Origin of the sequence: Croceitalea marina, assembly GCF_042684265.1 — a bacterium.
In the GTDB taxonomy this organism is placed as follows: Bacteria; Bacteroidota; Bacteroidia; order Flavobacteriales; family Flavobacteriaceae; genus Croceitalea; species Croceitalea marina.
Genome location: NZ_JBHULB010000007.1, coordinates 517689 through 575359 on the forward strand (window position 1 = coordinate 517689; position 57671 = coordinate 575359).

The window sequence follows — 57671 nt, forward strand, 5'->3', positions numbered from 1 at the left end:
TATTACTAAACACCCCTAAAGTCCCCTCAAGGCGACAATACTTTATCCGTATTGACAATTGCCCGTTCATTTTTCCAGTCTATCCATTTTTGACCTTTTAATCGTCGCATTAGATTATCAAAATGGCGCATTACCATAATATTATAAACGGCTTTACCAAAATTCTTGGGTTTTCTGGCTATTGCCCTTAAGCTCATCGAAAAACCAGGCGTTACATATTTCATATGATGCCAATAGCCTTCAGGAATGTAAATTACATTACCGTGCTCCAAATTTGTCATATAGCCTTTTGCATGTTTTAGTGCCGGCCATTTTTGCAAATCAGGATTGGTAAAGTCGATATCCTCCCTTACAATTAAAGAATGAGGAATTTTATATAAATACTTTGTTTCAGACTGGGGAAACAAAATACACTGTTTCTGCCCTTCAAAATGAAAATGAAAGATATTGGCCAAATCGATGTCATAATGCATAAATGTATGTGAATCGGCACCTCCAAAGAAGAGCATCGGAAGGTTTTTCATCAATTTGATTCCGAAATCAGGATAGAAAAAGTCTTTTTGAAGCTGTGGCACTTCTTTTAAAACATTCCACAAAAAAATACGGAATTTAGTCGGCCCTTTTTTCAATAAATCAACGTAATCAGCCATTTTCATTTCGGCGTGTGGCTGATTAAAACCTTCATCGTGTTTTACGGGCCTATCATCATATAAAGGCACCTCTTTTTCGCCCGCAACCTCTTTAATATACTCTAAGTTCCATTTAGAATAGGCTGGCCAATCTTCAATAAATTCTTCAATAACCACAGGCCTCTGTGGTCTAAAATAGTCTCGGATAAATTCTTCTTTAGAGAGTGTCTTTACCCTAGGAATTTCTTGAAGGTTAAGTTCCAAAATATAGTTTTACGAACTATCTAAATTAATAAAAGCATCTTAAAAAAGTAAAACTTACTCTTTCTCTACCAATTTAGAATTCGCTTTGGCATTCTCGTTACGCTCGATTTTATGGCCAGGGCGCGTCCACTTCGGTTTTTCACCTAGTGGCTCGATCTTAGATGCTGTAGCCTCAATTGTTTCTGGCTGTGGAGCTTTTACAAAGGCTTTCTGTGGATTGAGTCCTAACATTTTGAACATTTCCATATCCTCATTTACATCAGGATTAGGAGTGGTCAATAACTTATCACCTGCAAAAATGGAATTTGCTCCTGCAAAGAAGCACATGGCCTGACCTTCTCTACTCATTTCAGTTCTTCCTGCAGATAAACGCACTTGTGTTTTTGGCATCACAATACGTGTAGTAGCGACCATACGAATCATTTCCCAAATAGCAACGGGCTCAATATCTTCCATCGGCGTACCTTCTACAGCAACTAATGCATTAACGGGTACTGATTCAGGTTGTGGGCTTAAAGACGCCAAAGCAACAAGCATTCCGGCACGGTCTTCAACTTTCTCACCCATTCCTATAATTCCTCCACTACAAACCGTAACATTAGTTTTACGGACATTATCGATTGTTTCTAAACGATCTTCAAAAGCCCTTGTAGAAATGACATCTTTATAATAATCTTCTGAGGTATCTAAATTATGATTGTAAGCATAAAGCCCAGCTTCTGCTAAACGTTTTGCTTGGTTTTCGGTAATCATACCAAGTGTGCAGCAAACCTCCATATCCAATTTATTAATGGTACGAACCATTTCTAAGACCTGATCAAATTCAGGGCCATCTTTAACATTACGCCAGGCCGCACCCATACAAACACGCGAACTACCGGATGATTTCGCACGTAAAGCCTGAGCTTTTACCTGTTGTACGGACATGAGGTCATTGCCCTCGATATCGGTATGGTAACGAGCTGCCTGTGGGCAATAGCCACAATCTTCTGGGCAACCACCAGTTTTTATAGAAAGTAATGTAGAAACTTGCACGGTATTTGGATCATGATATTTACGATGTATTGTAGCTGCATCATAAAGCAACTCCATTAAGGGCTTATTATAAATATCTAAAATCTCTTCCTTGGTCCAATTGTGTCTTGTCTCGCTCATGGTTCAAAAATAACCGAAATCCGCTAAAGAAAATAATGAAGTAGAAGATTTGAAATAAAGAAGCCCAAAATAAATTTTTTATTTGTACGATAGTACTTTCAAAAATATAAATTGAGCTTCAATAGCCATAACATAAATCATTCTATTAATCTTTCTATACAAAAACTCCTTTTGTAATCTAAATAAAGTTGTTTTAAAATAAACACTCCACTAGAATCTATTGAATTTACATTTTCCAAGCTATCTATAACATGATTAATCTCACTTAAGAAAATATAAAAATGTTCTTCTTCCGTTATTGTTCGTTTAGTAGTTAAGCCCATTACCTATGTTTATTTGGGGTATTTAAATAATAAGTCAAAGATGAAAGACTTAATGTAAAGAATGTTATTATTTTCCTTAAGCTACAAACTAGTAAAGATGAACAACTATCTGCTATAGATAAGTGGCTAAATCAACTAAAAAGTCCCTCTGTGTTACAGAGGGACTTTAGTTATGATTTTAAAAAGAAAACTACTAGTTACTTTTTCTCAGGAGGTGTGGTTTTTTTAGCTCCTTGTTTGTTTTTTTCATCAGCAACCTCCTTACCCTTTAAATACTCAGGTAATTGCATACCAGCCATGTTGAACATTTCTTGTAATGGCGGTACGGATTTATACATACCCGAAATAAAATTAGCCGTAGAATTTTTACCATCTTCGGTCTTTTGTCCAGAATCCCAAACGGTAACTTTATCTATTTTAATATTCTTGATAGCTTCGGCCTGGGTTTTGACCAATTCCGGTAATTTATCAGCTACTAATAATAAAACAGCATCTTTAGGGCTGTCACCTGCTGCTTTTACAATTTTATCTAAGCCTTCGGCCTGTTTGCTCAATACTTCTAAAATACCCTGAGCTTCAGCCTGAGCTTTAAATAAAATCGCATCTGCCTCACCCTTCGCTTTTCTACGAATCATTTCAGCTTCTGCTTCTGCATCAATCTCTACCTTCTTTTTATCAATTTCAGCAGGAACAACAATATCGGCCATTTGTGAACTGCGCTCACGTTCAGCTCTAGCAATTTCCGCATCCTTTTCCGCAGCATACGATTCTTCCAAAGCTTTTGCTGACTGTACCTTTTCTGCAGCTATCGCTGTTCTTTCTGCTTCTGCTTCACGTTGACGACGAAGAGAATCAGAATTCGCCACATTAATTTTGGCAATATTCTCTCCTTCTACCGCCTTTGCATTGGCAGCAGCAACCTGGGTTCTTTCGTCTTGCAATGCATTTGCTTCACCAATGGAACCATCTCTATTTTTCTCGGCAACTGACTTACGGGCCGCGTTAATAGCATGTGCAGCAGCTTCTTTACCTAAAGCCTCTATATAACCCGATTCATCAACAATATCCGTAATATTTACATTGATAAGTTTTAGACCAACTTTCTTTAATTCAGATTCTACACTCTGCGAAATGTTCGTCAAAAACTTATCTCTATCCGAATTAATCTCCTCTATATCCATTGAAGCAACTACCAGACGTAACTGACCAAAAATGATTTCCTTGGCCAAATCTTGAACCTCTTGCATACCCAATCCTAGAAGGCGCTCTGCAGCATTTTGCATTACACCAGGCTCGGTAGACACCCCTATGGTAAATCTTGAAGGTACATTTACACGAATATTCTGTTTACTTAACGCGTTTGCCAAATCGACTTCAATAGAAATGGGCGTTAAATCTAAATACTCATAGTCTTGTATAACGGGCCAGATAAAAGCTGCCCCACCATGAATACATTTTGCAGAATTACCAGTACCAACTTTTCCGTAGACTACCAAAATACGGTCAGACGGACAGCGTTTGTATCTTCTTATAAAAGAAATAATAATGATAAAGAAAAAGAGGATGGCAAACCCTATGGCCAGTAATGTGGCCCCTCCGCCCAATTGTAAAGGTATTAGCATGTGTTTATTTATTTAATAGTTGAACGATTAATATTCCATTATCCGTGACTTCTTTTACTTGTACAACATTTCCTTGTACCAAATCATTGTTTTCATCTGTAAGTGCCTCCAATTCACGCAAAGTGCCTTGAACATTTATACTAACCTTTCCGATACTCGACCGTTTGCTCCCTATAGTCAAATACACTTCTCCGACTTGATTTAGCGCGTTCTTTAACTTTAAAGTGCCACTACTCTGCAATTTTGCCAGATAGTAAAATAGTGCAGCCATAGCGGTCATCATCAACAATCCACAGATCACGGATATGATTACGGTTACGCTTGTTGTCAATCCATTATCTAGACAAGCGATGCCGGTCCATCCAAAAATGGTAAAGAAACCCATTAAGTTTTTAAAGGACAAGAATTGAAATCCGATTCCTGAATCCCCATCTACTTCGGCATCAACGTCACCACCCATATCGTCGGCATCACCGCCTAGTATTGTCAATACAATCAATACGATAAAAATTCCTGAAGATATTAAGGCGGTTACCCAATATACTTTCTCGAAAAGGCTCAAAGCTGCAAACCAGTTTTCCATGGTGTAAAGGTGTTGGTTAATAAATCATTTAAGATAAGACATTGCCGAGAATATCGGAAGCTTATTTTGAAAGCAAGATGGATACTGCATTTCCTCCAAAACCTACTGCGTTTACCAAAACAGTTCTAATCGATTTGGGATTTTGCTGTTTTTCTGCAAAGGGAACGGAAATCGCTTTATTATTTTGAAGCATCAGTATCGCCATTTCTACACTTAGCATCCCCGATGCCCCGAAGGTGTGGCCTACTTTCCATTTATTTGTAGTCAAAAAAGGTTTTTTGTTACAAAATATTTTTTTGATAGCCTTAAATTCTGATAAATCGCCTTTTATGGTGCCAGGGGCATGCATCACCACAACATCTACACTATTAAGGTATTTGTCCCCTAAAGCCATTGCCATAGCATCTTGAAAACACTTTGCATCGGCAGATATGGAAACATTATGTGTTAGCGGTTCTGTAGCATATCCTATTCCTATAATTTTAGCCAGTGCTTCTCCCGAACTCTCTTTTTCTAGACAAGCCACGGAAGCTGCTTCTCCCAATACCATTGTGTTTTGTTTTTTATCTAAATCGAAAGCACGGCACGGGAACCCTTCGACAGGCTCAGGGTGACTATTTTTGTGGTTCGAGTAGATTTTTAATGCCTTCATCTGCGCAATGGTAAATGGGGTCAATGGTGCTTCGCTACCGCCCACTATAAACTTAGTTGCCATTCCGCTTTGTATCCATGCAATACCGTTCAACATTGCGTGCAGAGCAGTAGAGCAGGTAATGGAATGCGAGATCTCTGGCCCTTTTGTTTTTAGGTCGTGGGCCACCCAAGAAGAGATATTGCCGAGCGTTGTAGTTGGCGATGCCAAAGTAGATGTACTATCATCTTTTAAAAATTCTTTATGGAATTTTTCAAATAGAGCCGTTGCGCCCCGCGATGAACCTATGTTCACCCCGAAATCTACATCTTTAGATTCTATTGACCAACCTGCTTTTTCTATCGCCTTTCTAGAGGCATACATGGCATACAATACAGATTCATCAAGATTCGTGTATTTATTATCCGAGTTTTTGAGCGCCTTAATCTTATCACTTACCTTTTCAGAAAGTTTACCTGCCCATACTTTTTTATCACCAATTTCTATTTCTTTGAGTTGCGTATCATCATTTTTATAATTTTCCCAAGCTTGTTCAAGAGAATTTCCCAATGGGGAAATTGAAGAAATTGCAGTAATGTAAACAGGTTCTTTCAACATATTTTATAATTAAAACAAAAGTAAAAGTTCTTATCTTCATCTGGCATATTAAATTTAAGAAAGCATGAATAATGAACTCGTACCTCAACCTAGTTGGTGGAAAAGAAATTGGAAATGGGTCGTTCCGGTTGGAGGTTGTTTCACACTGATTATTGGAGCGATTATTTTATTCTCTTCCATTTATTTTGGGGTAACCAATATTATGGAAGGCTCTCAACCCTATGAATATGCTTTTGAGCTCATTAATAAAGACGAACAGCTGTTGGATATTTTAGGCTCCCCTATCGAAAAAGATGGTATGATTCAAGGAAATATCAACTGGACCAATGGAAATAAAAGTGCAAAAATGGTTATTCCCATTGCTGGCTCAAAAGGTGATGGCAAATTATATATTGATGCTACTGGGGAAGGAGATGAATGGAACTATCATGAAATTCGCGTTGAAGTCAATGATCAAGAGTTTGATTTTATAGACGAAATCAACTCACAGCACTAGGTCTCTAGTAATTCTAATATAACATCATAAATCTTTTCTAGCTGCTCATTAGTTATTACGTATGGCGGCAATACATAAACTGTATTACCTAAAGGGCGAAGGTTTACCCCTCTAGACATAAAGAACTGATACAGTTTGTCTCGCGATTTTCCATAGCGGTCCATTTTTACATTTAAATCAACCGCCAGAATTACACCAAGACTGCGGGCATCTTCTACTTTTGGATGTTTTTTAATTTTTAGAACGAACCTCTCATGCGCATCTTCTATATACTTCCTCCGCTCCAAGACCGTTTTTGATTCTAACAAATCGAGACCCGCTATTGCCGCTGCGCAACCTATAGGATGTGCACTAAATGTATGGGCGTGAAAGAACCCTTTTGCCACCTTATCGCTCAAAAAAGCATTGAAAATATGTTGCGAACAACTCGTAATACTTAAAGGAAACATGCCTGCAGTTAAGGCTTTACTTAGACATATAATATCTGGTTTATGTTCTAAATAATCAGATGCAAAATTTTTACCTGTTTTACCAAAACCGGTCATTATCTCATCGGCAATACATAAGACATCCAAAGATTTACATTTTTGAACAAGGGCGTCTAAGCCTTTAGCAGAATGAAATTTCATTCCTGCCGCACCTTGAGCTAGGGGTTCAAAAACAAATGCTGCACAATTATTTTTCTCAATGATCTCCTCTAGTCTTGAAAGCACCTCATCAATGGTAGCATCTTGTGGAGCCGGAATGCGTTTAACCTTAAGCAAGAAATCTTCAAAAGGGCCATTGTATGATGACAAACCTGAGGCGCTCATAGCTCCAAAGGTATCTCCGTGAAATCCCCCTTCAAAAGCTATTAGCGTATCTCGCTTTTTACCTTTATTATGGTAGTATTGTAAGGCCATTTTTATAGCTGCTTCCACAGCTGTAGAACCATTATCGTTAAAGAAAATTTTAGCTTGATTTTTAGGCAATAGCTTCATCAGCTTCTCAGATAACTCAATCGCTGGTTTGTGCGTAAAACCGCTGAACATAACAAAGTCAAGTTCTTTCATTTGAGCAGTAATCGCTTCTACAATATAATCACTGCAATGACCATACATGGCAGTGTACCAAGAAGCTATACCGTCTATATATTCTTTGCCATTTTCATCCCATAACAATGCCCCTTTGGCTTTTACAATAGGCAAGGCGTCTACTGCGGTTTTGTGTTGCGTTAAGGGATGCCACAAGTATTTCTTATCTCGTTGGATTAAATTTTTTGTCTGTGCTGAATCTTTCAAATCACTCAATTTGGCTACCTTGCAAAGATGGCAATAAAACCAAATAATAGTAGTCGTCTTGTTTAAAAAAACAATCCATTATATAACCACATTTTACCATTCTAGTAGTGAACGTACGCTATTTTTCTTCTACTTTTTAGTTGCCTTTTTAATTCGGTTTCCTTTTTTCTTTAGAGATTATATTGATCGAGATGAAAGTACTTTTATTTTAATGGGGCAATCTTGGGTTGATGGCTATTTACCTTACACACAGCTTTGGGATTTAAAACCACCGATTGCTTTTCTTTTTTTTGCAGCTCTTATTTATGTTTTTGGGAAAAGTTTTTTGGCCATACGAATTGCCGGTGTTCTTCTTGTAGCACTAACTTCTTTTTTTACCTATAAGATTGGCCATAAGATTGCAAATAAAAAAGTTGCCTTTTGGTCTGGCTGTCTAGTTATTATTTTACAAAGTCTTTTTGGAAGCCTACAAGGTGTAATGTCTGAACATATTTCCATAGCCTTTTTTATTCCTGCTCTATATTTAATAATTAGCAAAGAAAGTAAGCTCTCCTATTTGCTAGCTGGGCTTTTATTTGGCTTATCCTTAATGACTAAATTAAACCTTGCCTACCCAATTTTATTACTTTTTCTTTTCCTTTTTTGGAAGACATACAAGCACGAAAAAAAGCTTTCCCATTTTTTTAAAATTCTAATTTTAGGAGGCACTCTAATAACAATAATACTAGCAACAGCGCTGCCTTATTTTTTTAACAATGACTTAGAACTCTGGTGGCAATCGGTCTTTAAAGCACCAATGGCTTATTCTAGTTCAAAAGAACATTCTATTCTAGATGTTCTCCCTTTTGCTGGTATTGTATTTGGGTTCTTATTCTGGACAATTAAAAAGCAGTTGATTCCCTATAAAACTGTAGAAGTACAATTGTTATTAATTGTTAGTGTTGGAATATTATTTTCGTTTATACAAGCTGGTAAAATAAATGGGCATTATCTCATACAGCTATATCCACCACTAGTAATATTAGTAGCCATTGTAGTATATCAATTTGGTCTTTTAAAGAAGCTTAATTACAAACCTGCCCTTCTAGGTATTGCACTTCTAATCCCCATGGAATCTTATATTGAGTTTAAAAATGTTATTGATAATCGAATTGAAAAAGGTTCTTTTTTTAATGGAGAAGGTATTGCTGTTCCTAATTACTTTAAAAAAAAGAAACTTTCTGCGTCGAAAATACTGTTTATGGAGTATCATATTGGTTATTGGCTTTTAAATGAAAAGCCTCCTACTAAAGCCGCTACACATCCAAGTAATATATTAAGAGAAGAACTATTTCCTTATATGAAAAACACAAGGAAAACGGAAAGTGAAGAACTCCAATTCATTCTGGAAGAATTTAAACCAAACTATATTATAACTAGAAAAAATAGAAGGGTTTTCGCGAGTAAAAAAATAGCCGCAAACTTTTATATGAATATACAATTATCGAAGAATTATATCCCTTTAGACACCATTGAAAACGCGGTAATTCATCAACGTTTAAAACTCAAGTAGTGCTTTTCTAAATTCTTTAGCGTAGTGCTTAACTACTTTTTTGTCAATTAACTCCTCCTCATTAATCCTCCCTAAAAAAGAAGCATCCGTTTTATTCAAAATAATGCTTTCAGTCGTTGGGTATTCATCTCCACTAAAAATTAATCCTACTCTAAAATTTCTTTGTTGAAGTGCTTCTATCGTAAGTAAGCTATGATTAATACTGCCCAAATAATGCCTTGAAACAACTATTACTTTGTAATCTGACTGAATCAAGTCTAAAATTGTATCTGAGTCATTTAAAGGAACTAATAAACCTCCAGCACCCTCGATAACCAAATGATTTTCTGTACGGGGTTCTCTAATTGCATCTAAATCTATCTGAATACCATCAATTTCTGCAGCCGCATGTGGACTCATAGGGGTATTTAACGCATAACTGTTCGGGTGAATAATGGATTTGGTATTGGAAATCAAATTCTTGACCTTGTGACTATCAGAGTTCTCTAAATCACCAGCCTGAATTGGTTTCCAGTAGTCGGCTTCTAAAGCTTCAGTAACTATTGCCGAAGCAATGGTTTTACCAACTTCTGTAGAAATACCGGTAATAAATAATTTCATACTTCTGTCTTGGTAATAAATTCACAATTGGTACAACGGTATTTTTTAGGTTCAAAAAATGGAAAGAGTTTATAGAACAGTGTATTGCGCAAATAATGAACTTCAGACTTCTGTGCCTTACAATTTGGGCATTGAACCAAATTTCCATTTTCATCAACCGCATATTTTCTTAGTTCATTATAAATGTCTTGTGCTTTCTCTTTATCGACCGCATAAACCTGTAACTTAATACCACCTATTGCATTACTAGCAAAGGGTTCTACACCTACGGTGTTTTCATCTTTTAGGGTAACCGTTATACCTTCAGATTCTAATTTTCCCTTTATTATCTGTACATCGGCTAAAAATTCAAAACTGCCTAATGTAACTAAGTCCTTACCCATTTATAGTTCTTTTAATAATGATACTAGCCGTTTTATCTCGTCTTTTGTATTGAACGCATGAAGGCAAAAACGAAGCCGTTCTTTTCCTTTTGGCACTGTTGGTGAAAGAATAGCCTTAATATCAAAGCCGTTCTCTCTAAGGTTCTCAGAAATCGTTTTAGCTTCTATATTACCTCTAACGAACATACATTGAATTGCAGAATTACTTTCTATAAAGCTTTTTTGTAACCCTTGTCTAGACAATTCTTGTTTAAAATAGACAATGTTTTTCAATAAACTATCTTTAAAAGATTTACCCTTTTCTGATTTTAGAAAATCATACGTCGCTAAGTTAGTCGCAACCGTATGAGGTGGTAAAGCAGTGGTATAAATAAAGCTTCTTGCAAAATTCACTAAATAATTCTTTAGCTGGCCACTTCCTAGTATTGCTGCACCATGAGAACCTAAAGCTTTACCAAAAGTTATAATTCTGGCAAAAATAGCAGTTTCAATTTCTCTTTCAAGACATAAGCCTTTTCCATTACCAAATATTCCAACAGCGTGCGCTTCATCTACTATTAAATTATAACTATTCTCGATGCAGAACGATGTAAAAGCTGATAAATCAGGAGAATCCCCATCCATTGAAAAAACAGATTCGGTAACGATATAAACTTCTGCGTTTTTTGTTATGCCATTTCGACTACGCTCAATGCAAAGTTGTAGATCTTTTAAATTGTTATGCTTAAACTTATATGCTTTGGCATTACTTAATTGAATTCCATCCCTAATACTGGCATGGGCCAGTTCATCATAAAAAATCATATCTCCGCGCTGCGGTACCGAAGCGAAAAAACCAAGATTGGCATCGTAGCCAGAATTAAACACTAAAGCAGCTTCACAACTATAAATGCTAGTAAGTTGTTCTTCTAATTTTTGATATAATTGATGGTTTCCAGAAATCAATCGGGATCCTGTAGCTCCATTTTTAGAATTACTCTGATTTAAAATTTCTTTTGTTCTTTCCTTAATCCAAAGCTCTCTTGAAAAACCTAGATAATCGTTTGAAGAAAAATCAACCAACCCGTTGGCACTTGGCAATTTGCGATAGGCATCCTCTGCTGCTCGTTTTTCTAGTTTTTGGGTTAATTTCTTTGGGAAATTAGGCATAAATCAAAGTAGTCCCTTTATTGATATTACGTATAAAAGTAAACTAATGATTAGAATATGGTGCTCTTTAGGATAGAAAAATAATATCAATTAAAAAACAAAAGCCACTCTAAATTAGAGCGGCTTTTTTTCATTTAAAGCGTATTGACTTAATCTGCCAATACAATTACCTTATTATCTTTCAATTCAATAGTTCCGCTTGAAATTGCTAAAACAGTTTCTCCGTTAGCGCCCTTGGCGAACTTATCTTGAACCTCTTCTTCTATTGTAATATCGCCTTGTACTTTAACTTCACCCTGTTGTAATAACGATACAATTGGAGCATGGTTCTGTAACATCTGGAATTCACCATTTATTCCTGGAACGGTAACAGAGGTTACTTCGCCTGCGAATAATGTTGCTTCTGGGGATACGATTTCTAAATACATATTTCTCTAGTTCTAAGTTGTAAGATTTAAGTTAAAAGTCCTAGTAATAAAAGCTTTGAACCAATAACTTATAACTATAAACTATTTAGGCTTCAGCTAGCATTTTTTCACCAGCTTCAATAGCTTCCTCGATTGTTCCTTTTAAGTTAAAGGCAGATTCTGGTAGGTGATCTAATTCACCATCCATAATCATATTAAATCCTTTAATAGTTTCTTTAATGTCTACCAATACTCCTGGGATACCTGTAAACTGCTCAGCAACATGGAAAGGCTGAGATAAGAAACGCTGCACACGTCTTGCACGCCCTACAGCTAATTTATCCTCCTCAGATAGTTCTTCCATACCAAGAATGGCAATGATATCTTGTAGTTCTTTGTAACGTTGTAACAACTCTTTCACACGCTGCGCACAACCATAATGGTCATCCCCTAATATATCCGCTGTTAGAATTCTTGACGTAGAATCTAAAGGATCTACCGCAGGGTAAATACCAAGTTCTGCAATTTTACGAGAAAGTACCGTTGTTGCATCTAAGTGAGCAAAAGTAGTAGCGGGCGCTGGATCCGTTAAATCATCTGCAGGTACGTAAACCGCCTGTACCGATGTAATAGAGCCTCTTTTAGTTGAAGTAATACGCTCTTGCATTGCACCCATCTCTGTTGCTAGTGTAGGCTGATAACCTACTGCAGATGGCATCCTTCCTAAAAGTGCAGATACTTCTGAACCCGCTTGTGTAAAACGGAAGATATTGTCTACGAAGAACAGTACGTCTTTGCCTTGACCATCACCAGCACCATCACGGAAATACTCAGCAATAGTTAATCCAGATAATGCCACACGAGCACGGGCTCCAGGAGGCTCATTCATCTGACCAAAAACGAAAGTCGCTTTGGATTCTTTCATTGCTTTTTTGTCTACTTTAGACAAATCCCAGCCACCTTCTTCCATAGAATGTAAGAAGTCATCTCCATATTTTATAATTCCTGACTCTAACATCTCACGAAGTAAGTCATTCCCTTCTCTTGTACGTTCCCCAACACCAGCAAATACAGAAAGACCACCGTGACCTTTAGCAATGTTGTTGATTAACTCCTGGATTAATACTGTCTTACCAACACCAGCACCACCAAACAATCCAATTTTACCACCTTTTGCATAAGGCTCAATTAAATCGATTACTTTAATACCTGTAAAAAGCACCTCAGTAGAAGTTGATAAATCTTCAAATTTTGGAGCCTCACGGTGAATAGGAAGTCCTTTATCACCACTTTTAGGTAACTCTTCAAGTCCATCAATTGCATCTCCGATTACATTAAAAAGGCGTCCGTAAACATCTTCTCCTATTGGCATTTGGATTGAACTACCAGTAGCAACTGCTTCAACACCTCTACTTAAACCATCTGTAGAGTCCATTGAAATTGTTCTAACGGTATTTTCGCCAACATGCGACTGTACCTCAAGCACTAATTTAGAGCCATCGGCCTTGTCTATTTCTAATGAATCGTAAATTTTTGGGATTACGGTTCCTGATTCAAACTCAACATCAATAACCGGTCCGATAATCTGTGCAACTTTACCTGTAACTTTCGACATTACTTGCTTATTTCTATTATTCGATTTTTTGGATAGAAAAAACCCTGTTTTTTCCGGCTGCAAAGATATGTTATTACTATTTGAAATAGAAACTTCTGAATTCTTTTTTTCCATAAAAAAAGGCACCTAATAAAGATGCCTTTTATAAGTCTTATGAAATTGTTGCTTAAGGATTTATGGTCCAAGAAACATAATAAATCGAACCTATTAATCCAGAGCCTATAGCTTGAAAGTATTCGTCTGCCAATAAGTTCGACCCACCCGCTTTGAATACTGATTTAATACTTGGCACCGAATAGTTTATTTGTGCATCTAAAACTGAATATGCTGGCACATCACCATCAGCAAAAGATGCTTCCCAGAAGAAATCATCACTCCAGCGGTAATTCACTCCAAAGCCAAAGTTTTTAAATAAATCTGTCTTGCCGAAAGAAGCTTTAACCTTATGTTCTGGACTATTGAAGTTCGTTCGAATACCTCTAGCTCTTAGTCCTTCTGCGTCTTCAAGGAAAGTATACGTATAATTTACACCCAAATCAAAGCCGGCAACTTTAGTATCTACTCCAATAGTACCTCCATATGAAGTTATTTCTTCTTGTGAATTGGTATACACTTGATAAACCTCAAAATCTCCATTTTGCAATGCTAATAATGATAGCCCTCCATCACCTGCTTCTCCATATAATGGTACAAATGTTTGAGTTTGAGATATAAAATTATCGTAACTGTTATAATAACCACTTGCATCAATTGTAAACTTTCCAAGCTGTGCTCTATACCCCAATTCATAAGCTGTTATCTCTTCAGGTTGAACCAAAGGAGTGTTTACAGCAGTAGGGTTTCCAGCCAATACCGAACCTATGGAATAAGCGTTCTCGTAAGCTGCTCTTCCTACTATGTCTACAGTTGGTGAACCTGTAAATGCTTGACCAGATTCACTAACATCAAATGTTCTTACATCTCTATCTAAATTATCAGGGGCTGACCCTACTAAAACAGCATTACCGATATTCAACCCAATAAATAAATCTTGTGTTGTCGGGTTTCTAAAACCTTGTTGAACAGAAGCTCTAACATTATGATTTCTGTTCTCTCCCAAAGTAGCCGAAATACCAGCTCTTGGAGAAAAGAAGCCATCAAAAAATTCATTCTTATCATATCTTCCTGACAAAGTAAGCTTTAACCTATCGTCCATTAATTTCTTTTGAAGTTGCATATACCCACCATATTCTTGGTATGTGATAGGTCCATCAAAATCTGTAAAAATGGTTCCCTGAGAATTTAACTCATATTCTCTCCAAGAACCCCCAACTTGAATATCTGCCCAATCATCAATTAGATGGGCTAAATTGTAATTACCATTCGCATGGCGAAATTTTGTGTTATCAATAAATTTTGCACCCGTAAGTAAGTCTCCATCAGCTATCACCCTATTAAAAGCATTTTGAAACGCAGCAGTACCAGGAACTAATCTGCCAGTATCTGCAACAGCTCTAGCTGCTGCGTGTGCCTGTTCATCGGTTGCTTGAACTCCCGTACCTACTCCTAATTTAGCACCAATAAAGGTTTGAGCGTATTCCGTAAACCATTGTGTATCTGATTTCCACGCTCTATTGGTATTAATTGCAGCAAAACGTGTATCATAAGCATCTCCTGAATTTTCAGCTACGATGTATGCACGCACAAAAAAGTTATCGTTCTTTAATTCCAATTTGTGTTGTTGCATCTTAAAACCTTGAACGGCATAACGACTAGCTCCTTGATAAATCGTAGTTCCACGACCAACTCTTCCATTGTATATCAATTCCAAATCATTTCCAAAAGGACGGTAATGTAATGACCAATCCGCTTTTACACTCTGGGCGTTATAATTAGCCAAATCAGCTTCATTGTAGCCTGTTCTACTTACAACGGCAGATCCAACAGTCCCTGTCGGTAACCCCGCAGCAGCATCAAAGTTCAATAATGTGTTTACCTCATCACCGTAAACATTCAACCCATTGTAATTTGGATCAGTCCTATCTGCTCCAGGGTTATTGATATCATCTGTTCTATTAGCGTGCCAATCCTCCCCTTCTAAAATTGAGAAACTTACCTTAGCCGCAAACTTGTCACTAAATGCATGTGCCGCGCGGATACCAACGTCATAGTAATTATTGTCTCCAGCAGCTTCTTGAGAGGTAAGCCCTGTTTTTACATAGGCGCTTATGCCTTGAAAATCCCATGGATTTTTACTTCTCATAAAAAGAATACCGTTAAAGGCCCCTGCTCCATACAGTGCTGAAGATGCCCCTGGTAGAATTTCTACACTTTGCACATCGAGCTCATTCATACCTACTAAATTACCCAGTACGAAATTCAATCCTGGTGCAGTATTGTCCATTCCATCAACTAATTGTAAAAAACGTGTATTTGCAAAAGTCGCAAAACCTCTGGTGTTTACTGATTGAAAAGTTAAACTGTTGGTATTGATATCGACGCCCTTCAAATTCTGAAGACCTCCATAAAAAGATTCAGCAGTAGTGTTCTTAATCTCTTTTAGTCCGAAACGTTCTACAGAAACTGGTGACTCAAAAATACGCTCTGGTGTTCTAGAAGCGGATATCACTATTTCATCGAGTAGCGTCGATGCCTCATTAAGTGTTATTGATAAAACCTCATTATTAGAAGTTACATCAACTGTAGTATCGGTGTAACCAATACTCGATATTTTAAGCTTAAAAGGTGGTGTTTCACTGGTAGAAAATGTGAAATTTCCATCAAAATCCGCCACGGTACCCTCTTCTTTTCCAAGAAGCAAAACATTCGCACTTGGCACTGGTTCTCCGTTTTGATCTACTACTTTTCCTGTAACAGTAGTTTGAGCAATTAGTGTTGCTCCGAACAAAAAGGTAAAGACAAAAAATAATTTTTTCATTAGTCTTGAATTTGAGTTAAGTCAGTTTAAATTACGCATTAATTAAACGAAGCGGAATATACATTTTTTTTGACTTTTGTCTTAATAAAAACAAAAAAATTATGCATGCATAGTACTTTTTTCTAATAAAAAGCCCTTTCCTAGTATTAAATTAACAAAAAAACGGCCTAATTAGGCCGTTTTTAATATTAAATGAATTTTTTATTAGTTACTCTACGGTAACCGACTTTGCTAAATTTCTAGGCTGATCCACGTTACATCCTCTCATTAATGCAATATGATAGGACAACAACTGTAGTGGAATAGTAGTCAAAAGAGGTGTCATAGGTTCAGAAGTTTCTGGGACTTCTATTACGTGATCCGCTATTTCTTTAACGCTCTTATCTCCTTCGGTAACGATTGCTATGATTTTTCCGCTTCTAGATTTAATTTCCTGTATGTTACTAACAACCTTTTCATAATGACCCTTTTTGGTTGCAATTACAACTACGGGCATTTCTTCATCTATAAGTGCTATGGGCCCGTGCTTCATCTCAGCAGCCGGGTAACCTTCAGCATGGATATAGCTAATTTCTTTTAATTTCAGTGCGCCTTCTAAAGCAACTGGAAAATTATAACCTCTACCTAAGTATAAACAATTGGTTGAATCTTTATATACCTCGGCAATTTCTTCAATCAACTTATTAGACTCCAAGGTCTTCTCTACTTTACTGGGTATACCCTCAAGTTCAGTTAAATATTCATGAAACTTAGATTCTGACATAGCACCCTTCTCTTTCGCAAGTTTTAAAGCAATTAGCGATAACACTGTAATCTGAGTGGTAAAAGCCTTTGTTGAAGCCACTCCAATCTCTGGACCAGCATGGGTATATGCTCCCGCATGAGTTTCACGCGCAATCGAAGAACCAACAACATTACACACGCCAAAAACAAAAGCACCTTTTTCCTTAGCCATTTTTATTGCAGCTAAAGTATCAGCAGTTTCTCCAGATTGGGAAATTGCAATTAATACATCCTTATCGGTAATAACAGGATTACGGTATCTAAATTCAGAAGCATATTCTACCTCAACCGGTATTCTTGCCAAATCCTCAAAAATATACTCTGCAACAAGGCCGGCATGCCATGACGTTCCACACGCTACAATTATTATTCTATTTGCGTTAATGAACTTTTCAAGATTTTGATCTATTCCGGCCATTCGAATTAAACCTTGATCCGCAAGTAGTCTTCCTCTATAGGTGTCTAAAATAGCTCTTGGCTGCTCATAGATTTCCTTAAGCATAAAGTGATCATAACCCCCTTTTTCTATCTCTTCGAGATTTAATTGAAGTTCCAAAATATTTGGATACGCTATTGCGTCATCCTTAATCTTACGGAGTTTTATTTCTTTACCAATTCTAATAATTGCCATTTCTTCATCTTCTAGATAAACAGCATTATTAGTAAATTCTATGAAGGGAGATGCATCGGAAGCAATAAAAAATTCATTCTCTCCAATACCAATAGCAAGTGGACTACCTAATTTTGCAACAACTATTTCATCGGGTTTATTTTTATCAAATACAGCTATTGCATAAGCACCGACTACCTGATTCAGTGCAATTTGAACAGCTTTCCCAAGTTTAACGCCTTCTTTCTTCTTAACTTCTTCAATTAAGTTAATCAGGACCTCTGTATCTGTATCCGACTCAAAAGAATACCCTCTCTTAATTAGAGCTTTTTTAAGTGATTCATAGTTTTCTATTATTCCATTATGTATAATGACCAAATCTCCGGAATTGGAATAATGTGGGTGTGAATTCACATCATTGGGTACACCATGTGTTGCCCAGCGCGTATGCCCAAGACCTAGTTTTCCATTTGTAGAAATAGTAATCTCTGCTTTATGCTTCAAATCTTCTACTTTTCCTTTTGTTTTTGCCAAATGGGTGTCTTCTCCATCGAACAGTACTACGCCAGCACTATCGTACCCTCGATACTCTAATCTTTGAAGACCTTTTATTACGATTGGATAGGCATCACGATGACCTATATACCCTACAATACCACACATAAGTAAATAATTTTTAAGAGGTTATAAACTCTTAATGTTTGCAAATTTAAACTATGACCAATAAAATCTGCTGAAAATATAGATAACTAACGTAAAAAACCTTTAAGTCGTATCAACGGCCTTCCGCTAATTCGCTTCTGTATAGAAAATTTGAAGCTTAAGTTTTTTTGATTCGTTCTCTGGAGAAACATTACTCCCAAAAAGAACGGTACCCAAGGGGTTAACAGTAGACATAATCGGCACATTGATATCACTGACCGAACCTGCGCCAATTGCTTGGGCAACATTAGGTATTGAAATATTTGATGTAAGTGCTAAGGCTAGTTTGGCGTTGGTAGAATCTCTTACAATGATATTATTTATATGTTCTGTTATTTTAACAGTATATGTATCACCCAATTCTCCATCTTTTTCAATTATTCCATCATAATTTAAAAATAACCCAAGAGGGTTATCAGATGAATTAAATTCGGTTGCTATATTATATAATGGTTGATTGGTTTCAGCGTTGAAAAGATAAATTCTAGGAGGCTCAATACTATTACCAACAGCATCTCTATCTATAGAAAAGACTAAACTGGCTTCGTTAATAATCCAATTATTTTCTTTAATCTCGTTTATGATTGAGGAGCCATCGACTTCATCAAAGAGTAAAAGCTCAGCAATTGTTCCCGCTCCTCCTTTTAAATAAATTCTTTCTGTGTTTTCCCCATTGTCCAAGCTAGATACAATTTCAGAAGGATATGGGTGATTATTTAAGGTATTTACTGCATTTCCAGTGACATTGTTGTTGGATACTTGCAAAAAGTTTAAAACAAAATCTCTCTCTATTCTTTCCGTAGTGCTCTGGGCACCATCTTCACCTGCCACGAAATTATCGTATTCGTAGGTTATTGTAAGATTGGCCTGAGTCAAATCCAATAACAACAAAATTTCGTCTGTACTCTCAGGAGTAATAGATATATGTAATCCACGAAGAAAATCGTTAAAATTAGACTGGCTCAATAGCTCAGAATCTCCTTCTTTATCAATAAGGTTCTCTTGAAAAAATTCAGGGCTTAAATTAACCCGAATCCCTGGATTTAAACGAGTCTCTATGACCTCTGATTCATCAACGTCTTCAGTATCTGGATTATCATCTTGAAAGGAAATAAATTCTTCATTACTAATAGTTACTTGGGTGTCTGCCAGTAACTCGCCAGTGAATGTTGGTGAAAATTGCTGATTAGAAAAATATTCTTGTGCCTCCTCAAAATTACTATTAGGGTCTAAATCTCTAAGAAAAAATGTAGACCGTTCAACTTTTAAATTAAATTGAGCCCCTACTAAATTATCTTCAACGACACTAGTTGAAAAAATACTATCCAATTCAAATTTTCTTGGAAAAACATTAGGTACAAAATCATCATCATCTGCATCATTGATACCATCTCCGTCAGTATCTGGATTGAAAGGATCAGAACCCTGAACCCTTTCCTCATTATTACCTAGACCGTCTCCATCAATATCATTATTGGGGTCATTTTCACCGCCTGGCTCCTGCTCATCAGGAACACCGTCTCCGTCAGAATCCCTACTAAACGCTTGTGACAATTGATATGGTATATAAAGTACAACTTCTTTTACTTGCTCGTTTTCCAATATCGTAGATTCTACTTCATCGGTTTCTGCCGCATCCTCTGTGGCTTGGGTTAAATCTCCAAAAAAATTCGAAGTTGATCCCGTATTTTGATTTATGGGCAGCCTTAACTGGGCTGTAATCCTAGCCTCAGTTCTTCCAAAAACAGGATCATTGTATGTGCCTAACTGATAAATAGGCAGGCGATTTGTCTGAACGGCCTCAATATTTTTGTTAAAAGCAAAAACATCAAATTCCGCTTTTCCAGTAGTAAAGGGTTCACCCGCGACTACCCCTTCACCAATTGTATTCAATTCTTCTTCACAGGAAGCAACAAGTACCACCAAAAATGCCCCAACAAAAGCTGGAAATAAATTTTTACCAAAAAAGCTCATGCAATTTATTTTAGAACCTCTGTTTTATAGAAATTAGAATAAGCCTCTTCAGATTCTTGGACTGAAACATAAGGCAAAACAGGTTTTTGCAGACTTTCAATATATTGCTGTAAATCTTCAGAAACCCCTTCTGAGGCTAAAATAATCGCATCTGAATAATCTACGGCAACCTTTAACAAATTATTATAGTCAGGTGTACTAAGTGGCGCTATTTTGCTTTCATCGATACCATCGAAAGCAATTTTCTTACCCATATCTGCATTAAGGGCCCCTTCAAAGCCCTGATCATAAACCGAGGTCACAATCTTACTATCTGCAAAAATAGGTTCATCCGCATAGTATTCTCGAAGATATAGCGGTAATAATGAAGCCATCCACCCTTGCACATGTATAATATCAGGGGTCCAATTTAATTTTTTGACTGTTTCAACTACCCCTTTTGCAAAGAAAATTGCCCGTTCATCATTGTCAGGAAATAAATTCCCTTCCTTATCGGTAAAAGTTCCTTTTCTTTTGAAGTATTCTTCGTTATCGATAAAGTATACTTGAATACGTTCTTTTGGAATAGAGGCCACTTTTATAATAAGAGGCATATCCATATCGTTAATCACTAAATTCATCCCTGAAAGACGAATAACCTCATGTAATTGATGTCTTCTTTCATTAATATTTCCATACCTAGGCATGAAAATACGTATCTGTCCTCCACTACTGTTCACCATTCTTGGGGCTTCGTATGACATTAAAGAAACAGGATTCTCTGGGAGGTAAGGCACTAATTCAGAAGATACAAACAATATCTTTTTACCATTCATAAACGCAATTTTTATGTATCTGAAAAAACGTAGCTGCAAAAGTACAAAAATAATGTAGATATGCAGTATTTATAGTATTTTTGCGAGCTTTTATGCTCATTCATGCAGGTATTACACTACAAAAAAGAGTTGCGAGACATTTTATCATCCAAAGACGGCAAAAACCATACCATAGGGTTTGTGCCCACCATGGGTGCTCTACATAAAGGACATCTTTCACTGGTAAACAGGGCCCTCAATGAAAATGATATCGTTGTAGTGAGTATTTTTATTAATCCCACGCAATTCGACAATAAAGAAGATCTTGAAAAATATCCTGCAAATCTTGAAGAAGATATGGTTTTGCTAAAAACAATATCTAATGACATTCTGATTTTTGCTCCATCGGCCAAAGAAATATATGATGAAAAAATTGACTCCAAAGAATTCGATTTCAATGGCTTGGAAAAAGTAATGGAAGGTGAATTTAGGGCGGGACATTTCAATGGTGTAGCTACAATCGTTGAACTGTTACTTCTAACTGTAAATCCTACTCGGGCCTATTTTGGAGAAAAAGATTTTCAGCAGCTTCAAATCATTAAAAAACTTGTGGAACTTAAGGGTTTTCCGTTTAAAATTATAGGCTGCCCCATTGAAAGAGAAGCCAATGGTCTGGCAAGAAGTTCACGTAATGAACGTCTGTCATTGTCTACACGAGAAAAAGGTGGTTTTATTTACAAAACCTTGAAAACTGCCAAATTAAAATTTGGCACGGAAAGTGCTAATTCTATTGAAGAATGGGTAGTATCAGAGTTTGCAAGAAACGCTGTTTTTACATTAGAGTATTTTCAAATTGCAGATATTAATACATTAACACCCATTTTAAAAAAACAAAAAAATGTAAAATACCGAGCTTTTATTGCCGTCTATGCAGAAGGTATTCGCTTGATAGACAATATAGCTCTGTAAATTCTTAAATTTGTACCATGCAAATAGAAGTTGTAAAATCAAAGATTCATCGAGTAAAAGTTACTGGTGCAGACCTGAACTATATTGGTAGTATTACAATTGATGAAGATTTGATGGATGCTGCAAATATTATTCGTGGCGAAAAAGTTCAAATTGTAAATAACAACAATGGTGAACGACTTGAAACCTATGCAATTCCCGGACCAAGAGGTTCAGGTGAAATCACCTTAAATGGTGCTGCATCAAGAAGAGTGGCCGTTGGCGATGTTTTAATTTTAATTACCTATGGTAGTATGGACATTGAGGCGGCTAAAAGCTTTATGCCAGCCCTAGTTTTCCCAAATGAGGACACTAACTTACTCAACTAGTTTTGAGTGATTCTGCCAAAAAATTTCTAAAGACCTTCATCCCCATTGCATTGGGAATCTTTCTAATTTGGTATTCTTATACGTCTACCTCACCTGAAGAAAGAAAACAGATTATGCATTATATCTCTAATGCGAGTCCGTTTTGGGTTGGACTTTCGGTTGTCATTGGAATTCTAAGCCATATCTCAAGAGCCATTAGATGGAATTATATGCTCAAACCTTTGGGATACAGCCCAAAACTAAGCAATAATGTATTTATCATTTTGATGGCATATTTTGCAAATCTTGGAATTCCAAGATCAGGTGAGTTCTTAAGAGCGACTGCCCTAACCACATACGAAGGTGTTCCATTTGAAAAAGGCTTTGGAACTATAGTGACCGAAAGAGTCATAGACCTTATTATGCTTTTAGTGATAATTTCAATCGCCTTGGTCTTACAAACAGATATTATACTTGAGGTACTTAACGAAAAAGGTGTTAATCTAGTTGGTGCTGCTGGCATTCTATTTGTTGGTATTATTGGTTTACTAGTTGCTGTAAAGGTTATTAAAAAGTCCAATGCAGGGTTTGCCCTAAAGCTTAAAAATTTTTTAAGTGGTTTGTTGGATGGGATTTCCAGTATCTTAAAAATGAAAAATAAATGGGCATTTGTTTTTCATACACTATTTATTTGGGCATGTTATATTGCCATGTTCTGGGTCATTAAATACACTGTCCCAGAAACCGTAAATCTTACACTTTCAGAATTACTGATTGCATTTGTTGGAGGCGCTTTTGCAATGTCTACTACAAATGGCGGTATAGGTCTTTACCCAATTGCTGTAAGTACCTCGTTGGCAATTTTTGGGATTTCTTCAGTTTCGGGAGATGCTTTTGGTTGGATAATGTGGATTGCACAGACCCTTATGGTTGTAATTTTTGGGGCAATATCTTTTGCACTACTTCCGTTATTGAACCGAAACCGATAATACTGATTATCAAAAGCCTAACAAATGAAGAAGTTGTTTTTGCCAATATTGGCATTATTTTGCTTTAGTGTTAACGCCCAAGTACAAAAAGAGATTTTTGAATCGTTTAAACTACAGGAAAGAAGAGACGTTTCCTATTACTTTCCAGTAGATTATACAGAAGACAAAAAATATCCTTTAATTCTAGTTTTAGATGCCGATTACCTTTTTGACTTAGTTGTAGCCAATGCCAAATTCTATAGCAAACACAACCGTATGCCCGAGGCCGTTGTTGTAGGAGTTCATCAAAGTAAGAACGACCTTAGATGGGAAGATTGCGATTTCGAACAAACCACAGGCTTACCCACAGAAAAGGGGAAACTGTTCTACGAATTTTTAGGAACCGAACTTATACCATATCTTGAAACAAACTATAAGATTGCACCGTTTAAGATGTTTATCGGTTATGATATCACTGCCAATTTTGGCAACTACTTTTTATTTAAAGATAAATCATTGTTCAACTCTTACTTGACCATATCTCCTGTACTGGCCACTGAAATGGAAAGTAGGGTGCCCTCTAGGTTATTAGATTTAGACCAAGAAATATTTTATAATGTAGTTTTAGAAAAAGAAAAGACAGAAGATCGCCAGCGTATGCTTCAAATGGATAATGCCATAAAATCGATTTCTAAAGAAAATATTCATTACTTCTTTGATCAATACGACGAACCGGATCATATTTCAATAGCCGCTTATGGCGTAAGTAAGGCATTTGACAATGTCTTTAAATTATTCAGGCCTATAAGCCCTAAAGAATACAAAGAGCAAATACTTAAATCGGAAGAACCTGTATTTAAATATCTAGAGGAAAAATATAGTCGCATTGAAGACCTCCTAGGGTTTGAAAAACAGGTGGAGCTCAATGATATCATGGCAATTTATGCTGGTTGTGTAAAAAAAGAAGATTATGAATCTTTAAAAGAACTTTCTCAGGTCTGTAAGAAATTCTACCCAGAAACTATGATGGGCTTCTATTTTGAGGGCGAATATCTTGAACTGCTCGGAGAGCCCAAAAAGGCAAAAAAGGCATTTGAGAAAGCGTACCAGATGGAAGAGATAGATTTCTTGACAAAAGACCTTGCCATTGAAAAATTGGATGCCCTTAAAGCTGATTTTGGCTTTTAAAATATAGAACTTTAAACTTATCTTTAGCCAAATTCCTTTTAGGTTTATGGCTAAAACCAAAACAGCTTTCTTTTGCCAAAATTGCGGTACCCAGTATGCCAAATGGATCGGGCAATGTACTTCTTGTAAACAATGGAATACCATTGTTGAAGAAATCGTGCAAAAAGAAGAAAAAAAAACTTGGAAGACTAGTTCAAGTACGCTTCAAAAAGCTTCGAAACCACTTCGGGTCAACGAAATAAACAGTGACAAAGAAATTCGATTTAACACTCAAGATATCGAGTTTAACCGTGTTTTAGGAGGAGGGCTTGTGCCTGGTTCTTTAACGCTTCTTGGTGGGGAACCTGGAATTGGTAAGAGTACACTCTTACTACAAATTGCCTTAAAATTACCATATAAAACACTTTACGTTTCTGGCGAAGAAAGCCAAAAACAGATAAAGATGAGGGCAGAACGTATTCATCCCAGTTCTGAAAATTGCTTTATCCTTACTGAAACAAAAACACAAAACATCTTTCAACAGATTGTGGCATTAGAGCCCGATTTGGTTGTCATTGATTCTATACAAACATTACATTCAGATTATATTGAGTCAGCCGCGGGTAGTATTTCTCAAATTCGTGAGTGCACCGCCGAGCTTATAAAATTTGCAAAAGAGAGTAACACTCCTGTTATTCTTGTTGGACACATTACCAAAGATGGAACTATTGCCGGGCCTAAGATTTTAGAGCATATGGTTGATACCGTTTTACAGTTCGAAGGTGACCAAAACTATGTATATCGTATTCTTAGATCTCTTAAAAATCGTTTTGGTTCTACCGCCGAGTTGGGAATCTATGAAATGCAGGGTAGTGGACTTAGAGAAGTAAACAATCCTTCAGAGGTTTTGATTTCAAAGAATGATGAAAATTTAAGTGGTGCCGCCGTTGCTGCTACCGTAGAGGGTATAAGACCGTTGCTTATTGAAATTCAAGCGTTAGTAAGCACCGCTGTTTACGGAACCCCACAACGCTCTGCTACCGGGTTTAATGCTAAAAGATTAAATATGCTTTTAGCTGTATTGGAAAAGAGGGCCGGGTTTAAACTTGCCGCGAAAGATGTATTCTTAAATATCACTGGCGGTATATCTGTAGACGATCCAGCGATAGATCTAGCCGTAATAGCCTCTATATTGTCAAGTAATTTTGACACTCCTATTCCAAAAGGGGTATGCTTTGCGGCAGAAGTTGGTCTATCTGGTGAAATAAGAACAGTTCAACGAACGGATCAACGCATATTGGAAGCTGAAAAACTCGGCTTTACATCTATCTATGTTTCCAAAAACAATAAAATTACATTGAAAGATACCAAAATCAAGGTGCGTTTAGTTTCAAAAATTGAAGATGTCGTAAGTACCCTATTTAAATAATTTAGCTCTAAGGCGCGGGATTAGGAATTTCTTCATGAATCGCTTCAATACCTTCTAAAACTTCATCCGATAAATCGATATTAATACTATCTACATTTTCCTTCAATTGCTCCATAGTTGTGGCCCCAATAATATTACTGGTTACAAAAGCTCTCGTATTTACAAAAGCCAATGCCATTTGCGTTAACGAAAGACCGTTGCTTTCAGCAAGATCAAAATACTTTTGTGTTGCGGCCATAGCATTTTCTCCGCTATATCTGTTATAGTTTGGAAATAAGGTTACTCTTCCTTTTCTAGGTTTTTGACCTCCTAAATACTTTCCGCTCAAAACACCAAAACCCAAAGGAGAATACGGAATTAAGCCTATCTTTTCTCTTATCGAAATCTCAGAGAGCCCTACTTCAAATAATCTATTTAAAAGATTATAAGGGTTTTGTATGGTGACCATTCTTGGCAAATCTTGATGTACTTTGGCCTCCTCAAGAAAGCGCATCGTGCCCCAAGGTGTTTCATTAGATATGCCTACCTGTCTAATTTTACCTTCTTTGACCAGATCGCGAAGAGTTTCTAAAATCTGATGGATATTATCCTCCCAAAAATCAGGTTCACCGGCGTTAAAACCTCTTTGCCCAAAATAGTTTGTGTTTCGTTCTGGCCAATGCAACTGATATAAATCAATATAATCGGTCTGTAGTCTTTTTAAACTTCCTTCTACTGCAGTAATGATTGAATCTTTACTGAAACCGGTTGTTCTGATAAACTTTGTGTAATCTCCAGGACCAACAATTTTTGATGCCAAAACTATCTTATCCCTATTCCGATTTTTTTTGAACCAGTTGCCAATTATCTCTTCTGTAACCGCGTACAATTCTTTCTTTGCCGGAACAGGATATAATTCTGCCGTATCAAAAAAGTTTACCCCTTGCTCCAAGGCATAGTCCATTTGCTCATGACCTTGTTCCTCAGAATTCTGGCGTCCCCAGGTCATCGTACCTAAACAAATTTTACTAACTCTAATATCAGTATTGGGTATTCTGGTGTATTTCATGAAAAAAGCAATTTTGAACGCAAAAATAGTCGTTTTGCACTACTGTTTTCTTAAGAAAACTCTAATCTATTTCAATAAGGATAGGGCAATGATCGCTATGTTTTGCTTCGTTTAGAATTACAGAACGTTTTAACCTATCTTTCAAAGAATTGTTTACCATGCCATAATCTAAACGCCATCCTTTATTATTATTTCGGGCATTGGCTCGGTAGCTCCACCAGGTATAATTATGAGGTTCTTTATTAAAATGTCTGAAACTATCAATAAAACCACTTTCGATAAAATTACCTATCCATTCTCGCTCTACTGGTAAAAATCCCGATACATTTTTAAGCCCTACGGGATTATGGATGTCTATGGCTTCATGGCAAATGTTATAATCTCCGCAAACAATTAGGTTTGGTCTAATCTTTCGAAGCTCATTAGCATATTTTTGAAAATCTGCCATGTAGGTCAATTTAAATTCTAACCTATCCATATTACTACCTGAAGGCAAATACATGCTCATTACTGAAACATCCCCGAAATCAGCCCTAATATTTCTTCCTTCAAAATCCATATAGTCAATACCAGTGCCATATTCAACATGGTCTGGCTCTTGTTTACAAAGTAACGCTACACCACTATACCCTTTTTTTTGGGCGCTGAACCAGTAATTATAGTTATAGCCGGCTGCCTCAAAAAGTGAAACATCTACCTGCTCTTTCATGGCCTTGGTTTCTTGTATACAAACCACATCTGGGTTAACCGACTGCAACCATTCTATAAAGCCTTTGTTCAAGGCTGCTCTAATGCCATTAACATTATAAGATACTATTTTCATCTACCTAATTTTGCTTAAAAATAGCTAAATTTAACCCTTACTTTCCGCTTAATGAAACATGTTTTTATTATTGTAGTTACCTTTTGTTATTCCTATGTTTTAATTGCCCAAAATGATTCTATCACCAATCTTGACGAAGTAACTCTTATCGAAGAATTTATTGCCAAAAAGGCCATCGGCATTACAGAATCATCAAGCATTGATGCCGATAATTTAGAACAATTTAGCCCGATAGATTTTGCAGGGGGTATCAATCAAATTTCAGGGGTATACCTGCTTTCTGGGGCTTTGAATACTAACCGCATTACCATTAGAGGTGTAGGGTCAAGGTCTCGTTTTGAAACTGATGAAGTACGTATGTATTTTAATGGCATTCCGGTTACTGATGGAACCGGAATTTCTACAATTGAAGCTTACGACTTTGAAAATATGGGGCGCATTGAAGTAGTGAAAGGTCCAAAAGCTACCTCACTTGGCACTAATCTTGGTGGCGCATTACTTTTGAATACCATACCTCCAGTAGTGGGAGAGACCTTTTTGCAAAATAACTTCACCATTGGTTCTTATAACCTCATTAAAAATAATTTGGCTTTTCGGCATTCAGAAAAAAACTTCAATATCAATGTAAATTACAATCATTTAGAGACTGATGGTTTTCGCCAGAACAACCACTTTGAACGTGATGGCTTTTTGCTGACTTCTTCTTTACGAATAAATACCAAAAACAAAATAGATTTTTTAATTAACCATATTGATTATACTGCAGGTATACCCAGTGCAATCGACGAAATCGATTTTAGAGAAGACCCTCGAAGAGCCGCTTCTATTTGGTTGGCTGCCAAAGGTTTTGAGACCAACAACTATAGCTTGACAGGAGTATCATACCAACATCAGTTTAATCAGCACTTAAAAACCACCAATAGCATTTTCTACAGCTATTTAGACCGTTTTGAACCCAGCCCATTTGAAGTTTTAGATGAATTTACCCATGGATATGGTTTTAGGTCAGTGACAGAAGGACGCCTATTTAAAGGTGATTTCACATTTGGCGGTGAACTATATCGAGACAATTATTACTGGAAAACTTTTGAAAATCTATTTCGAAAAAATGAAGGAAATGGATATTTACGGGGCGCTCAAGAATTAGATAATAAAGAAATAAGGTCGCAACTCAATATTTTTGCCACCTATGGGTTTTCTATATCAAAAAGACTTTTGGCACAAATTGGTATTAATTTAAACAATACCAACTACCGTTTCTTTGATCAGTTTAATACAGGTAATGCCAACACTTCTGCCGAGCGCAATTTTAACCCTATTGTTCTGCCAAACCTTAATCTTCAATACACTTTCAATAAAGGACGATTTTTTGCCAATATCAGTAGAGGCTTCTCTAACCCTGGTATTCGAGAAACCTTGAATCCAGACCGAGTACTAAATTCTAATATAAATCAAGAAAAAGGTATTAGTTATGAAGTTGGTAGCTCTTTTTCTTTGTTTAAAAACGCATTCAACCTAAATACTTCTGTTTACCGTATGAACATTAATGATTTGTTGGTATCTGAACGGCTTGACGAAGTACGGTTTATTGGAAGAAATGCTGGTAGTACCAGGCATCAAGGTTTTGAATTCGATGCAAATTATCTGTGGAAGATATCTGATAAATGGTCGGTTAGCCCCCGCATTAGCTATACCTTTAACGACCATATTTTTGTGGATTTTATTGATGGCGATAATAACTTTTCAGGTAATGAATTAACAGGTGTACCTAAACATCTTGTTTACTCAGGTTTAACTTTAAAGCAATCCAAAGGATTTACCTTTAATCTTACACACCAATTTGTCGATGAAATCTCACTTACAGATGCCAATACCGAATTTAGTGAAGCTTTTAATGTTTTCAATGTGCAGTTACGCTACCGGGCTATGCTTTTTAATAAATTACGGTTTGAATTAAATGTTGGTTCAAACAATATCTTTGATACCACATACGCACAATCGGTATTGATTAACCAGCGGAGTTTTACCAGCGCTCCACCTCGCTTTTTCAATCCAGGAAATGGCAGAAATTATTTTGCTGGACTACGTTTAAATTATATGCTTTAAAAAAATGAAGACTACACCTATTAATTATATCGAATTAAAGTCTACTGACCTTAAAGCGACCAAAACATTTTATTCACATGCTTTTGGCTGGTCTTTTACAGATTATGGAGATGGTTATACTGCCTTTACAGATAGTGGTGTTGAAGGTGGTTTTGAACTTACAAAAGAATCAATTGTAAACGGTGCACTAATAGTTTTACACCATAATGATTTAAAGGCCATTAAAGAAAAGGTCATTGACTTAGGGGGAACAATCTCTTTGGATATTTTTTCATTTCCCGGAGGGCAACGTTTTCATTTTTTAGATACTTCTGGCAACGAGCTTGCGATTTGGTGTGAAGAATAAAAAAAGCATCCTAATGAAGATTAGGATGCTCTCTTTTTTCATAGCAGTATTGAGCTGTTATTTTAAATCAAAACGGTCAAGGTTCATTACCTTAGTCCATGCTGCAACAAAGTCTTTTACGAATTTGTCTTTTGCATCATCAGTACCGTAAACCTCAGTAATAGCCCTTAGCTCTGAATTTGAACCAAAAATCAAATCTGCACGGGTTCCTGTAAACTCCACCTTACCAGTAATTCTATGGCTACCTTCAAAGTACCTATCATCTTCAGAAGTTGCTTTCCAAGTATAGGTCATATCTAAAAGATTGGTAAAGAAATCATTTGTAAGGCTGCCTACATTATCGGTAAAAACACCATGATTAGAACCCTCGAAGTTCGCTCCCAGTACACGAAGACCACCAACTAAAACAGTCATTTCTGGCACAGTCAAGGTCAATAAATTGGCCTTGTCTACTAATAGGTCTTCAGCAGCAACCTGTAAATCAGACTTTATATAGTTTCTAAATCCATCCGCCAATGGCTCTAAATAGTTAAACGACTCTATATCTGTTTGTTCTTGACTTGCATCACCTCTACCTTGGGTAAAAGGCACTTCAATATTATGACCGGCATTTTTTGCAGCTTCTTCAACACCAACATTACCGGCCAAAACGATTAAATCAGCAATAGAAACGTCTCCGTTAAATTCATTTTGAATTCCTTCTAAAACAGTGAGTACTTTATTTAACTCTGTAGGGTTATTGACTTCCCAACTGCGTTGTGGTTCTAGTCGAATACGACCTCCGTTAGCACCACCACGTTTGTCGGAACCTCTAAACGTAGAAGCCGACGCCCAAGCCGTAGTTACCATTTGTGAAACACTTAAGCCTGAAGCAGCAATCATATTTTTCAATGATTCGATATCGTTATCACTAAGTTCGTAACCTACAGTAGGAATCGGGTCTTGCCATAATAGCTCTTCGCTAGGTACTTCAGGACCTAAATAACGGGCAATAGGGCCCATATCTCTATGCGTTAACTTGTACCAAGCACGTGCGAACGCATCTTCAAATGCCTTATGGTCTTCATGAAAACGTTGTGAAATTTTCAAATAAGCCGGGTCTGTTTTTAATGCAATATCGGCAGTAGTCATCATTAAAGCTTGCGTTCCATTTCCGCCAGCAGACGGTGCCATTTTGGCCTTTGATTCAGCTGTAGGTGTCCACTGATGTGCCCCTGCAGGACTTTTTGTGAGTTCCCAGTCGTAGTTTAATAGCACATCAAAATAATCTGCATCCCATTGTGTAGGGTTTGGAGTCCAGGCACCTTCAATTCCACTTGTAATGGTATCTTCTAGAACCCCAGATTTATACGAATTTTTCCATCCGGTACTCATCTCTTCAATAGAGGCACCATGAGGTTCTGCACCAACATATTTGTTAGGATCTGCAGCACCATGTGCTTTACCAAAAGTATGACCGCCTGCTACAAGAGCTACGGTTTCTTCATCGTTCATGGCCATACGACCAAAAGTTTCCCTGACGTCGGCTGCCGAACCCATAGGGTCAGGGTTTCCGTTAGGGCCTTCTGGGTTTACGTATATCCAGCCCATCATTACGGCGCCTAGATGACCTTCTAGCTCTCCATCTTCATAACGCTCTTCATTTGCGCCCCATTCGGTCTCACTACCCCAATATACATCTTGCTCAGGTTCCCAAATATCTTCTCTACCTCCGGCAAAACCAAAAGTTGGAAAGCCCATTGATTCTAGAGCACAGTTACCTGCTAAAATCATCAAATCTGCCCAAGAAATACTACGACCATATTTCTTTTTAATTGGCCATAAAAGTAAACGGGCTTTATCTAGATTGCCATTATCTGGCCAGCTATTGATCGGGGCAAATCTTTGATTGCCACCACCGGCACCACCGCGACCATCACCAACACGATAGGTACCTGCACTATGCCAAGCCATACGAATCATAAAACCACCATAATGCCCGTAATCTGCAGGCCACCAATCTTGAGAATCGGTCATTAAATCGGTGACTTCCTTTTTTAATGCTTTATAATCGAGACTGTTAAATGCAGCTGCGTAATCAAAATCTTCATCCATAGGGTTAGAAGCAGCTGAATGTTGACGAAGAATATTCAACTTGAGTTCGTTGGGCCACCAATCGCGGTTTTTGACACCTTGACCTGCCGTTTTTTTAGTTGTACCAGCAAAAAAGGGACATTTGTTGATGTCTCCATTTCCGTTGTGCGGATCGCTCATAATATTTAGATTTTTATTTTACTTAGTTGAAAGTTTTAAAAATAAGATTCTTCTGTTAAAGAATATTTCTCAATTTATTTTTTTGAGTTATGTAACTATTGGTAATGTTTATACTGGGAGCTGTAAAGTATTGTTTTTGGTTATCTTAGTGCCTATTCTTTAATCAAAACTCCGTGAATCAGCTGAAGTATCTGTTTTTCGGTTTTATAAGTACTTTAGTATAGTCTATGTAGCAAAATAATAGTACTTAAGCCACTAATAAACTTTATACAGTGTTGTTCGAAGAAGCCCTTTGAATTCATCTAAAGCTAATTCAGACAATAATTTTTCTTCTTTTACTTGGAGATTAAAAGGAGGCGCCAAAAGATTAACACCACTTTCCTTTTTTAACCGAATTCCCTGACCCGCAATAATATCCTTATTGGGTTCAAAATCACCTTTGGGCAGGTGTTCCGTCAGAATTATATATTTAAAAGCATTTAGCTTATTTACTACCTGCTGGATTTCTATATTGGATAGATGTTGGAGCACTTGTCGTAGTATTGCACAATCTGTTTTGGGCAATGGGTCTTTTGCAATATCCAAACAATGAAATTCTAAGTTTTTCGCCTTAAACTTTTGGGTGTTGTAGGTAATTAAATCTGGTACAATATCAATACCAACATACTTACGGGCATGCTTTACCAATTTTTTTCCTACATTAAAATCTCCACAACCTAAGTCACATACTGTAATTGGTTCTTTAAAAGAAGTTAAAAATGATGTTACAGCTTCTATATAGGGATGTATAATCTCTGGATTGTGTGAGCCTACACCCGAATAAAACTCAGTGCTATTATCACCCCAAAGCTTCATTTTATAAATCTGCTCCATGACCTCTTTTGTCGGCCAAGGTTGCTTCATCTTTTTAGCAGAGACTTTTAAATCTTTTTCAACCATTCTCGCATATCCACTTCTTTGGAAATAATGCTTTTTACCTCCGAGAGTTTAACACGTTGCTGTTCCATAGTATCTCGATGACGAATGGTAACAGTTTCATCTTCCAGAGTTTGGTGATCCACAGTGATACAAAAGGGTGTTCCATTGGCATCTTGCCTACGGTAACGACGGCCCACGGCATCCTTTTCATCATAGGCCACATTGAAGTCCCACTTTAGCTCATCAATTAATTTTTTGGCCACTTCAGGTAGACCATCACGCTTTAAAAGTGGCAGAATGGCTGCTTTGGTCGGTGCTAGAACTGCCGGCAATTTTAAAACTGTTCTCGTAGTATTGTTTTCAAGCTCTTCTTCTTGCAAAGAATTACTAAAAACGGCTAAAAACATTCTATCAAGACCAATAGAAGTTTCCAATACGTAAGGCACATAGCTTTTATTTTCTTCTGGATCAAAATATTGAAGTTTTTTACCCGAATGCTTTTCGTGCTGGGCTAAATCAAAATCGGTTCTAGAGTGAATCCCTTCCAATTCTTTAAATCCGAATGGAAATTTAAATTCGATATCCGCCGCTGCATCTGCATAATGTGCCAATTTTTCATGGTCATGAAAACGGTAATTGTGTTCACCCATACCCAAAGACAAATGCCAATTCATTCGCTTTTCTTTCCAGGTGTCGTACCATTCTTGTTGCGTACCGGGTTTTATAAAAAATTGCATTTCCATCTGCTCGAACTCACGCATTCTAAAGATAAATTGACGTGCGACGATCTCATTTCGAAACGCTTTACCGGTTTGGGCGATACCAAACGGAATTTTCATTCTGCCTGTCTTTTGAACATTCAAAAAGTTTACAAAAATACCTTGTGCTGTTTCAGGCCGCAGGTATAAATCCATCGCAGAATCTGCCGAAGCCCCAAGCTTGGTGCCAAACATTAAATTAAACTGTTTTACATCGGTCCAATTCTTAGAACCAGAAAGCGGGCAAGCGATTTCAAGTTCTTCAATCAAAGCTTTCACATCTGCTAAATCTTCATTTTCAAGAGATTTACCTAAACGTTTCAATATACCATCTGCCTTGGCCTGATAATCAACTACTCGACCGTTAGTTTCTAAAAACTGTTTTTTGTCAAAACTATCACCAAAACGCTTTGCAGCTTTGGCAACTTCTTTATCAATCTTAGCTTCAATTTTGGCTACATAATCTTCTACCAAAACATCTGCGCGATACCTTTTCTTAGAATCTTTATTATCTATTAGAGGGTCATTAAAAGCATCAACATGGCCAGAGGCTTTCCATGTGGTGGGGTGCATAAAAATGGCAGCGTCAAGACCCACAATATTGTCATTTAGCTGCACCATGGCCTGCCACCAATATTCGCGTATATTTTTTTTGAGTTCAACTCCATTTTGGGCGTAGTCATAAACTGCGCTTAACCCATCGTAGATTTCACTTGACTGAAATACATAACCGTATTCCTTAGCATGTGAGATTACCTTCTTGAAAATGTCTTCTTGATTTGCCATTGGGCAAAAATAGTACAATGACTAAAAAGAGTGAAGTTTATTTTAACTGAAATTCCGTAGAAGATAAAAGGCGTTCGTCTTCAAATATATTTAAAGTATAAATACCTTCTTCCAAAGAACCCTCTGGCACCGTAATGGCATCGCAAACGCTAAGCTCTTTGCCAAGATAAACGAGCTCTACACGTTTACTGTAGGTATTACCCCCAACAGAAATAGTATTTGCATTATCTTCTATAACTTTCATGTCTGGATTCAGAAACTGAAGATAGATCACTTTAATGTTTCCTCTTTCGTTCGGATTACCTAAAATGGTGACACAACCTCTAAGTTTTTCTATGATAGAAGCCTTATTGGTTTGTATGGGTCTACCGGCACGTAAGCGAAACCCAGAACCTTCTGCACTATTTTCGCTCATTTGCAAATAGCTTTTCACCTTCAGCTCTTTACTAAGCTCCTTATTTTTTTGTCTTACAAGAGATTCGGCTCTCTCCAGACTATTGGTTTTACCTCTTAACTCTTGTATTTCTTTACGTGTCTTTTCGTATTTATCTGCCAAAAGACTATTGTTATAGCGTAAAAAGTTGTTCTTAACCTTCAAACTGTCGAACTTCAATTCCAACGCCCTTAGCACTTTTTGACTTTCTTTTAGCTTGGTAATACTGAAATTTAATCGGCCAACGGAATCCAATAATTTTTGAACTTGCGTTTGTGAAGTTTGTAATTCAATATCGTTTATCTCATTAAGACCAGACAATCTATCGACCTCGACCTTCATTAAGGTTACGTCTTTTACAAGCAACTCTTTTTGGTCCTCTAGATAACTTAATTGCGTTTGAGATTGGGCATAGCTGTAGTAGAAGGCTATTAGAATAGCGATAATGACCGCAACTAATGCCGTTGAAATTATTTTATAATTGAATTTAGTATCTTGAGATTCCATCAATAAGAGGCAAATTCAGCAGGTAATAAGATTTGACAAACTACAGGCTTTCAAAGATAATAAACGATATTAACTACGTCCTATTGCCACAGGTCTGTTTTGGATGTAATACACAATTATACGGAGGAGAGCACATTCTGTGTACCGTTTGTCGAAATGATTTGCCGATTACCGATTATAACTTCCTAAAAGAGAACGCAGTAGACCGAATTTTTTATGGGAGAATTCCTGTTAAAAAAGCAAGTTCCCTCCTTTTCTTCTCACAAAATGGTATCGTAAAACAACTTTTACACCATTTAAAATATAAAAATCAAGAACAGATTGGTGAATTTTTAGGTGATTGGTATGGCGAAATCTTAAAAGAACAAGGCGGGTTAGAAGATATTGATGCCATAATACCTGTTCCATTACACCACAAAAAACTTAAAAAAAGAGGCTATAATCAGGTGACCCTTTTTGGTGAGCGTTTATCGCATTATCTAAATGCCCCTTTTTTAAAATTCGTTCTAATAAAAACCGCCAACACCAAGACCTTGACCAAAAAGAATCGCTTTAACCGATGGCAAACCACAAAAGAACTCTATAAGATATCAGATTATGACTCTTTAAAAAATAAAAAGGTGCTATTGATCGATGACGTTATTACAACAGGTGCCACGATAGAAGCTTGCGGTTCGGCCCTTCTCAAAATTGAAGGTCTCGAACTTTATGTAGCGACAATGGCTGTAGTACCAAAGTATTCCTAAATATAAAATACCAAAGTTTTCTAAAATTGAAAGACATAAATTCTTTAATACTGCAAGATGTTGTTTATTTGTCTATCAATACGAGTTTATGCTTTTTTTGAAAAAGACTTTAAGTTTCCTTTTTCTGCTTTTAATGGCAACGGCACTTTGGCACTGCGCTCGACGTGGAACTCCTTCTGGTGGTGATAAAGATATTACCCCACCAAAACTGTTACGTTCAGACCCTGAAAACCTTAGTATAAACTTTAAGAAAAAGAGTATTCGACTTTATTTTGATGAGTATATTAAGTTAGAAGATGTTCAAAATCAACTTGTTGTTTCCCCCCCATTAAAAAATGTACCCGAGATTAAGCCTCAAGGTGTTGCCAGCAAATTCATCGAAATAACTTTTAAAGACACCTTAAGAGAAAACACTACGTACACCATCAATTTTGGGCAAAGCATAGTTGATAATAACGAAGGCAACCCAAATAGTTTTTTAACCTATGTGTTTTCTACAGGAGATTATATTGATTCGCTCTCGCTTTCAGGTGCAATTAAAGACGCTTATAAACGCACCGCAGAACAATTTGTAAGTGTTATGCTTTATGAAATAGACAGTATTTATAACGATTCGACCATATACAAATACCCACCTAATTATATTACCAATACGCTAGACAGTCTACCACTTTTTTCTTTAAAAAACCTAAAATCTGGCGAATACGCATTAGTGGCCATTAAAGATGAAGGAAAGAATAATGTTTTTGATCAGCGAAGCGATAAAATTGGTTTTGTCACAGATACCATAAGTCTACCGACCGATAGCATTTATTTACTTAATCTGTTCAAGGAAATTCCCGACTACAGTATATCCGTACCTAGTTATGTGGCCAAAAACCATATTATTTTTGGCTATCAAGGTCTGAGAAAGGATTTTAAAATTGAACCATTGACCGTTTTGCCCGATTCTGTAAGAACCAGAATGACCAAGGATAGGGAAAAAGATACTATCGACTACTGGTTAACGCCCACAGATTTAGACTCTATTATTTTCACGGTTACAAATGAGAATATCGGCCTCATTGACACTTTTACGGTAAAAACAAGGAAACTCGGACTAGATTCACTAAAAATTACGCCGAGCCAAAGTGGCAAACTGAATTTTTACGATAAATTTCATGTTTTGGCAAATACCCCAATTGTAAAGATTGACACAAGTAAAATTGGTATTTTAGATAAAGACACTATACAGACGCCTTTTACGCTAAAACTGGATACGATAAAGAATAAGTTGGATTTTAACTTTGAAATTGTGGACAATCAAAAATATAGCGTCGTTTTATTGCCCGGTGCAATTGAAGATTTTTTTGGTATGCAAAACGACACTTTGGTGACCAATCTTTCCACTGGAGGATATGCAGACTATGGTAATTTAACATTAAATCTTTCTGGAGAGGCGACTTACCCCTTAATTGTTGAACTTACCGATGAAAAGGGAGGCTTAGAACGGTCAATTTTTGCCGAACAACCCCAAATCTTCGAGTTTAATAATCTAGAACCAAAAAATTACCGAATCAGAATTATTCTTGACAACAATGGTAATGGCAAATGGGATACCGGAAGCTACCTGCAAAAGTTGCAACCAGAAGTAGTGAAATACTACCCTGATCTAATTGAAATAAGGGCAAACTGGGAGAAGAACGAAACCTTTGTTATAACAAATTAAAGTCATCCCTATCTTGAAGGAATTTTAACTTATCCCGGTTAGTTTTTAAATGTTCTTTTGAAAGTGATACATATAAAATTTCTTCTCTTTCGGAAAACGCCAATTGCTTGCCCAAGGCATCATACGCACTCGAATGGCCTGAATAGTCATGCCCCAAACCATCTAAACCTATTCTATTGACACCAATAGAATAACTCATGTTTTCGATTGCCCTTGCTTTTAATAAGGTGTCCCAAGCTTCTGCTCTAGGTTTGGGCCAGTTGGCAACATAGAGCAAAACATCATAGTCTTCCGTATTTCTGGCCCAAACAGGAAAACGAAGATCATAGCAAATTAGGGGGCAAATTTTAAATCCTTTGTAATCCACTATTAATTTTTTTTCTCCCGCTTTATAAACCTCATGCTCCCCTGCCAATGTAAATGTGTGCTTCTTATCATACCTATGAACTTTTCCGTCTGGCTGAACAAAAAATAGCCGGTTATAAAAATGCGCGCCCTCTTTAAAAACAATACTGCCGACAATTGCTACTTGTCGCTTTGAAGCTGCAAACTTCATCCATGCCAAGGTTTTTTCTCCTTCGTGTTCATCAATATTTTTTGGATTCATGGTAAACCCGGTTGTAAACATCTCAGGTAATACGATGATATCGGTTTCAGAAGAAATCGAATCGAATTTTTCAGAAAAAGCTTTTCTGTTAGCCTCTGGATTTTCCCAAAATAAGTGGCATTGGAATAATGCAATATGAAGTTCTTCTTCAATCATATTAAAAATATTCTTCAAGAAGTCTGATCATCGACTGAGCCCCCTGTTCTTTTGCATAATTTAATGCAGTATTACCTCTATTATCTTTGGCATTTATATCCGCTCCATGCTCCAACAATATTTTGGCAATCTCCAAACGATTAAAAGTAGCCGCATAAATTAGGCAAGAGGCTCCCATCGCATTAGTATGATTAACTGCTGCTCCAGATTGGATCAGCATTTTTGCAATCTGATCAAATCCTTTAAAACATACTCCCATTAAAGGCGTATTACCAGACCCGTCTTCCTCATCAACTTTTGCTCCTTTTTTAATAAGCAACTCGGCAATGGAGTAGTGGTTATAATATGTCGCTAAAATAAGTGCCGTAGAACCTCTATTATCTTTAGCTTCAACAAGTTTAGGAGTTTCTGTAATTAGTTTTTCAACAATTTTTAAATCTCCATTTCGTATTCCGTTAAAAAAATATTCTATCTCATCCATTATAGCAGAAAGATATAAAAAACTTCTAGCTATCTACAATCATATTTCACATCCCAACCGAAGTAAATAGATTACCGCCCAGAAATAATCTTCAAATAAAAACGTTATTTCTTTACAATTAATGAGTATTTTCTTACTTTACTAAAAAAATTATTGGCCAACACTTCTAAACAAAAAAGCAAGTGGATACAAACTTCTCAATATTAACTAAAATACCCCTTGCAATAGCTATACTAGACCAAGAAAATATTTTTATTGAGTGTTCAGACCAATGGACAGAGCAATTCAATAAAAAGAGAAGTGATTTAATAGGTTACAATTTTCTTCAGGTTTTTTCCTGGGGTAGCTCTGAATTAGCTACCATTTTAAACGCTAAATTAAAAAGAGAAGCCCTAATATCTGGTAGTGAGCAGATTATTAAGAACAAAAAAAAACTCTGGTTCGATTGGAAAGTACAATCTCTTATACACAACAAAGTAAAATATAAATACTTAACACTTAAAGATGTCACAAGGGCCAAGAAACTAGATGATTTAATTGACAAAACAGGTAAAGTAGCAAGAATAGGGTATTGGGAGATAGAACTAGAAAGTAAAACCTTGATATGGTCAGATATTACCAAAGAAATTCACGAAACAACGAAAGACTATAAGCCTACTTTAGAGGAAGGAATTAATTTTTATAAAGAAGGGGAACATCGAGATCATATATCAAAACTGGTAAATTCTGCAATCACAACTGGGGAACCATGGGATACAGAACTCATAATAGTAACGGTAAATGGAAAAGAAATATGGGTAAGGGCCAAGGGTGAAGTAGAAAGAATAGACGGAGAACCTGTGCGTATTTTCGGCACTTTTCAAGATATTAATGAAAAAAAGAGGGCCGAATTAAAGTTCAATGAGACTTCTGAACGTTTAGCACTTGCAACAAAGGAAGCCAAAATAGGAATTTGGCAGTATAACGTTGCAGAAAACCAATTGATATGGGATGATAATATGTTCACATTATATGGCATAAAGCGAGAAGATTTCTTGGGTGCGGTCGATGCTTGGGAAAAAAGTATTCATCCAGATGATAAAGAACGAGGAAAGAAGGAGTTAGAAATGGCCATTAGTGGCGAACAAGAGTTCGATACCACTTTTAGAATTATAAAACCAAACGGCAATATAATCCATATCAAAGCCCTTGCCACGGTCAAAAGAGATAATGAGGGCAATCCTTTAACAATGTTAGGCACAAACTGGGATGTCACGGACTTGAAAACCACACAGCTTCAATTGCAACGTAGTGAAGAATCTTTTGTTGGAGCTTTTGAAAATTCATCTATAGGTATGGCTCTGGTAGGTCTTGATGGAAGGTGGATGCAAGTAAACACCAGTTTATGTGAAAGCCTGGGCTACAGTAAAGAAGAACTTTTAAAGCTTTCCTTTAAGGAAATTACACATACAGAAGATCTTGAAAAAGGTATGGATGAAATGTATGATCTTGTAAAAGGAAAAAAAGAAAGTTTTCAATTAAACAAGCGATATATACACAAAAAAGGTCATGCGATCCATGCTTTTTTAACTGTCACTAGAGTTGGCAACATAGATGGTAAGACTTCTCATTTTATAGCACAGGTTGCTGATTTAACTCAAATGGTCATAAATAAGGAAAAGCTTAGAGATGTCTTAAAACTTACTAGAGAGCAAAATCAAAGTCTTCTTAACTTTGCTCATATTGTCGCCCATAACTTAAGATCACATTCTGGTAATATTACCATGCTTTCCGATTTTCTTAGAAAAGAAAAGGCTTCTAAAGAGATTGTCGAACTCACAACCATGTTAAAATCAGCTTCTGAAGGGCTTGCCGAAACTATTAGTCATTTGAATGATGTTGTGCAGGTTCGAACAACTACCGAAGAAAAAATGACCCCAACGGGTTTAGAAAAATGCATTTTGGGAACAATCCGTAACATAGAAGCCCAGATTAACGAGCTTAATCCACTACTAAAAATAAACGTCAAAAAAGAACATTTAGTTAATGTAGTTCCGGCGTATTTGGATAGTATATTTCTAAATTTATTTACAAATGCACTAAAATATTGTTCGAACAAACGTAGGTTAGAAATTGAGGTTACTTCAAAAATTATTAATAATGAAATCGTAGTAAAGTTTAAGGACAATGGGCTTGGTTTAGATCTTGGTCGTTACGGCAATCGTGTTTTTGGCATGTTTAAAACCTTTCATAATCATAAAGACGCAAAAGGTATCGGTCTTTTTATTACAAAAAACCAGATAGAGGCTATGAGAGGCAAAATAGAAATAGAAAGTGTTGTAGACGTTGGAACCTTATTTACCATGAGATTTGAGAAAGCATAATTATGAAAAAAATTAATTCTGCCTGCATAATTGATGATGACGATATTTTTATCTATGGTACCCGTAGATTCATGGAAGAAGTAAGCTTTTGCGAAGACATTATAGTTTTTAAGAATGGGAAAGAAGCTATTGATGGTATGGAAAATTATCTAGCAGAAGGTAAAAATTTGCCAGAAATTATCTTTTTGGATATTAATATGCCCATAATGAATGGGTGGGATTTTTTAGAGGAATTTACCAAAATTCCAAACCTAAATAAGGATAAAGTACAGCTTTATATCGTGAGCTCGTCGGTTGATCCGTTTGACCTTCAGCGGGCAAAACAATTTGAATTAGTATATAAATATATTCTTAAGCCTATATTGCCTAAACAGCTCAACGAAATATTGGAGGCAATAGATTAATAAACTAGACCACTTACCATTTGTAAATTTTTATTCTCTCATACCTGGAGTAAAATCTTCAGGCGCATTTTGGGGCATATTTATTGTTCCATTGCCACCTGTGTCATTAAAAATAGTCCATTCTGAAAAGGTGTATATTGAACTTGCTTGAACGACTTCTAAATTTCTAAAGGCTCTACCGTCTTCAAATTCGTGATTTGTACCTGAGCCATCTTCACCTATCACTCCAAATACATCGATTACGGTACCGAACGGGTCAACCAATTCTAGATTATCATCTCCATTAGAATCTGCCGGGCTATTTGTAGAGACCGCTATGTCTGGTAAAAAACCATATACCAATTCAAACTCGGCACCGTTTGGTGAAATTAGTAAAGTACTTCTGGCCTCGATGATATTGCCAGTTAAATCTATGGTTGAACTTATTTCTGTGTTCGCATTGGTATACCTTCTAAGCGTCCATCCATTTAAATCTAAAGGTTCATCATCGACATTATACAACTCTACAAAGCGAGCCCCTGCATTGTTGTTTGGATCCGCCAATTCTGAAATAAAGATAGATGTAGATGTAAATTCGGTTACCGGTTCTACGCAGCGTTCATTTTCAAAATTTAAGTCTTCTAAACTTCTAACCGCTAATTTAAAATCATCTCCCTCCTGCAATAAAACGCCTATGATTCTTCCGTTATTTTCTGGGAGTATCTCTGATTGAAAATCAGCAAATCCAGAGTTGAGCATTAGCAATTCATTGCCTTTGCAATCTGTTACTATTCGTTCGGTTTCTTCCCTAACTTCAGCAAATGGAAGTCCAAAATCAGCAATTCTAAATTCCAGACTATCTATCTGCACAAGCGTATTGACCAAGGTTTCATTTAAATCTTGAATAGCGGTTACTTTCGGTGTAATGGTAGCGGAATCTTCGCAACTTAGAAAAATATGCTCAGGTATTTTCAATGCTGGCAGTCTTCCGACCATAGTAGTTCCGAAAGCAGCAAATGTTCCACCTAGTTTAAAGACTCCTTTGCTTTGCCCTAGATAAAGGCCTTTAAGTTTGATGATTATTTTGCTGCCAACTTCAAAAAATAAATGAGATTCTCTTAAATCAACTTCAATTTGAAATCCTTCAGTTGGATTGCTAGGGTTATCTTGAAAATGAAGAACACTGAAAAAATTACCTGATTTATCAGACGATATTACATAGCCTTCAATAACCAAATCTTCTTGAATCTGAAGCAGTTCTCCGTTATACAATTCCTTTATCTGAGAAAATGAGGCATTGACAACTAAATCGTCTGAACAAGCATTGGAAATCGCATTAAATTCTGTATTCTTAACACAAGAATTTATGAGAAAAAGCAACATTGGTATCAGAAAAGTTATTTGCCTGTTCATTCTTTTTTAAACTTAAGCTTTATTCATTTCAAAAACTGACTGCCAGATTTAGAAAATACGTTCTACCGAACCCGTACCAATACTTTGGCGCAAAAGACGGATTGTCTCTTAAACTATCTTGTTGTAGCTGCCCAAAGTTGCCATTTCTACTTTGCTCATAGCCTCCAGTTCTAAATACAGCATCAAAAGCATTATTAATACTCATAAATATGCTTATATACTTACCATCTATTAACCATGATTTTCCGCCCACCAGATTCAGTAAGTAAAAATCATCAAGTCTAGACTGTTTTAAAAGACTATCAACATTTTCTTGTGTGGCGTTGGGGAAAGCCTCGCCAGTTTCTGGGTCTAGAAAAAAGCTTTGCGTTCTCGTAATCGTAGAAATATTGGCATAATTGTTACCTAAATAATTTGCCGTAGCGGCAATCCACCAATATTTTGGGTCGCGGTACTCCACCCCTAGAGCAAAAGCCTTTTGAGGACCTTGGGACAATTTATAGTCCTTTATATTTGCTGCGCCTAAATCTATATTCCCTGAAATATCCAAAACCTCTTCTTCTGCCCCAGCAGTGTCAAAATTTATGGTGACCGACGGATTACTAGCGTATAAATATTTTGCAACATTGGCAACTGCTGAAAGTTTTACCTGCGATGAAAGTTGATATTCTAGGCCAAGCTCAACACCTGCGTGTAATCTATCCAAATCTGTAAGAACCTCTTGTACGAAATCTGAGCCTACCCCAGAATCTACAAAAAAGAAATTGATATCCGTTGTATTCTGAAATCGAGTATAGAAGGCCGATAGTCTGCCTGTTAAATCGGGTAGTCGCAAAAAATAGTTGATGTCAAGCGTTGAAACTGTTTCGTTCTCAATATTGGGCACTACTGCATTGTTCTCCCTTGGGTTAATAAATACATTTTGTAAAACTGGCGCTCTTTGAATATAAGCTGCATTTGTTTCTATCCAATGTCTTCCAGATATTTTATAGGTTACACCTCCTTTCAAACCCAAGTTTGAAAAATCAACGACTTCACTTTCACCGCTAGAGTTTTCAACGAATCTTTCGTTCTGAAAGATTCCTGTTCTTTGATAACTCGTTTTTGAAATTTCGCCAGAAACAAAACCTTGCCAGCTATTCTTCTCAAATCCGAACTGTGTAAAAGCATTTAATAGCGTTGCATCTATTTCATAGTTGTAATTGAAAATATCTTTCTCTGTTTTCTTAAGAGAGCCGTTTCTGTCGTTCTGGGTATTCGAAAAAGGGTCGATGTCCTCATGAAAATCAGCGCCTAATAAATCCTGAATTTCAGCATAATTGTTTGAATTTAATTTTTGATAGTTGACACCAAAATCAAGTTTAAAACCTGAATTCAAATTTAGGTTTGCCGCAGTTGAAAATGAAATTTGCCGGTCATCAACAGTGTCGTTGTAATAGACATAAGCAGCCTTTCCATTAGAATTCGCCTGATACAAGTTTGCCCAATTGACTTGTCCGTTTCTTAAAAACCCTTCACGGGCAAGCGCCGCATTTGTAAAGTCGGCCCCTATTGGGTTATTGATATAAAAACTTGGCAAATACCTATAATAAATCGGCTCTGGATTTGGGGCATTAAAATAGCCTAACCTGCTACGGGCATTTGTTCCGAATTGATATGCCAAACCGCTGATTATATTTAATTTTTCAGACTTAAAATGATGATTGAACATTACAATCGGTTCAGAAATATTTCGCTCTCTAGAATTTCTAATAGCTCCATTTTGCTCTCCCCAATAAGGATTGTACTTATTACCGACCAACTCAAATACTTCCTCTGTAATTGCCGAAGAACGCCCACGTCTATTTTTTGCCAATATGCTTGTGAGCACAATACTATTCTCATCGTTAAGCTCATATTCCATTGCTCCAAAGAAAGAATAGGCATCGTATAAAGTTCCATCTATATAGCCTTCTTTAGCCCATCTTCTTGACGCAGAAAAAGAATACGAAAGCCCATTGCCATTTGTTCTAGAAATATACGTCGCCATTAAACGACCCGCATAAGTTCTATTTGAAGCAGAGGTCGACAAACGAATACCCGGTCTAAATTTAGAAGGCCGCATATCAATGTTCGTATTTCCTAATATTCCCCCGAAAGTATAGTCAGAAGGAGTTAATCCATTTGTGAATTGTTGATTTCTGATTACATCATTAAGACCCCCCCAATTATTCCATTGCGGACGGCCGTCAAAAAACTTGTTCATCCGAATTCCGTTAATAAGTACCTGTCCGTTTCTAGAATCGTAACCCCGTACCCTAAAGAAAGCCTGACCAAAATCAAAAGCTGCCCTATTCAGAAAAACATCTCTTGTTGCCTGCAGAATACCAGCAGACAAGGAGACTGTTTCGTCGTCATCCGACAAATCAGATTCCGTAAGAGTAATCAAATTATCCGTTTGTTCGACTGTTATATCACTGCTCAAGGAAATTAAACCCAAGTCTAAACTTTGTCCTTCTAAAACAATAGGTACGCGTTTAGTATCGAAATAGGGAGCTGAAATACGAAGAATATAAGCTCCTTTTAATAAGGTAACCATTTCAAAAAGACCTTTGTCATTTGATAAGCTTGTCTCGCTAGTGCCCTCAATTGATACTAAAGCTTCTTTTAGAGGAGTACTCGTGCCTTCTTTTTGTAAGCTTCCGAAAAGACGAGTCGGTTCTTGTGCATAAACCAATGATGTTACACAAAAAAGAATGAAAAATAAGCGCATACAAATGGCAATCTGTACTTTAATGATACCTAAAATGTAAGAAATTCCTTGGACTTAGAATAAAAATTTGAAATGTTACCTTATTTTTATTTTACAATGAGAGTTCTATTATTCCTAATAACAAGTATTCCCCTTTTAGTTTTTAGTCAAGCTAAAAAGACCTTTAAAGTAAAAACTATTGCCTTTTACAATGTTGAAAATCTATTTGACATTGTTAATGACACATTGATTTTTGATGATGAAAGAACTCCTGAAGGGAGTTACAAATGGACCCAAAAACGTTACGAAAAGAAAATTGAAAATATTTCTAAAGTACTTTCTGAAATTGGAAAAAATCCAGCTAAAACCTCACCGGATATTATCGGCTTATGCGAAGTAGAAAATAAAAATGTACTCAATGATTTGGTACAGCATAAAAATCTCAAACAAAACGATTATGGAATCATCCATTTAGACTCTCCGGATGAAAGAGGTATAGATGTCGCCTTGTTGTACAAGAAAGCTTCATTTCTACCCACTTCTTTCAAAAGCCATAGACTACTCTTATTTAATGAAGAAGGTTATAGAGATTATACTAGAGACCAACTTGTTGTCAATGGCCTTTTAGATGGAGAATTAATATTCTTTATCGTGAATCATTGGCCATCTAGAAGTGGCGGTGAAGCTCGCAGTAAACCCTATAGAAGAAAAGCGGCAGAATTGAACAGAAGAATAATTGATTCTATTCAAGATGTAGACCCTGATGCCAAGATTATTAGTATGGGAGATTTTAATGACGACCCTCGAGATACAAGTTTTAAAAAAGTATTGAAAACCAAAGGAAAAATAAAACAATTGGATAGTCTGTCTTTATTCAACCCCATGGAAAAACTTTTTAGAAATGGCGTCGGCACTTTGGCCTACAGGGACAAATGGAATCTGTTCGACCAGTTCTTTTTTACATCAAACCTTATTGATAAAGAAAAAGATGAATACTCTTTTTGGAAGGCTGGCGTATTTGCCCCACCGTATTTAAAAACTGCAAGCGGCAGATACAAAAGCTATCCTTATAGAACCTATGTGGGCAAAACATACCAAGGTGGCTATGCCGATCATTTTCCTATATATCTATATCTCATAAAAGCATATAAATAATTGTGTGCCTTACGCAACGCTGCAAACTTTTTGCATCTTGTGAGAAAAGAGTTATGAAAAAAGTAGGCTTGTATTTAATCGCCTTTTTGGTCAGTATCTCATGTAACCTAAGTGATGATGGTGTACCATGTGCTTTGCCCGATGGCAGTAGTGTTGATATCATTGTCCAGTCGATGTATATAGAATTGGTAGACGCCAATGGAACAAATCTCATTGCTAACGATACCTACCCTGGGCTTGACATTAGTGCGGAGAAAGATGGTTTCATTATCCGCCCTGTCGTTTTTGACGAATCTCAAATACCTAACCTGCCAAAATCGGTTAAAGATATTATCGTTTTAGAGCTTTTAGGCCCAGAAGGAGAAAATACTTGGGTTTTAAAACTAAATGAAAACGAAAACGATACCTTAGCAATCGATCTAAAACATGGCAATGCCGACGAATGTGGGTTGTTTTTACTGGAAGTATTGTCAGCGACCTATAATGGTGTCCAACAAAATGTTGAACCTTTTGCCGTGTTTGATACGGACTCTAAAATCGACTTTAAAATTACCGTAGTTAAATAATTAGTTAAACCATTGAGACCATGGAATACGGCTTAAAATCAATAAAAGGCCAAGTCCGTAGAATATGGCAATACTTTTAAATTTAGCAGCATCTTCTGTTTTCTTTTTATGGCGAGACCATCCTATAGTAATTAAAGCAAGTGCTATAATATTTATTAATGGATGCTCCAATGCCAATAAACGTGTCGGAGCATTAAGATTACCCATGCCAAGAGTTTGTATGGCCTTTAACCCATTTGCTGAGGTAAAGTATAAAATCAAACCTACCAATAGTTGAATGTGACTTAAAATAAGTGCAAAAAGGCTTACCCTTAAATCCTTGTCAAATTTAAACTCCTTTTTACCCAACCAACCCGAAAGTGCGTTTAAAACTGCTAAAATTAATATTGCAAGAACAACATAAGCAAGATAAGAATGAAGGTTTTGTATAATTTCCATAGTCTATGTTTGATGCTTAAAAGTACGAATTCTTTAAAAATAAAAAACCCCGCAATTGCGGGGTTTTAAATTCGATTTAATTGTGAGTTTGCTTAGTTGAAAATGTATCTAACACCCAACTGCGCTTGCCACCTTGAAGATTGAAGACCAAAATCATCAATTTCTTCAATATTTGGTGTTCCATCAGCATTATAAGCTCCTGAATTTATGTCAAATGTAGGAGTTCCTCCAGAAGTTGAAACTGTGGTTAGAGGATTTACATTGTTTCTGATAAACTTTCTTTGTCCCCAATTCTTATTCAACAGATTCGTAAAGTTAAAAATATCCGCGGATAATTGAAGCGTATGGGTTTTTTCACCAAATTTAAGTGAGAAATCTTGTAGTAATTTAAAATCAACTACATGGCTCCATGGTCCTCTTACTGCGTTACGCTCCGCATAACTTCCTCTGTTTTCATTTAGGTAATCAATGCTACTAATAAAAGTATCTAGTTGTTGCCATTTAGCGGCTTGTTCAGAAGCATCTCCAGAGAATTGAATCTCGCCCGCATCTCTTGGAATATAAATTAACGCATTATCACGTGAATCATCATTTAGTAAATCTCTAGTATCTCTATAGGTAAAGCTATAAGGTCCACTTTGCACACCTTCGTAGAAAAGAGCGACTGTTGTCTTAACATTATCATTCCACTTAAACTCATAAGACGCATTCGCTGTTATTCTATTACCTAAAGCAAAGTCTGACCTTGAAACTGGTATGTCAGAGTTCTTACCATTTACTGTTTGAATGTTTCTCCATTGCGAACTGTTTTGAGAAGATGTACCATCAAAAATCTTGTTAGATTCCCCATAGGTATACGAAACAGAACCTGCAAAACCATTTTCAAAAGGTTTTCTCAACGTGAAAGTAGCGTTTGTTGCATTACCTCCACCAGTATTAGAAGCTAAGATGATTCTGCCATAGGTATTGTCCAACAAGTCACCAAAACTTCTAGTATAAAATGGCCTGTTATCTGCTCCTTGATAATTACCTACCGATGCTGGTATATTCAAGTTTTCATAATAGATATCTGTAATAACATCAGTATACAAGAAATCTGCAGAAGCTATTAATCCCCAGAAAGGAAGCTTTTGATCTATTGCAATGTTATACTTCACTACCTGTGGTAATTTGAAATCCGCAGCAATTAAGTCAACATTTCCACTTAGACCACCCGTACCTGGCTCCACCGCTCTAGTTTGGTCATTAACATCTGGATTGAACTCAGTAACATTCGTGTTAAAGAAACCTGAGAATCCACCAGTAATACCATTATTGTTGTATGTACCACCTGGCCACACCAAAGGAAGTCTTGACGTAAATACCCCTAAACCACCTCTTATCTGGGTCGTTCTGTTTCCGTTAACATCCCAATTGAATCCTAAACGTGGAGAGAAAACCGCATTACTGATTTCTTGACCCACACGAGCACCTTGTAAATCTTTACCAGCAGCTTCTAAGATACCAACAGTTGTAGTATTGAAATCTTCATTTACAGGACCTGATTTCCAAACTGGAAGATCTATTCTCGCACCAAAGCTAAATTTAAAATCCTCGGTTACGTCAACATCATCTTGTATATAAAACCCAAACTGTGACGTTTTAAAATCTGCAGAACCATCTGATTCATCACCTACTGCAGTACCTCCTACCAAAGAATACCCATGTTGATATTCTTCAGGAGCCGAATTATTTAAAAATTGGTCCAAGGCAGAAGTTATCAGGTTTCCATCATCATCAGTTATATCCTCATAGTTGTAACTACCAAAGTTAAACGCAAAAAACAAGTTTTTGACATTTGCAAATTCGGCGTTCGCACCTAAAGTTACAGTATGTCTTCCAGCATAAATCTCAAAATTATTTGTGATTGTTAAATAATCTGTATTTAACAAGTTTGCTGTTGAGAAAGGTTCGGCTCCAAAATTGATGCTTCCATTTCCATCTTGAATACTAACCGTTGGAAAAGGATCACCAAGAGGATCACGATCATCACGAACCGCAGTATAACCAACTACCAAATTATTTGAAAATTTATTACCAAACCTAGAGTTCAATTCTAAAGCCGTTGAATTCGTATTAGATACAAAAGATTCTGAACCATTAAGGAATCCAATACCTCTATTTCCAGAATTACGAGCTTCCAAGTTATCTGCACCTACATAACTATGTCTCAACGATAAGTTATGATCTTGATTAATGTTCCAATCTAGCTTAGCAACCAAAGTATTGCTTTCTAAAGTTCTAGTATTATTATCAAAAATACCGATATCATATCCGTAAGTAGTATTAACAAAATTTCTAAGATTTGCCAAATCAGCTTCTGATGCACGCCCTGTATAATTACTAAAATTGAAGGGTTGCGGAGTTTCTGCTTCTCCTCTTTCGTAGTTTACGAAAAAGAATAACTTATCTTTTACCAGTGGACCGCCTAAACGAACGCCATAAGTGTTTGCAGAAAAGTCAGCTAGTTTCTGTCTTTCCTCATCATCACCTACCAAAGATGGTGGCGTTTTACCAGCTAAATCCTGATTTCTTGTGAAGAAATAAGCAGACCCCTTGAATTCATTTGAACCAGAACGTGTTACGGCATTTACTGAGCCACCTGAGAAACCAGATTGTCTTACATCAAAAGGTGCAATATTAATCTGGAATGTTTCAATTGCATCTACAGATAAGGGATTAACACCAGTTTGACCTCCATTTGTTCCAGATCCGGCTAGACCGAAAACATCATTGTTTACCGCACCATCAATGTAAATCGCATTATAACGGTTGTTTTGACCTGCAAGTGAAATAGAAAATCCGTCATCTCCTTCAGTTAATTGTGCTTGAGGCGTTAAACGAACAAAATCTGCTAAAGAACGTGAAGCTGCAGGCATTGTAGCAACTTGTCTTTGTGAGATATTGGTCTCAGTACCTGTTTTGTTTGATCCAAATACCCCATTAGAAACAGCAGTAACCACTACTTCGTCAAGTGCAGTAGCAGATTCTACCATTTGAGAGCTAATTCTGACTGTTGAACCAAGATTTAAATAGACACCTTCTTTGACATCTTCATTAAAACCAACATAAGAAATTGTTACCGTGTAAGGACCTCCGGTACGCATACCTGAGATTCGGTAGAAACCATCAAAATCTGTTGCAGCTCCATAAACAGTACCTGAAGGTGTGTGAACAGCAACAATACTTGCGCCAGGAAGGGGCTCCCCAGCATTGTCAGTTATCTTACCACCTATTGCAGATGTGGTAACCCCCTGTGAAAATGCTGTAACACCAATAAAAAGCGCTACAATAACCAAGTAAATTTTTTTCATTTGTTTTGAGTGTTTAATTGTTTTATTAGCTCTGCAAAAGTCTTGTTTTAAACTTTTTGCAGTGTTAAACTAACGTTAAGATATGTAATACGCAAAACTTGTTAAAAGCTTACTAGGCAATTGTTTATAACTAATCTGAGCTTGTTAAAAAGTGAATTAATTCTTAAATTTTTGTAAAAGTGTCATTGTAGAGGAATCATGATTACCGATATCTGAATTTTCAATATCCTTTAATGTGTTTTTGGCAAGTTGTTTGCCCAATTCTACACCCCATTGATCAAAACTAAATATGTTCCAAATAATCCCCTGAACAAAAATTTTATGCTCGTACATAGCTATTAAAGCCCCAAGGGTTTTCGGAGTAAGTTTTTCTATTAATATGGTATTGGTAGGTTTATTTCCTTCAAATACTTTAAAACTGGCCAACTTAGCAATAACGCCTTGTTCTAAACCATTGGATTTAAGTTCCGCTACTACTTCGGCTTTTGTTTTTCCGTTCATCAATGCTTCAGTTTGAGCAAAGAAATTGGCCATTAGTTTATTGTGATGATCCTTATTTCCATGTAAGGAATGCTTAAAACCGATAAAGTCGGTCGGAATCACTTTTGTTCCCTGATGAATTAATTGAAAGAATGCATGTTGTGAATTTGTGCCTGGTTCGCCCCAAATGATAGTACCTGTCTGGTAAGGGATTTCGTTTCCTTCACGATCAACACTTTTACCATTACTTTCCATTATCCCTTGCTGTAAGTATGCCGAAAAACGACCTAAATATTGGGTGTAAGGAATAATGGCTTCTGTTTCCGCACCGTAAAAATTATTATACCAAACACTTAACAGTGCCAGTATTACGGGGATATTTTCTTTGAAGTCAGCTTCTTTAAAATGGACATCCATTTCGTTAGCTCCTGCCAATAGTTCATCAAAATTTTCATACCCAACAGCTAGAGCGATTGATAAGCCTACAGCGCTCCATAGCGAAAAACGCCCCCCTACCCAATCCCACATAGGGAATACATTCTCTTGGACAATTCCGAATTCTTCAATCTTTTCGGTATTGGTCGACACCGCAGCAAAATGCGCAGCAATATCTTTTTGTGAGGCATATTTTAAAAACCACTCTTTAATCGTCGTGGCATTGCTAAGGGTTTCTTGCGTTGTAAAAGTTTTAGAAACAACAACAAATAAAGTGGTCTCTGCATTAAGTTCTTTAAGCACTTCATTTACATGGTCGCCATCAACATTACTTACAAAATGAAGCTTTAAATGATTTTTATAGAACTTAAGGGATTCCGTGACCATTGCCGGTCCGATATCTGAGCCTCCAATACCAATGTTTACGACATCTGTGAAAGCTTTTCCTGTAAATCCGGTTTTCTCACCTGATATAATAGCCTCGCTAAAAACTTTTACATGTTCTTTTACCCCATAAACTTCGGGCACCACATTAACTCCATCAACAAAAATTGTATCTCCCTTTTTAGCTCTTAAAGCTGTATGCAATACCGCTCTGCTTTCTGTTTGGTTTATTTTTTCACCTTCATAGTAGTTGTTGATAGCCTCTTTTAGATGCACCTCATCGGCCAGTTGCAGCAACAATGACAGGGTCTCATCAGTAATGCGGTTTTTTGAAAAATCTACGTAGAAATCTTTCCATTCAATAGCAAACTTTGCAGCTCTTTTGTGGTCTTGAAGAAATAAATCTTTTACCTGTTTTTCTTTTGAAGCTTCAAAGTGTGAAGCAAGTTCTGACCAAGCCTTAGTTGCTGTTGGGTTGATTTTGGGTAGTGTCATCTTGTTGGTTAAGTGTGATTAAATCTTCTTCTTGTTCTTTGGGTTCTTGATATTCAATACAATCTAACTGTGTCTTAATCGGTTCAATATGTTCTAAATAAGCGGTTCGTAAAGAATCGACTATTGGATCAGCTGAGGGTAATTTTTCTCGAAGAGGATCAACTTGCCTGCCATTTTTCCAAAAACGATAACAAACATGGGGGCCACCTGTATTGCCTGTCATACCTACCCATCCAATTACATCACCTTGCCTGACATATTCCCCCTTTTTTACCTTTTGAGCCTTCATATGCAAGTACTGCGTGCTATATATTCCATTGTGTTTTATCTTAACATACTTGCCGTTACCACCTCTTCTTCTAGACTCCGTTACGGTGCCATCTGCTGTAGCCACTATCGGGGTGCCGATTGCCGCTGCATAATCAGTGCCTTTATGAGGCCTAACTTTATAACCATAATAAGCAATTCGTCTTCTTAAATTATATCTTGAAGACAAGCGATAGTTAAATTTGATAGGCGCCTTTAAAAAAGTACTCCTAAGGTTATTTGCATCTTGGTCGTAATAATCTGTTAGGCTTTTTAAAGAATCTGCCACATACGGAAATGCGTAAATAGGCTTGCCCTTATGTTTAAAATAGGCTGCTTTTATAGGCCCAACGCCAGCATAAATAGAATCATTAATGTAGCGCTCATCATAAATAATTTTGAACTTATCCCCTTTTTCCAGCCTAAAGAAATCGATAGTCCAAGCATAAATATCGGCTAAATTCAAGGTCACATTATAGTCAACACCTAAAGAATCCATGTCAAGGGACAGTGAATTTCTAATTTGTCCTGCTATTTCCCGTTCCTTATAACTTACCCTTCTTTTACTCCTATAGACTTTTGCCGAATCTTGTAAGTCAAAAACAGTATAATTTATCTTGTCATTTTGATAAATGAATACTTGGGCCTTTTCTAAAGAATCTTTAGATTTTAAAATGAAATAGGGTTTGCCAACGTTAATCTTTCGAACATCGAAAGTATCTCTGAACTTTTCAGAAATGGTAATTACTTTTTCATAATCTACATTGTTCTTTAGCATTAATTGACCAAAACTATCACCGTTTCGAACAGTATCTTGAACAATGCTATACCCGTCAAAATCAAATCCGAACCGCTTTACTACTGGTTTCTCAACGGGCAATTGCGCAATCTCTTGTTGCTGTTCGGGTTTATCTTCTTTACAGGATATAAAAATGGCCAATGCCAAAAAAGCGCCCCAATATTTATGCATTTTTATGCTTTGTTTTTTGGATTAAAAATATGGTCTACCCACTGTTTCCCCCAGGTGTTCAACTCCATTTCTGAATGCAAATTTGGGAAAAATATTATTTTCTGAAAACTTGGAGGTAAATACGCTTTCCAATTAGTGCCCCCAGTGGCATCAACAGGCGCTTTATCCTTACCCAGATAACGGTATGCAGAACCCATGTGCATTAATGGCCAATTAACATTTGCATTCACATCTAATTCTTTCAAGACCTCGATTAATTCTTTGTTCTCCTTTGATTTTGGGGGAAGATTAAGGTATTTACTATACATCGTATTACCCTTCACTTGGTTGGCAATTCTTAATAATCTTGGGGTATATCTAAATTCGAACTGCTTTAACGTAAGTGTTTTTTCGCCGGTAGTAATATCTGTCGCGCCCTTTTTCCAATAGATATGTTCATATAATTCCTCAATAGAATTTGCAACAGAAAAATCAGCCCTTTGCGTATGGTGCACCAAATTTTCCATAGGTGTGGCGTAAATCTCGATCATTCTGTATTGCGCAGATTGAAAGCCACTTGCAGGAAGCAGCGCCATTCGATAACGTAAAAATTGTTCACGGTCCATCCCCTTTATCATAATACTAAAAGAAGAGGTCAGTGCTTTGTAATAACTATTGATACGATGCACCTTATTTATAAAAAACTCAAGATCTTGTGATTTATCTTCTACCAACTGTTTCTGTTCATGCAAAATAAGCTTGAAATACAGCTCGGTGATTTGATGGTACATGATAAAAATCTCCTCATCAGGAAAGTGTGTTTTGGGCACCTGTATACTTAGAAGCGTATCTAGATGAATATAGTCCCAATAGGTTAAATACCTTTGGTAAAGTAGACCATCGAGGTAAGAGCTAAGGTCTTGTCCTGAATTTTTAAACTTTTCTTCAAGCTTGTTGATTTGGGACTCAATTAGCTCGTCTTTCTTCATTTAGTGATCACTTCATAATTATCTTGAACTGATTTTTAAGTCCATTATATCCATCTAAATCTGCTTTGATCGAGCCTACGGCCAAATCTGCCTTTATACGAATAGGAATCTTATTTAAATCGTTCGATACCCACAAAGTTAAGCTTTCTTGCTCTTTAAAAACCCTGCCTGATTGTACATAAGGCCTAAATTTTAAACAGTCTACTTTTCCATACTTGGTTTTGACCACTTCAGTACCTAAAAATTTTAATTTGAACTTGTACATTCCGTCATCATCATACAACATATCAATACTGATACTTTCCCCCACTTTAAAGTCTTCAAGATTATAATTACTTCTAAGATAATATGAGGCCGAAATCAAATCTTGCACCTTGTGATTGATCGCAATATTATAATCTTTCTTGTTCTTTTTATCTTCAAGTAAGGCGGATGATTTATCGTAGTCGAAATTTATTTCAATATCCTTAGTATAACCCCCCTCGTCTATTTTTCTGACAAAACGATAGGGTTTGCTGTTATACTTATCAAAATAGCTTTCATACCTATCATCGACCTTAAAAAACCATCTTGCCATACCAGTAGTTTTACCTTTGCCCACGGCATGATAAACCGGCGTTCCATTTAAGTTTTCTGAGGTAAGTTTAAGAGTGGCAAAACTTGCATTAAAAATGCCATAGTGAATTCTGAACTTCAACCACTCACCAGCCTTGTAGGCAGGTTTCTGTTGTGCTGAAACACCCAGCATCAAAAATGAAATAATGATGAAAGTAAGTTTTTTCATAGCAGATAAACTAACATTAAAAATACTATATAAAATGGCTTTATTCGCACATTTACTTTTACTAAAACAAAAGTTATTCCAAAGTATTGTACAAAAAAAGCCCTGATGCTTACATCAGGGCTTTCTCTAAATAACCAACCAAACTTTAAATTATGAAAAACCAATACTTAAAGTAGTGAGGGAACCACCCCTCTTGTTATACAAATGTATGACAGCTTAACTTAGAAATCTCAGGTTTTAACGTACTTTAACTTAGCTTGACCATAGTTGGTTTTCTTTTAAGAATAATTACCATTTTTTAGGATAATATTTTGCTAAAACCAGTACCCAATGCTAAAAAGGACTTCGCTCTCATTCCGTTGTGGCGACCATGAATAATAAATCTGCAAAGGGCCGAGGAAAGATTCGAACCCATAACCGATGCCATAACCTGAAAAATTAGGTTCTGTAAACCACTCTCCCGTTCTGAATAGGTCATCATCTACATTTGCAACGTTGGCGGTAAAAAGTGCATGATTTTTTGGAGCGAATTCGTAATCCAACCTGGCGTAAGCCTTTACGAAACTATTGCCCGGGAGTGATAAAAAATCATACCCGAAAAAGGGAATAAAGTTGTGAGTTGGTTCACTGCCAAATCCTCCTAAAATAAAATCGAAAGAAGATACATTCGAAGTCCCTAACTTAAAGCCACCCTCAGTTTCAATATTTAAGGTCAAATTTTTGAGCCATGTAAATGCCCCTCCCATACGTGCCTTGGTTATCGAAAAATCCTTAAAATTATTATTAAAATCAGAAGAAAGTATG

The 57671-nt window shown here is 36.7% G+C and carries 47 protein-coding genes (1 of these 47 only partly in view); 15 read left to right on the forward strand and 32 right to left on the reverse strand.

What is annotated here, in order from left to right:
- Positions 1-26 precede the first annotated feature (26 nt).
- The 5 genes from ACFSQJ_RS06385 to ACFSQJ_RS06405 form a co-directional block, all read right to left on the reverse strand.
- Entirely contained in the window at positions 27-893 is an 867-nt protein-coding gene (locus ACFSQJ_RS06385; RefSeq protein WP_377766123.1) for a cupin-like domain-containing protein, read from the reverse strand.
- Positions 894-947: 54 nt separating this feature from the next.
- Positions 948-2048 (reverse strand): biotin synthase BioB, encoded by a 1101-nt coding sequence (bioB, locus tag ACFSQJ_RS06390; RefSeq protein WP_377766124.1) that lies wholly within the window; start codon positions 2046-2048, stop codon positions 948-950.
- A 520-nt stretch (positions 2049-2568) separates the two neighbouring features.
- The gene (locus tag ACFSQJ_RS06395; RefSeq protein WP_377766125.1) at positions 2569-3993 is read right to left on the reverse strand and encodes a flotillin family protein; all 1425 of its coding nucleotides are present in this window, start codon (positions 3991-3993) and stop codon (positions 2569-2571) included.
- A gap of 4 nt (positions 3994-3997) precedes the next feature.
- Positions 3998-4576 carry a hypothetical protein gene (locus ACFSQJ_RS06400; protein ID WP_377766126.1) on the reverse strand — a complete coding sequence of 193 codons (579 nt, stop codon included), beginning with the start codon at positions 4574-4576 and terminating at the stop codon, positions 3998-4000.
- Positions 4577-4637: 61 nt separating this feature from the next.
- Positions 4638-5822 (reverse strand): beta-ketoacyl synthase N-terminal-like domain-containing protein, encoded by a 1185-nt coding sequence (locus tag ACFSQJ_RS06405; RefSeq protein ID WP_377766247.1) that lies wholly within the window; start codon positions 5820-5822, stop codon positions 4638-4640.
- A gap of 67 nt (positions 5823-5889) precedes the next feature.
- On the opposite strand from ACFSQJ_RS06405, the gene ACFSQJ_RS06410 reads away from it, so the two are divergent.
- Positions 5890-6321, forward strand: coding sequence for a cytochrome c oxidase assembly factor Coa1 family protein (locus ACFSQJ_RS06410; protein WP_377766127.1), 432 nt, complete (start codon positions 5890-5892; stop codon positions 6319-6321).
- Here ACFSQJ_RS06410 and bioA read toward each other — a convergent pair.
- The gene (bioA, locus tag ACFSQJ_RS06415; protein ID WP_377766128.1) at positions 6318-7601 is read right to left on the reverse strand and encodes an adenosylmethionine--8-amino-7-oxononanoate transaminase; all 1284 of its coding nucleotides are present in this window, start codon (positions 7599-7601) and stop codon (positions 6318-6320) included. The two genes, ACFSQJ_RS06410 and bioA, sit on opposite strands and share 4 nt — an antisense overlap.
- A gap of 58 nt (positions 7602-7659) precedes the next feature.
- On the opposite strand from bioA, the gene ACFSQJ_RS06420 reads away from it, so the two are divergent.
- Positions 7660-9153, forward strand: coding sequence for an ArnT family glycosyltransferase (locus ACFSQJ_RS06420; RefSeq protein WP_377766129.1), 1494 nt, complete (start codon positions 7660-7662; stop codon positions 9151-9153).
- Here the strand turns inward: ACFSQJ_RS06420 and bioD are convergent.
- From bioD to ACFSQJ_RS06465, 9 genes are all read right to left on the reverse strand, one after another.
- Complete coding sequence (gene bioD, locus ACFSQJ_RS06425; RefSeq protein ID WP_377766130.1) at positions 9139-9753, reverse strand: dethiobiotin synthase; 615 nt, start codon at positions 9751-9753, stop codon at positions 9139-9141. The two genes, ACFSQJ_RS06420 and bioD, sit on opposite strands and share 15 nt — an antisense overlap.
- On the reverse strand, positions 9750-10136 hold the full coding sequence (locus ACFSQJ_RS06430) for a DUF2007 domain-containing protein (RefSeq protein ID WP_377766131.1): 387 nt from the start codon (positions 10134-10136) through the stop codon (positions 9750-9752). The genes bioD and ACFSQJ_RS06430 overlap by 4 nt, the downstream gene beginning before the upstream one ends.
- Positions 10137-11285: an aminotransferase class I/II-fold pyridoxal phosphate-dependent enzyme gene (locus ACFSQJ_RS06435; RefSeq protein WP_377766132.1), complete on the reverse strand. Its 1149-nt coding sequence runs from the start codon at positions 11283-11285 to the stop codon at positions 10137-10139. It lies immediately after the preceding gene.
- A gap of 149 nt (positions 11286-11434) precedes the next feature.
- Complete coding sequence (locus ACFSQJ_RS06440) at positions 11435-11713, reverse strand: F0F1 ATP synthase subunit epsilon (protein ID WP_377766133.1); 279 nt, start codon at positions 11711-11713, stop codon at positions 11435-11437.
- A gap of 85 nt (positions 11714-11798) precedes the next feature.
- Positions 11799-13307 carry a F0F1 ATP synthase subunit beta gene (gene atpD, locus ACFSQJ_RS06445; protein ID WP_377766134.1) on the reverse strand — a complete coding sequence of 503 codons (1509 nt, stop codon included), beginning with the start codon at positions 13305-13307 and terminating at the stop codon, positions 11799-11801.
- Between the two features lie 166 nt (positions 13308-13473).
- Positions 13474-16224: a TonB-dependent receptor gene (locus ACFSQJ_RS06450; protein ID WP_377766135.1), complete on the reverse strand. Its 2751-nt coding sequence runs from the start codon at positions 16222-16224 to the stop codon at positions 13474-13476.
- A gap of 208 nt (positions 16225-16432) precedes the next feature.
- Positions 16433-18280 carry a glutamine--fructose-6-phosphate transaminase (isomerizing) gene (gene glmS / locus ACFSQJ_RS06455; protein WP_377766136.1) on the reverse strand — a complete coding sequence of 616 codons (1848 nt, stop codon included), beginning with the start codon at positions 18278-18280 and terminating at the stop codon, positions 16433-16435.
- A gap of 126 nt (positions 18281-18406) precedes the next feature.
- Entirely contained in the window at positions 18407-20293 is a 1887-nt protein-coding gene (locus ACFSQJ_RS06460) for a DUF4270 domain-containing protein (protein ID WP_377766137.1), read from the reverse strand.
- Positions 20294-20298: 5 nt separating this feature from the next.
- A complete protein-coding gene (locus tag ACFSQJ_RS06465; protein ID WP_377766138.1) occupies positions 20299-21108 on the reverse strand; it encodes a glycogen/starch synthase in 810 nt (269 codons plus the stop codon).
- Positions 21109-21210: 102 nt separating this feature from the next.
- Here ACFSQJ_RS06465 and panC point away from each other — a divergent pair, with 102 nt between their 5' ends.
- From panC to radA, 5 genes are read left to right on the forward strand one after another with little or no spacing between them, the layout of a single operon-like run.
- Positions 21211-22056, forward strand: a complete 846-nt coding sequence (gene panC, locus ACFSQJ_RS06470; RefSeq protein WP_377766139.1) for a pantoate--beta-alanine ligase — start codon at positions 21211-21213, stop codon at positions 22054-22056.
- Positions 22057-22073: 17 nt separating this feature from the next.
- Positions 22074-22424: an aspartate 1-decarboxylase gene (panD, locus tag ACFSQJ_RS06475; RefSeq protein ID WP_377766140.1), complete on the forward strand. Its 351-nt coding sequence runs from the start codon at positions 22074-22076 to the stop codon at positions 22422-22424.
- A gap of 2 nt (positions 22425-22426) precedes the next feature.
- Positions 22427-23392, forward strand: coding sequence for a lysylphosphatidylglycerol synthase transmembrane domain-containing protein (locus ACFSQJ_RS06480; protein WP_377766141.1), 966 nt, complete (start codon positions 22427-22429; stop codon positions 23390-23392).
- Between the two features lie 24 nt (positions 23393-23416).
- Complete coding sequence (locus ACFSQJ_RS06485) at positions 23417-24559, forward strand: alpha/beta hydrolase (protein ID WP_377766142.1); 1143 nt, start codon at positions 23417-23419, stop codon at positions 24557-24559.
- A gap of 46 nt (positions 24560-24605) precedes the next feature.
- The gene (radA, locus tag ACFSQJ_RS06490; protein ID WP_377766143.1) at positions 24606-25967 is read left to right on the forward strand and encodes a DNA repair protein RadA; all 1362 of its coding nucleotides are present in this window, start codon (positions 24606-24608) and stop codon (positions 25965-25967) included.
- A gap of 7 nt (positions 25968-25974) precedes the next feature.
- Here the strand turns inward: radA and ACFSQJ_RS06495 are convergent, their stop codons facing one another.
- Both ACFSQJ_RS06495 and ACFSQJ_RS06500 read right to left on the reverse strand, forming a co-directional pair.
- Positions 25975-27015 (reverse strand): aldo/keto reductase, encoded by a 1041-nt coding sequence (locus ACFSQJ_RS06495; protein WP_377766144.1) that lies wholly within the window; start codon positions 27013-27015, stop codon positions 25975-25977.
- A 61-nt stretch (positions 27016-27076) separates the two neighbouring features.
- Positions 27077-27838, reverse strand: coding sequence for an exodeoxyribonuclease III (locus tag ACFSQJ_RS06500; RefSeq protein WP_377766145.1), 762 nt, complete (start codon positions 27836-27838; stop codon positions 27077-27079).
- A 51-nt stretch (positions 27839-27889) separates the two neighbouring features.
- Here ACFSQJ_RS06500 and ACFSQJ_RS06505 point away from each other — a divergent pair, with 51 nt between their 5' ends.
- Both ACFSQJ_RS06505 and ACFSQJ_RS06510 read left to right on the forward strand, forming a co-directional pair.
- Positions 27890-29944: a TonB-dependent receptor family protein gene (locus ACFSQJ_RS06505; RefSeq protein WP_377766146.1), complete on the forward strand. Its 2055-nt coding sequence runs from the start codon at positions 27890-27892 to the stop codon at positions 29942-29944.
- Positions 29945-29948: 4 nt separating this feature from the next.
- On the forward strand, positions 29949-30290 hold the full coding sequence (locus ACFSQJ_RS06510) for a VOC family protein (protein ID WP_377766147.1): 342 nt from the start codon (positions 29949-29951) through the stop codon (positions 30288-30290).
- Between the two features lie 57 nt (positions 30291-30347).
- On the opposite strand, the gene katG is transcribed toward ACFSQJ_RS06510, so the two are convergent.
- The 4 genes from katG to ACFSQJ_RS06530 form a co-directional block, all read right to left on the reverse strand.
- Complete coding sequence (gene katG, locus ACFSQJ_RS06515; RefSeq protein ID WP_377766148.1) at positions 30348-32543, reverse strand: catalase/peroxidase HPI; 2196 nt, start codon at positions 32541-32543, stop codon at positions 30348-30350.
- A 255-nt stretch (positions 32544-32798) separates the two neighbouring features.
- Positions 32799-33446: a class I SAM-dependent methyltransferase gene (locus ACFSQJ_RS06520; protein WP_377766149.1), complete on the reverse strand. Its 648-nt coding sequence runs from the start codon at positions 33444-33446 to the stop codon at positions 32799-32801.
- A 17-nt stretch (positions 33447-33463) separates the two neighbouring features.
- Positions 33464-35005, reverse strand: coding sequence for a glycine--tRNA ligase (locus tag ACFSQJ_RS06525; RefSeq protein ID WP_377766150.1), 1542 nt, complete (start codon positions 35003-35005; stop codon positions 33464-33466).
- A 37-nt stretch (positions 35006-35042) separates the two neighbouring features.
- Positions 35043-35945, reverse strand: coding sequence for a hypothetical protein (locus tag ACFSQJ_RS06530; protein WP_377766151.1), 903 nt, complete (start codon positions 35943-35945; stop codon positions 35043-35045).
- Between the two features lie 83 nt (positions 35946-36028).
- On the opposite strand from ACFSQJ_RS06530, the gene ACFSQJ_RS06535 reads away from it, so the two are divergent.
- Both ACFSQJ_RS06535 and ACFSQJ_RS06540 read left to right on the forward strand, forming a co-directional pair.
- Positions 36029-36691: a ComF family protein gene (locus ACFSQJ_RS06535; protein WP_377766152.1), complete on the forward strand. Its 663-nt coding sequence runs from the start codon at positions 36029-36031 to the stop codon at positions 36689-36691.
- Positions 36692-36779: 88 nt separating this feature from the next.
- Positions 36780-38399, forward strand: coding sequence for an Ig-like domain-containing protein (locus tag ACFSQJ_RS06540; protein ID WP_377766153.1), 1620 nt, complete (start codon positions 36780-36782; stop codon positions 38397-38399).
- Here ACFSQJ_RS06540 and ACFSQJ_RS06545 read toward each other — a convergent pair.
- Positions 38386-39159 carry an amidohydrolase gene (locus tag ACFSQJ_RS06545; RefSeq protein WP_377766248.1) on the reverse strand — a complete coding sequence of 258 codons (774 nt, stop codon included), beginning with the start codon at positions 39157-39159 and terminating at the stop codon, positions 38386-38388. The genes ACFSQJ_RS06540 and ACFSQJ_RS06545 overlap by 14 nt on opposite strands.
- 4 nt (positions 39160-39163) lie before the next feature.
- Positions 39164-39643, reverse strand: coding sequence for an ankyrin repeat domain-containing protein (locus ACFSQJ_RS06550; RefSeq protein ID WP_377766154.1), 480 nt, complete (start codon positions 39641-39643; stop codon positions 39164-39166).
- 182 nt (positions 39644-39825) lie between these two features.
- Here ACFSQJ_RS06550 and ACFSQJ_RS06555 point away from each other — a divergent pair, with 182 nt between their 5' ends.
- On the forward strand, positions 39826-42006 hold the full coding sequence (locus ACFSQJ_RS06555) for a PAS domain S-box protein (RefSeq protein WP_377766155.1): 2181 nt from the start codon (positions 39826-39828) through the stop codon (positions 42004-42006).
- 2 nt (positions 42007-42008) lie between these two features.
- Positions 42009-42410, forward strand: coding sequence for a response regulator (locus ACFSQJ_RS06560; protein WP_377766156.1), 402 nt, complete (start codon positions 42009-42011; stop codon positions 42408-42410).
- Positions 42411-42440: 30 nt separating this feature from the next.
- Here ACFSQJ_RS06560 and ACFSQJ_RS06565 read toward each other — a convergent pair whose 3' ends face one another.
- Positions 42441-43802 (reverse strand): DUF5689 domain-containing protein, encoded by a 1362-nt coding sequence (locus tag ACFSQJ_RS06565; RefSeq protein WP_377766157.1) that lies wholly within the window; start codon positions 43800-43802, stop codon positions 42441-42443.
- A 28-nt stretch (positions 43803-43830) separates the two neighbouring features.
- Positions 43831-46554, reverse strand: a complete 2724-nt coding sequence (locus ACFSQJ_RS06570; RefSeq protein WP_377766158.1) for a TonB-dependent receptor — start codon at positions 46552-46554, stop codon at positions 43831-43833.
- A gap of 96 nt (positions 46555-46650) precedes the next feature.
- Between ACFSQJ_RS06570 and ACFSQJ_RS06575 the strand changes: the two genes are divergently transcribed.
- Both ACFSQJ_RS06575 and ACFSQJ_RS06580 read left to right on the forward strand, forming a co-directional pair.
- Positions 46651-47688 (forward strand): endonuclease/exonuclease/phosphatase family protein, encoded by a 1038-nt coding sequence (locus ACFSQJ_RS06575; protein WP_377766159.1) that lies wholly within the window; start codon positions 46651-46653, stop codon positions 47686-47688.
- Between the two features lie 53 nt (positions 47689-47741).
- Complete coding sequence (locus ACFSQJ_RS06580) at positions 47742-48254, forward strand: hypothetical protein (RefSeq protein ID WP_377766160.1); 513 nt, start codon at positions 47742-47744, stop codon at positions 48252-48254.
- On the opposite strand, the gene ACFSQJ_RS06585 is transcribed toward ACFSQJ_RS06580, so the two are convergent.
- The 7 genes from ACFSQJ_RS06585 to ACFSQJ_RS06615 form a co-directional block, all read right to left on the reverse strand.
- Complete coding sequence (locus tag ACFSQJ_RS06585) at positions 48255-48692, reverse strand: hypothetical protein (RefSeq protein ID WP_377766161.1); 438 nt, start codon at positions 48690-48692, stop codon at positions 48255-48257. It lies immediately after the preceding gene.
- Between the two features lie 92 nt (positions 48693-48784).
- On the reverse strand, positions 48785-52045 hold the full coding sequence (locus ACFSQJ_RS06590; protein WP_377766162.1) for a TonB-dependent receptor: 3261 nt from the start codon (positions 52043-52045) through the stop codon (positions 48785-48787).
- A 156-nt stretch (positions 52046-52201) separates the two neighbouring features.
- Positions 52202-53839 carry a glucose-6-phosphate isomerase gene (gene pgi, locus ACFSQJ_RS06595; protein WP_377766163.1) on the reverse strand — a complete coding sequence of 546 codons (1638 nt, stop codon included), beginning with the start codon at positions 53837-53839 and terminating at the stop codon, positions 52202-52204.
- Positions 53805-55115 (reverse strand): peptidoglycan DD-metalloendopeptidase family protein, encoded by a 1311-nt coding sequence (locus ACFSQJ_RS06600; protein WP_377766164.1) that lies wholly within the window; start codon positions 55113-55115, stop codon positions 53805-53807. Before ACFSQJ_RS06600 ends, pgi begins: the two co-directional genes overlap by 35 nt.
- 2 nt (positions 55116-55117) lie before the next feature.
- Positions 55118-56083 (reverse strand): tryptophan 2,3-dioxygenase family protein, encoded by a 966-nt coding sequence (locus tag ACFSQJ_RS06605; RefSeq protein WP_377766165.1) that lies wholly within the window; start codon positions 56081-56083, stop codon positions 55118-55120.
- A gap of 7 nt (positions 56084-56090) precedes the next feature.
- Entirely contained in the window at positions 56091-56867 is a 777-nt protein-coding gene (locus ACFSQJ_RS06610) for a DUF3108 domain-containing protein (protein ID WP_377766166.1), read from the reverse strand.
- A gap of 314 nt (positions 56868-57181) precedes the next feature.
- Positions 57182-57671, reverse strand: the final stretch of a protein-coding gene (locus ACFSQJ_RS06615) for a patatin-like phospholipase family protein (protein ID WP_377766167.1). The gene runs 1751 nt beyond the window's last position; only the last 490 of its 2241 coding nucleotides appear in the window; its start codon lies beyond the right edge, outside the window — the gene reads right to left on this strand; its stop codon occupies positions 57182-57184.

Excerpts from the sequence above, each read along its gene's own strand:
- ACFSQJ_RS06430 (WP_377766131.1), bottom strand. The coding sequence starts at position 10,136 with ATGGGTAAGGACTTAGTTACATTAGGCAGTTTTGAATTTTTAGCCGAT.
- ACFSQJ_RS06560 (WP_377766156.1), top strand. The coding sequence starts at position 42,009 with ATGAAAAAAATTAATTCTGCCTGCATAATTGATGATGACGATATTTTT.
- ACFSQJ_RS06485 (WP_377766142.1), top strand. The coding sequence starts at position 23,417 with ATGAAGAAGTTGTTTTTGCCAATATTGGCATTATTTTGCTTTAGTGTT.
- ACFSQJ_RS06540 (WP_377766153.1), top strand. The coding sequence starts at position 36,780 with ATGCTTTTTTTGAAAAAGACTTTAAGTTTCCTTTTTCTGCTTTTAATG.
- ACFSQJ_RS06410 (WP_377766127.1), top strand. The coding sequence starts at position 5,890 with ATGAATAATGAACTCGTACCTCAACCTAGTTGGTGGAAAAGAAATTGG.
- ACFSQJ_RS06610 (WP_377766166.1), bottom strand. The coding sequence starts at position 56,867 with ATGAAAAAACTTACTTTCATCATTATTTCATTTTTGATGCTGGGTGTT.
- ACFSQJ_RS06605 (WP_377766165.1), bottom strand. The coding sequence starts at position 56,083 with ATGAAGAAAGACGAGCTAATTGAGTCCCAAATCAACAAGCTTGAAGAA.
- ACFSQJ_RS06435 (WP_377766132.1), bottom strand. The coding sequence starts at position 11,285 with ATGCCTAATTTCCCAAAGAAATTAACCCAAAAACTAGAAAAACGAGCA.
- panC (WP_377766139.1), top strand. The coding sequence starts at position 21,211 with ATGCAGGTATTACACTACAAAAAAGAGTTGCGAGACATTTTATCATCC.
- glmS (WP_377766136.1), bottom strand. The coding sequence starts at position 18,280 with ATGTGTGGTATTGTAGGGTATATAGGTCATCGTGATGCCTATCCAATC.
- ACFSQJ_RS06550 (WP_377766154.1), bottom strand. The coding sequence starts at position 39,643 with ATGGATGAGATAGAATATTTTTTTAACGGAATACGAAATGGAGATTTA.
- ACFSQJ_RS06395 (WP_377766125.1), bottom strand. The coding sequence starts at position 3,993 with ATGCTAATACCTTTACAATTGGGCGGAGGGGCCACATTACTGGCCATA.
- ACFSQJ_RS06505 (WP_377766146.1), top strand. The coding sequence starts at position 27,890 with ATGAAACATGTTTTTATTATTGTAGTTACCTTTTGTTATTCCTATGTT.
- panD (WP_377766140.1), top strand. The coding sequence starts at position 22,074 with ATGCAAATAGAAGTTGTAAAATCAAAGATTCATCGAGTAAAAGTTACT.
- ACFSQJ_RS06460 (WP_377766137.1), bottom strand. The coding sequence starts at position 20,293 with ATGAGCTTTTTTGGTAAAAATTTATTTCCAGCTTTTGTTGGGGCATTT.
- ACFSQJ_RS06520 (WP_377766149.1), bottom strand. The coding sequence starts at position 33,446 with ATGAAGCAACCTTGGCCGACAAAAGAGGTCATGGAGCAGATTTATAAA.
- ACFSQJ_RS06500 (WP_377766145.1), bottom strand. The coding sequence starts at position 27,838 with ATGAAAATAGTATCTTATAATGTTAATGGCATTAGAGCAGCCTTGAAC.
- ACFSQJ_RS06530 (WP_377766151.1), bottom strand. The coding sequence starts at position 35,945 with ATGGAATCTCAAGATACTAAATTCAATTATAAAATAATTTCAACGGCA.
- ACFSQJ_RS06585 (WP_377766161.1), bottom strand. The coding sequence starts at position 48,692 with ATGGAAATTATACAAAACCTTCATTCTTATCTTGCTTATGTTGTTCTT.
- ACFSQJ_RS06495 (WP_377766144.1), bottom strand. The coding sequence starts at position 27,015 with ATGAAATACACCAGAATACCCAATACTGATATTAGAGTTAGTAAAATT.
- ACFSQJ_RS06590 (WP_377766162.1), bottom strand. The coding sequence starts at position 52,045 with ATGAAAAAAATTTACTTGGTTATTGTAGCGCTTTTTATTGGTGTTACA.
- bioB (WP_377766124.1), bottom strand. The coding sequence starts at position 2,048 with ATGAGCGAGACAAGACACAATTGGACCAAGGAAGAGATTTTAGATATT.
- ACFSQJ_RS06440 (WP_377766133.1), bottom strand. The coding sequence starts at position 11,713 with ATGTATTTAGAAATCGTATCCCCAGAAGCAACATTATTCGCAGGCGAA.
- ACFSQJ_RS06580 (WP_377766160.1), top strand. The coding sequence starts at position 47,742 with ATGAAAAAAGTAGGCTTGTATTTAATCGCCTTTTTGGTCAGTATCTCA.
- ACFSQJ_RS06465 (WP_377766138.1), bottom strand. The coding sequence starts at position 21,108 with ATGAATGGTAAAAAGATATTGTTTGTATCTTCTGAATTAGTGCCTTAC.
- ACFSQJ_RS06565 (WP_377766157.1), bottom strand. The coding sequence starts at position 43,802 with ATGAACAGGCAAATAACTTTTCTGATACCAATGTTGCTTTTTCTCATA.
- katG (WP_377766148.1), bottom strand. The coding sequence starts at position 32,543 with ATGAGCGATCCGCACAACGGAAATGGAGACATCAACAAATGTCCCTTT.
- bioD (WP_377766130.1), bottom strand. The coding sequence starts at position 9,753 with ATGAAATTATTTATTACCGGTATTTCTACAGAAGTTGGTAAAACCATT.
- ACFSQJ_RS06600 (WP_377766164.1), bottom strand. The coding sequence starts at position 55,115 with ATGCATAAATATTGGGGCGCTTTTTTGGCATTGGCCATTTTTATATCC.
- ACFSQJ_RS06510 (WP_377766147.1), top strand. The coding sequence starts at position 29,949 with ATGAAGACTACACCTATTAATTATATCGAATTAAAGTCTACTGACCTT.
- atpD (WP_377766134.1), bottom strand. The coding sequence starts at position 13,307 with ATGTCGAAAGTTACAGGTAAAGTTGCACAGATTATCGGACCGGTTATT.
- radA (WP_377766143.1), top strand. The coding sequence starts at position 24,606 with ATGGCTAAAACCAAAACAGCTTTCTTTTGCCAAAATTGCGGTACCCAG.
- ACFSQJ_RS06450 (WP_377766135.1), bottom strand. The coding sequence starts at position 16,224 with ATGAAAAAATTATTTTTTGTCTTTACCTTTTTGTTCGGAGCAACACTA.
- ACFSQJ_RS06570 (WP_377766158.1), bottom strand. The coding sequence starts at position 46,554 with ATGCGCTTATTTTTCATTCTTTTTTGTGTAACATCATTGGTTTATGCA.
- ACFSQJ_RS06400 (WP_377766126.1), bottom strand. The coding sequence starts at position 4,576 with ATGGAAAACTGGTTTGCAGCTTTGAGCCTTTTCGAGAAAGTATATTGG.
- pgi (WP_377766163.1), bottom strand. The coding sequence starts at position 53,839 with ATGACACTACCCAAAATCAACCCAACAGCAACTAAGGCTTGGTCAGAA.
- ACFSQJ_RS06575 (WP_377766159.1), top strand. The coding sequence starts at position 46,651 with ATGAGAGTTCTATTATTCCTAATAACAAGTATTCCCCTTTTAGTTTTT.
- ACFSQJ_RS06525 (WP_377766150.1), bottom strand. The coding sequence starts at position 35,005 with ATGGCAAATCAAGAAGACATTTTCAAGAAGGTAATCTCACATGCTAAG.